Source organism: Enterobacter ludwigii (assembly GCF_001750725.1).
Taxonomy (GTDB): domain Bacteria; phylum Pseudomonadota; class Gammaproteobacteria; order Enterobacterales; family Enterobacteriaceae; genus Enterobacter; species Enterobacter ludwigii.
In genome coordinates this window covers 4647410-4703711 of sequence record NZ_CP017279.1, presented here as the reverse complement: position 1 = coordinate 4703711, position 56302 = coordinate 4647410, and the positions used below count along the sequence as shown (strand labels likewise).

The following is a 56302-nucleotide window of genomic DNA, read 5'->3' as shown; positions in this document are numbered from 1 at the left end:
GGGATCGGCAAGTCCGGTCATATCGGCAAAAAGATTGCCGCTACGCTTGCCAGCACCGGCACACCGGCGTTCTTCGTGCATCCGGCCGAAGCGCTGCACGGCGATCTGGGGATGATTGAAAGCCGCGACGTGATGCTGTTTATCTCCTACTCCGGCTCGGCCAAAGAGCTGGATCTCATCATCCCGCGTCTGCAGGAAAAATCGGTCGCGCTGCTGGCGATGACCGGTAAATCCCGCTCACCGCTGGCACTGGCGGCCAAGGCCACGCTTGATATCTCCGTTGAGCGCGAAGCCTGCCCGATGCACCTCGCCCCCACCTCCAGCACCGTAAATACGCTGATGATGGGCGACGCGCTGGCAATGGCGGTAATGCAGGCACGCGGCTTTAACGAAGAAGATTTTGCCCGCTCGCACCCGGCGGGCGCGCTCGGTGCGCGACTGCTCAATAAAGTTCATCATCTGATGCGGACCGACGAGGCCATTCCGCAGGTCAAACTCAACACCAGCGTAATGGATGCGATGCTGGAACTGAGCCGCACCGGGCTGGGTCTGGTAGCGGTGTGCGATGAAACCGGTAGCGTTAAAGGCGTGTTTACCGACGGCGACCTGCGCCGCTGGCTGGTGGGCGGCGGCAAGCTGGAATCCCAGGTTTCGGAAGCGATGACCCGGGGCGGGTTGATCCTGAACGCCGAGAGCCGCGCCATCGAAGCCAAAGAGGTGCTGATGAAACGCAAAATCACCGCCGCGCCGGTGGTGGATGAGCACGGCACGCTGTGCGGCGCCATCAACCTGCAGGATTTCTACCAGGCCGGGATTATTTAACCTTTGAGTCCCAGACGTTTCGCCAGCCGGTGCAGGTTGGCGACGTCCATTTCCAGCGCTCGCGCGCACGCCGCCCAGCTGCGGTTATTCTGCTCCAGCGCGCGGGCGATAGTCTGACGCTGAAACGCTTCTGTTGCTTCCCGCAGGTTCTCATGGGCCATTTCCGGCGTGGCAGGCGTAACGAACGAGGCGGTGTCATCCTGCAATCCGAAATGCCGCGCGTGGATCACCACCTCATCTCCCGAACGTGTCGCCCGCGCCAGCACTACGGCGCGGTGAATCGCATGTTCCAGTTCGCGCACGTTTCCCGGCCAGCCGTAGCGCATCAGATGGGCTCGTGCGCCGGGGCTTAATACCACGCGGGAAAGGCCCATTCGTAACCGACATTGCTCGCAGAAAAACCCCGCCAGCAGCACCACATCGTCGCCGCGCTCGCGTAGCGGCGGCACGGTAAGCGGAAACACGCTCAGACGATGGTACAGGTCAGCGCGGAAATTCCCGGCCAACACCTCTTCGCGCAGGTCACGGTTGGTTGCCGCCAGCACACGCACGTTGACTCTCAGGCTGCGATCGTCGCCGACGCGCTGAATATCGCCGTACTGCAGGACGCGCAGCAGTTTGGCCTGAAGCGACAGCGACAGTTCGCCAATTTCATCGAGGAACAACGTGCCGTTATCCGCCATTTCGAATTTGCCGCTGCGGTTGCTGATCGCCCCGGTAAACGCCCCTTTGACGTGACCAAACAGCTCACTTTCCGCCACGCTTTCCGGCAGCGCGGCGCAGTTGAGGTACACCAGCGGGTTGACCGCGCGCGGCGAGGCTTCGTGGATGCCCTTCGCCACCAGCTCTTTACCGGTGCCGGTTTCCCCGAAAATCAGCACGTTTAAATCCGAGGCCGCCACGATATCGATCTCTTTTTTTAGCTGCACCATCCCCGGTGACAGCCCAATCATCTCCGTGTGTGCCACCGGTTCAAACGCCGACGGGCTGCCGGGAAGGATGTTCTGGCTCTCCAGCTGTTCGATCAGCAGCGCGTTATTCAGCGCACCGGCGGCCAGCGCGGCAATCAGCCGCAGCTCTTCATCGCTAAAGGTGTCGAACTGATCCGGCGACAGGCCGTCGAGGGTTAATGCCCCAATCAGGTTTTGTCCGGCAAACAGCGGCAGACCGATACAGGCATGGACTTTCAGGCTCTCCTGCCCCGGGATCAGCCCGTCGTAAGGGTCGGGCAAATCACTGTCCGCCGGAAAGCGCACCACGTCACCGGCCCGGGCGATGGTTTCCAGACGCGGATGGCCTTCCAGGGAGAAGCGTCGCCCAAGAACGTCCTGCGCCAGCCCGTCGATAGCCAGCGGAATAAACTGCCGGGCGTCGTAGCGCAGCAGCGCCGACGCATCGCACGCCAGCACGTGGCGCAGCGTCGAAATCAGCCGCTGAAAACGGTCCTGATGACCGATACCGGTTTGCAGTTCAATGGCAATTTTTGCCAGTACGTCCACGGAAAAGCTCATCTGCGCCTCACTGTCATTTTGACCATTCATATTGTCACAATGACCATAAATCAGATAGTCATATTGACTACCCATTACGAGTAATAAAATTTAAAAACATTAAAAAACAGCAACATGAAAAACTGGCACGCAACTTGATAAAGGCTAGTCATCTTATTTGAAAAACGCCGTATTAATTGAGGTTGCTATGTCTATTCTGGTTAAAAATAAAATTCATTGGGTTGGCCAACGTGACTGGGAAGTGCGTGACTTCCACGGAACGGAGTACAAAACGCTGCGCGGCAGCAGCTACAACAGCTATCTCATCCGTGAAGGCAAAAACGTGCTCATCGATACCGTCGATCACAAATTCAGCCGGGAGTTCGTGCAAAATCTGCGCAGCGAAATCGATCTTGCGGATATCGACTACATCATCATTAACCATGCGGAAGAGGATCATGCCGGGGCGCTGACCGAGTTAATGTCCTGCATTCCCGACACCCCGATTTACTGCACCACCAACGCCATCGACTCGATTAACGGCCATCACCACCACCCGGAGTGGAATTTCCACACCGTCAAAACCGGCGACACGCTGGATATCGGCAACGGCAAACAGCTGATCTTCGTTGAAACCCCGATGCTGCATTGGCCCGACAGTATGATGACCTACATGACCGGCGATGCGGTGCTGTTCAGCAACGATGCCTTCGGCCAGCACTATTGTGACGAACGCCTGTTCAACGATGAAGTGGATCAAACCGAGCTGTTCGAACAGTGTCAGCGCTACTACGCCAATATCCTGACGCCGTTCAGCCGTCTGGTGACGCCAAAAATCACCGAAATCCTCGGTTTTAACCTGCCCGTGGATATGATTGCTACCTCTCACGGCGTGGTGTGGCGCGAAAACCCCACCCAGATCGTGGAGCTGTACCTCAAATGGGCCGCGGATTACCAGGAAGACCGTATCACGCTTTTCTACGACACCATGTCTAATAACACCCGCATGATGGCGGACGCCATTGCGCAGGGTATTAACGAAGTCGACCCGAACGTGGCGGTGAAAATCTTCAACGTGGCGCGTAGCGATAAAAACGAAATCCTGACCAACGTCTTCCGCTCCAAGGGCGTGCTGGTGGGCACCTCCACGATGAACAACGTGATGATGCCGAAAATTGCGGGCCTTGTAGAAGAGATGACCGGCCTGCGCTTTCGTAATAAACGGGCCAGCGCATTTGGCTCCCACGGCTGGAGCGGCGGCGCAGTAGACCGGCTCTCCACGCGTTTGCAGGACGCCGGTTTTGAGATGTCCATGAGCCTGAAGGCGAAATGGCGTCCGGACATCGATGCGCTTGAATTATGCCGCCAGCATGGCCGTGACATTGCGCGTCAGTGGGCGCTCGCGCCGCTCCCCGACATGAACGCCAAAAACCCCGCGCCACAACAAGCCTGTGCCGCAGCCGTCGCTGACGGTGGCCCTCGCATGCAGTGCAGCGTCTGTCAGTGGATTTACGACCCGGCACAGGGCGAGCCGCTGCAGGATGTTGCCCCCGGTACCCCCTGGTGCGACGTGCCGGACAATTTCCTCTGCCCGGAATGTTCCCTGGGAAAAGAGGTCTTTGACGAACTGGCGACGGAGGCACAATGAACCACGGTATCGTTATCATCGGCTCGGGCTTTGCCGCCCGCCAGCTGGTGAAAAACATTCGCAAGCAAGACGCCCGCGTGCCGTTGACGCTCATTGCCGCCGACAGCATGGACGAGTACAACAAGCCTGATTTAAGCCACGTTATCAGCCAGAATCAGCGAGCCGAAGACCTCACCCGCCAGACCGCGGGGGCGTTCGCGGAACAGTTTAGTCTGCGGTTATTTCCGCACACCTGGATAACCGACATCGACGCCGCCGCCCATGTGGTGAAAGCAAAAGACAAAACCTGGCAATACGACAAGCTGGTGCTGGCGACAGGGGCTTCTGCTTTTGTGCCGCCGGTGGAAGGCCGGGAACTGATGATCACCCTCAACAGCCAGCAGGCGTATCAGGCCAGTGAAACCCTGCTGCGTGACGCGAAGCGGGTGATGATTGTCGGCGCAGGGTTGATTGGCACAGAGCTGGCGATGGATTTTAGCCGGGCGGGTAAATCCGTCTCCCTGGTCGACCATGCGGCAAGCATTTTGTCGGCGCTGATGCCCGCAGAAGTAAGTAGTCGCTTACAGCATCGTCTGACCGATATGGGCGTACATCTGCTGCTGAAATCCCAGCTGCAAAGCCTGAAGAAAACCGGGAGTGGGATTCATGCAACGCTCGACCGCAGCCGCAGCGTTGAGGTGGATGTGGTGGTTGCCGCCACGGGCCTGCGTCCGGAAACGGCGCTGGCGCATCGCGCCGGCGCGGAAACAGGTCGTGGCGTGAAGGTAGACAGCTACCTGCAAACCACGCAGCCCGATATTTACGCCCTGGGTGACTGCGCTGAAATTAACGGACAGGTCCTGCCCTTCCTGCAGCCTATTCAACTGAGCGCCATGTACCTCGCGAAAAACCTGTCTGGCGGCAGTGCGCCACTGAAATTACCCGCCATGCTGGTAAAAGTAAAAACGCCAGCGCTCCCGCTGCACCTGGCAGGCGAAACCGAGCGTCCGGACCTGCACTGGCAACTCACCATTGAACCTCAGGGAATGGTGGCTCGTGGGTGCGACAGCGAAGGACAGATGCGCGCCTTTGTAGTGAGCGAAGACCGGATGAAAGAGGCTTTCGCTCTGCTGAAATCATTACCCGCTTAACGCTGATTCGCCTGCCACGCTAACGTAACCTTTGGATTTTATGGTCCACAGCCCCGATGTCCCGGGGCTTTTTTTTCAACGTCGTTTAGCCAGATAACGACAATGATGTTCAGACGCCGCGTCAGGAGCGCACGACAAGCGCATCGTAGCCGCGCCAGCGATAGTTGATCATGGAAATCAGCCAGCAGGCAACGAACAGCCCGACCACCACGAACCCGGCGTTACCGAGGTTGTCATTAACTGCGCCAATGCGATCCCAGAGGCCTCCGCTGAGGGCAAACTTATCCATCAACAGACCCAGAGCTTCCAGCCCGCCGATAAACAGCGCCACCACCACGGAGGTACCGGTGATGGTCATGTTGTAGTAAAGCTTGCGCTGCGGCTTGTTAAACGCCCAGCCGTAAGCGCCGACCATCAGCAGATTGTCGAGGGTATCGACCAGCGCCATACCGCTGGCAAACAGCGCCGGGAAGATCATGATGGACCAGACTGACATCCCGTTTGACGCGCTGGCGGCTGAAATCCCAAGCACACCGATTTCCGTCGCGGTATCAAACCCCAGACCAAACAGGAAACCGACCAGGTACATCTGCCAGCTCTTGTTCACCAGGCGGAACGTTGCGCCAAACAGCCAGTTCATGACTCCGCCTGATGCCGGAAGCGTGATGTCGTCACGCGTGACCTGACCGTTCTTCAGCGCCTGAAAATTACGCCACACGCCGCGCAAAATCACCAGATTGACCAGCGCCATCGCCAGCAGAAACGTTGCAGAAACGGCGGTGCCAATCAGGCTGCCGGTTTCATGAAACCATGCCATATTCTTCTGAAACGCCGTGGCGGTGGCCGCAATGGCAATGGAGGCCAGCACCACAATGGTGGAGTGTCCCAGAGAGAACCATGCCCCCACGCCGGAAGGGCGTTTACCCTGCTGCATCATCTTACGCGTGACGGTATCAATGGCCGCGATGTGGTCGGCATCCACCGCATGACGGAGTCCATAACACCAGGCCAGCAGGCTGGCGGCCATCAGCGCCGTACTGCCGCTGAAGGTTTGCCATGCCCAGCCCCATGCCAGAAGATTAGCCATTACCAGAGCCAGCAGCAGAAACGCCGCGCGGGGTTCATTGCGTAAGAGTCGTAACATTTTACATCCTTTGTGAACATGACCGGGCGGCAGCAACCACCGCCTGCCCGAAGGAGATAGCGCCGTCACCTGACGGCAGATGATGAGGAAAAAGCAGCGTGAAGTCTGAGAGGTAATGGCGCAGTCGCGCGCGCAGCAGACGGTTATGTAACACGCCGCCGCTGAAGCATACGGTGGAAAGCCCCAGTCGCCGGGTATGGGAGGTGACAAGCTCCGCCAGCCCTTTCGCCAGCGCATCGTGAAACGCCCATGCCCGCTCGCAGGGTTCCGCCTGCCAGTTCAGCCACTGTTGCCAGAAGCGCGTAAGGTTATCAGCCTGAAGCGTAACCGGATGTTGAACGTCGTGGCACTGCGCGGCCAGCGCTTCAAGCCGGCAGGCGGCCTCACCTTCATAGCTCTGGGTTTCTGACGTGATGCCGAGCGCGCAGGCCACCGCGTCGAACAAACGGCCGCAGGATGAGGCCAGCGGCGCGTTTAAACCGCGCTGAATGGCCGTAGCCAGCAGCGGCCAGTTGTGCCGCTGAACGTCACGCGTTTCCGGGTACTGCTGCCAGTCCGGCACAAACGCCAGGCAGTGGGCGAGTAAATTGCGCCACGGCTGCATGGCAGCCCTGTCCCCACCCGGCAGCGTAACCGCAGGCAGACCGCCCAGACGTTCGCAGTCGAGATAGTTTACCCGCAGGCACTCTCCGCCCCACAGCGCGCCGTTTTCACCCATGCCGATCCCATCCAGCGTCAGGGCAATGACATCTCCGCCCTCAAGCGGCCAGCCGTTTTCTGCCATGCATGCCGCCGCGTGAGCGTGGTGGTGAAGCACGGTGTCGATCGGCAAAGCCTGGGCTTGCGCCCACTGTCGGGCGTGATAGCCCGGATGGGCGTCGCATACCACGCGCTGCGGCTGAAACGCATAGATCTGCTGCATCATCGACAGCGCCGAACGCCACTGGGCCTCGACACCGTCGTCACTCAGATCGCCAAAGTGCTGACTCAGTACCGCCTGGTTACCGCGCACCAGACAGAAGGTATTTTTCATATCAGCACCGGTGCACACCATCGCCGGGACAGCGCTGAAACCGGCGGGCAGCGTGATGGCATCCGGCACAAAACCGCGCGCGCGGCGCAGCATCATACCGTCCTGATCCATCACGGAATCATCCATACGCTGCAGGATGTCGCGGTTGTGCAGCAGGAATCCGTCAGCGATGTCGCCCAGTTCATCCAGTGCCTGCTGGCAGGTGATGGCCGGCGGACGCCCGCTGAGGTTGCCGGAGGTCATCACCAGCGGGCGCTGGCAGTCCATCATCAGCACATGCTGTAGTGGGTTAGCGGGCAGCATCAGGCCAACGGTGTCCAGCCCTGGCGCAATCGCGTCAGGAAGCGGAGGACACCATGCTTTTGGCGTGATCACGATGGGCGCTGCGGGCGAGCGCAGCAGCGTTTGCACCGATTCCGGCAGTCCCTCCGCCTGCGGGATCATGACCGCCAGTGGCTTTATCGGGCGCTGTTTGCGCGCCCGCAGGGTTGCCACCGCCTGCGCGTTGGATGCGTCACAGGCAAGGTGAAAACCGCCCAGCCCTTTGATGGCGACAATCCCGCCATTTTTGAGCATGTGGACCGCCGCACTCAGCGCAGACTCGCGGGTGGCAACAGCCTCGCCCGAGCGCCATTCCAGCTCGGGTCCACAATCCGGACAGGCTACCGGCTGCGCGTGAAAACGGCGGTCAGCGGGATTGCGGTACTCGGTTTCACACGGCTCACAGAGGGGAAATGCCGCCATTGACGTGGCCGGGCGGTCATAGGGCATGGCGCGAATGATGGTAAAACGTGGACCGCAATGGGTACAGTTGATAAACGGATAGCGATAACGCCGCGCTCGGGGATCGCGCATTTCAGCCAGGCACGCCGGGCAGGTAGCGGCATCCGGCACAATCTGGGTGTCCATCGCTCCGCCCGCGCTATGGCGAATGGTGAACGCCTGCGGCACCGTTGCCCAGGTAAACGGCTGGCTGTCGACAGCATCGATACGTGCCAGCGGTGGGCAGTCCTGATGCAGCCTCGCGGTAAAGGCCCCCCCATTACCCGCGAGACGCACCAGCACGCCCTCTCCGTCATTACAAACGTCACCCGTCAGCTGTAGCTGATGCGCCAGTTGCCAGACGAAGGGACGAAACCCTACCCCCTGCACCTTGCCGCGCACCCGCAACTGTACGCCGTTATCGCCCATCGCGACTTAAAACAGCAGTGACGATGACGTGTCGAACGCGGCACGACGGCGTTTTTCCGCGCTCATCTGCTCAAGCTTGTCGCGATCCACGCAGACCAGGGCGTGCGTCGGGCAGGCTTCCATACAGGCCGGGCCGGCGTCACGGTGGTAGCAGAGGTCGCATTTATTGGCTTCCGCTTTTTCCGCGCGCACGCTCAGCCCCATGCCGCTGTTGCGCACAACCGGACGCACCACGACTTCCATCGCACCGTACGGGCAGGCAACCACACAGGTTTTGCAGCCGATGCAGCGCTCCTGCATCACATGCACGAATCCTTTCTCACGTTTGATGGCCCCGTTTGGGCAGACGTTAGCGCACGGCGCATCCTCACACTGGCGACAAATAGCGGCCGTGGAGATATTCACACCTTTAATGACGTGGATCCGCGGTAAAAAGGTATCAGGGGTGAGCGACGCGCAATCCTGCTCCGCCTGATGGGAAACCACACACGCCACTTCACAGGTACGGCAGCCAATGCATTTACTGGCATCGGCCATAATAAAACGGTTCATCTGCTTCTCCAGCATTACAGTCCTGCGCGGAGATATACATAAACCGTGCCAATTATTAACCTGTTGATTTTCTGCGGTTTATAAAATGACAGCAGGGCTGTCATCGTCACTTCTGACGATGACAGCTGTCGACATCAGCGGTGAGGCCCGTCAATAACCGAGTCACGCAGGATAAGCTCGCCGGAGAAGGTTTGCTGGTACTTAAACTCACCGCCATCCAGCAGGAAGATCAGGCGGCTAATGGTCTCTTTGATCATCTCCGTCACCGGAATGCGCACGCTGGAGAGCGAGGGGACGATGTAGGGGGCGATGGCCACATCGTCAAAGCCAATCACCGACACGACATCCGGGGTGGCGATCCCGCACTCGTGCAGCTGTTTCATGGCACCAATCGCCATATCGTCATTACTCGCCACCAGCGCCGAAAAGGTTTCACCGCGCGAAAGCAGCTCAGACACCGCTGCCGCACCGCTGGCCGGGTTCCATTTCCCCTGCGCAATCAGCGACGGGCGCAGCGGGATCTGGTGCTGTGCCAGGGCGTCTTTGTAGCCCGAGAGACGCTCAACGCCCGTGGGGGAATCCAGCGAACCGGTGATAAACGCAATCTCCCGGTGCCCTTTCTGAATCAGCTGCGACACGGCGTCCTGGCAGGAGGCTTTATGATCTGACCAGACGCTGTGACTGCTGTTTTTCCGTAAGCGGCGGTTAAGGACCATAATCGGCTGTTCGCATTTCTCAACAATATCGTCCATCTCATCCACGCTCAGGAAACGCGGGTAAATGATCACCGCGTCACAGCGCATATCGAGCAAATACTGAATGGCCTCGCGCTCTTCATCCGCACTGTGCTTACCGTCCGCCAGGATCAGCTGCCGCCCTTTCTCTTCCGTCATGCGGGCGGCGTGAAAGAGCAGTTCGCTAAAATAGACGCCGTGATAAAGGGTGTTGGTGACCACCAGACCCAGCGTCTGGGTACGTTTGGTCGCCAGATTTCGTGCCAGCAAATTCGGGCGATAGCCGCTCTCTTCAATCGCCTGAAACACCCGGTCTTTGGTCTCCTGGCTGACGTAGCCATTGCCCGACAATACCCTGGAAACCGTCGCTTTCGAAACGCCTGCCCGCTTCGCGACTTCAAGCATCGTGGTCATCGTAATCTTCCGTTTGAAACTACCAGGGCGCAGTGTACTGCACTGCAGAAAAATTGTCGCAGCGGCGATATCACGCTTTTTACCCCTCCAGGTGATCATCATCACGAAATGAAAAAATGTACAAAATGTGATCTTGTTTCATTCAAAGAAACTATTGATGATTGTGTGGAACCGGTTTCCTACATTTCTCACAACGATAACAGGATTACATCCGATGGCCAAAAATTACGCTGCGCTGGCGAATGACGTTGTCAGCGCGCTCGGCGGCAGAGACAACATCGTCGCCGTCACCCACTGCATGACGCGACTGCGTTTCGTCCTCAAAGACGAAAGCCTCACCGATGCCCCGCGCCTGAAAAGCATTAACGGCGTGCTCGGCGTGGTCCGCAACGACAACCAGTGCCAGGTGATCATTGGCAACACCGTGTCTCAGGCCTACCGCGAAGTGGTAAGCCTGCTGCCCACCGACCTGCAGCCTGCCGTACCGGAAGGCCCGCAAAAAATGACCCTGCGCCGCATCGGTGCCGGGATCCTCGATGCGCTGATCGGCACCATGTCACCGCTGATCCCGGCGATCATCGGCGGTTCAATGGTCAAACTGCTGGCAATGATCCTGGAGATGACCGGCGCGCTGGAAAAAGGGGCACCGACGCTCACCCTTCTGACGCTGATTGGCGATGGCGCGTTCTTCTTCCTGCCGCTGATGGTCGCCGCCTCTGCCGCAGTGAAATTCAAAACCAACATGTCGCTGGCGATTGCCATCGCGGGCGTGCTGGTACACCCGGGCTTTATCGAACTGATGGCGAAAGCCGCACAGGGCGAGCACGTTGAATTCGCCTTTATTCCGGTGACGGCAGTGAAATACACCTACACGGTCATCCCGGCGCTGGTGATGACCTGGTGCCTGTCGTACATCGAACGCTGGGTTGATCGTATTACGCCGGCGGTCACGAAAAACTTCCTTAAACCGATGCTGATCGTTCTGATTGCCGCCCCGCTCGCCATTGTGCTGATAGGGCCGCTCGGGATCTGGATCGGGAGCGCGATTTCAGCGCTGGTCTACACTATTCACGGCTATCTGGGCTGGCTCTCCGTGGCCATTATGGGCGCCCTCTGGCCGCTGCTGGTGATGACCGGGATGCACCGCGTATTTACGCCGACGATTATTCAGACCATTGCCGAGACGGGCAAAGAGGGAATGGTTATGCCGTCGGAAATCGGAGCCAACCTGTCGCTCGGCGGTTCATCGCTGGCGGTGGCGTGGAAAACGAAAAACCCGGAACTGCGCCAGACGGCGCTCGCGGCAGCGGCTTCTGCCATCATGGCAGGCATTTCAGAACCTGCCCTCTATGGTGTGGCGGTACGTCTGAAACGCCCGCTGATTGCGAGCCTTATCAGCGGCTTCATCTGCGGGGCAGTGGCTGGCATAGCCGGTCTTGCCAGCCACTCAATGGCGGCGCCGGGGCTGTTTACCAGCGTACAGTTCTTCGATCCGGCCAACCCAATGACCATCGTCTGGGTATTCGTAGTCATGGCGCTGGCGGTTGTGCTCTCGTTTGTTCTGACCCTGCTTTTAGGTTTTGAAGATATCCCGGTCGAAGATGACGCTGAGAAAGCACGCGCCCTGCAGAGCGCTCCGGTTCAGGCCAAAGCAGCACAAGTCTAAATTTATAGCGAGGTAAAGATGTCTGTTTTTCCACAAGGATTTTTATGGGGCGGCGCGCTTGCCGCCAACCAGAGTGAAGGGGCTTACCGTGAAGGCGGCAAAGGACTGACGACGGTCGATATGATCCCCCACGGCGCGAATCGTCTGGCGGTGAAGGTCGGTAAGGAAAAACGTTTTACGTTGCGTGACGACGAGTTTTACCCGAGCCACGAGGCGATTGATTTTTACCATCGCTACAAAGAAGACATCGCCCTGATGGCGGAGATGGGCTTTACGGTATTTCGTACCTCGATTGCCTGGAGCCGCCTCTACCCGAACGGCGATGAGCCACTGCCCAATAAAGAGGGGATTGCCTTCTACCGCGCAGTGTTCGAAGAGTGCAAAAAATACAACATCGAACCGTTGGTCACCCTGTGTCATTTCGACGTACCGATGCACCTGGTCACGGAGTATGGATCCTGGCGCAACCGCAAGATGGTCGATTTCTTCGCCCGCTACGCCCGTACCTGTTTCGAAGAATTTAACGGTCTGGTGAAGTACTGGCTCACCTTCAACGAAATCAACATTATGCTGCACAGCCCGTTCTCCGGCGCGGGGCTGGTGTTTGAAGAGGGTGAGAACGAAGATCAGGTGAAATATCAGGCCGCGCATCACGAACTGGTGGCAAGCGCGCTGGCGACCAAAATCGCCCATGAGGTCAACCCGGAAAACCAGGTCGGCTGCATGCTGGCCGGCGGCAACTTCTACCCCTACTCCTGCAAACCGGAAGACGTGTGGATGGCGCTGGAGAAGGACCGCGAAAACCTGTTCTTTATCGACGTGCAGGCGCGCGGCAGCTACCCGGCCTATTCTGCCCGCGTGTTCCGCGAAAAAGGGGTGGTGATTGTCAAAGACCCTGGCGACGATGAACTGCTGAAAAACACCGTCGATTTTGTGTCGTTCAGCTATTACGCCTCGCGCTGCGCGTCGGCGGACATGAACGCCAGTAATACCAATGCGGCGAATATCGTGAAATCCCTGCGCAACCCGCACATCCAGGTCAGCGAATGGGGCTGGGGTATCGACCCACTGGGGCTGCGCATCACCATGAACATGATGTACGACCGCTATCAGAAGCCGCTGTTCCTGGTGGAAAACGGCCTCGGCGCGAAAGACGTCATGGATGAACACGGTGAGATTAATGACGACTACCGTATCAGCTACCTGCGCGAACATATTCGTGCGATGGGCGATGCCATAGAAGACGGTGTACCGCTGATGGGCTACACCACCTGGGGCTGCATTGACCTGGTGGCCGCATCCACGGGCGAGATGAGCAAACGCTACGGGTTTGTCTATGTTGACCGCGACGACGCGGGCAACGGTACGCTGGACAGAACGCGTAAGAAATCGTTCTGGTGGTATAAGAAGGTGATTGCAAGTAACGGCGCGGATCTGGCGTAGCCTATTGCCCTCGCCCTCTCCCACAGGGCGAGGGAGTGTCCAGGCCGGGTGGAAGCTACCACCACCCGGCACTGCTCACAGTCGGGAAAAACCGCCGTCCCCACGCCATCCGGCAAGCCGGGAGTAAACCTCTTCGACGGCCTCTTTCACCGGCGGCGTCATCGGATAATAAAACCCAACGATGTCCGGCTGAATGCCCAGAAACAATACCTCACCCACGTCGTCTTTAATCTGATCGACCAGATAGTTCAGCGGCATATTGTGGGTGGTCATCATAAACATCTCGGCGATGTCATCCGGATCAATCAGGCGGGTTTCCCCCGGATTAAGTCCCATATCGGTTGCATCCACAATCAGCAGCCTGTCCGGGTGCAGCTCACGGATCGCCACCACATCGTTTTCCGGTGCGCTGCCGCCGTCAATAACCACCCATTCACCCTGCGGATGCGCGGCACACATTTGTGCAAGCAGCGGGCCCGCGCCGTCGTCGCCCATCATGCTGTTGCCGACACACAGTAAAACATCAGTCACGTAATCTCCTCACCATCAGGTAGATGGCACTCTCCTGATGAATATCATGCAGCATGCTGAGCAAAATTTTGCTCCAGGCCTGCTGCTGTGGGGTTTGCACGCTCAGCGCGGCGTCGAAAGCACTGGCGAGCATCGCAATGTGGTTGGCGTCGATAACGATCTCACCGTACTTCGGCACACCCTCCATTTTGCGGCGCGCCGTACTGCCCTCCGCCAGCGTGGCGATCCACGCCTGATAGTCAGGCCACGGGCAGCTTAATGCCGTTTCGAGACAATCTATCACCCCGAGGTGATGCCCAATGGCCAGGCTGTAATAGACCACCTGCTGCGCCGCATCCGGCGTGGCATCGTTCTCATCAATAAACTTACGGCTCAGCTGACTGAACACCACCGTTTCACTCATCGGATACGCGCCTCTTCCACCACCTGATTCAGGTTCGCGACAATCTCATTAAGACGAGGATCGTTTTCCGCCTCCAGCCAGCGCGTGACCTGATGATCGCCCTGGCTCAGCAGACGCAGATAATCGTCGGCAATCTGGCGACCATAGCGATACCCCGCGAGCCGGCGCGCCGTGCGATCGACCTTCACGCGCAGCGGCTGCACCATATCCGGGTGCAGAATTGCGGCAGCCTGGTTGTCGCGTTCACCCGGTTCACGGGCATGTATTTTCTGCTCCAGCAGCCCGAGCGCCATGGCAAAACCGTACAGCGTGGCCGCAGGCGTTGGCGGACAACCGGGAATGTAGACATCCACCGGAACAATTTTATCGGTACCGCCCCAGACGCAGTACAGGTCATGGAAGATGCCGCCGCTGTTTCCGCAGGCACCGTAAGAGATACAAATTTTTGGATCCGGTGCAGACTGCCAGGCACGCAATGCTGGCGATCTCATGGCACGGGTAACGGCACCGGTAAACAGCAAAATGTCCGCATGACGCGGCGAAGGCACCACTTTAATACCGAAGCGTTCGGCGTCGAACAGGGGCGACAGCGTGGCAAAGATCTCAATCTCACAGCCGTTGCAGCCGCCGCAGTCCACGCGGTACACATAGGCCGAACGTTTAATGTTTTTCAGCAGCGAGGCCTTCATGCTGGCGATGGATTCCTCCACCGTCATCGGCACCGGAATGCCATTAGCGTCGCGTGGGCCGATCAGGTTTTCCATCAGCTGGCCTCTCTCATATGACGGGTAATATCGATGCGGTCCGACGGCAGCAGGCATTTCTGCCGTTTGCAGTCCGGGCAGGTTTCAAAGCTTTCGCGATGATGCTCCGCGCGGGCATCACCGTTGTGCTGCAACAGCGCGATGGCGTAGTCGATCTCTTTTTGTACGGCAAACGGGCGTTTGCAGACACGGCAGTTGCACAGCGCGAAACGCGACTGCTGCAGGAAATCCTCTTTCTTCCAGACCGCCAGCTCGTACTCCTGCGAAAGACGGATCGCCACCGTCGGGCAAACCTCCTCGCAGCGGCCACAGAAAATGCAGCGCCCGAGGTTGAACTGCCAGGCCAGCTCGCCCGTTTTCAGATCGGTTTCCACCGTCAGGGCATTTGACGGGCAGGCGTTAACGCAGGCAGCACAGCCGATGCACTGTTGCGGGTTGTGCTCCGGCTTGCCGCGAAAGTTTTTATCGACCGGCATCGGCTCCAGCGGATAGCGGCTGGTCACCGTCCCGGTTTTGATCACTTTTTTGATGAAGGTAAACATGTTGACTCCTGCTTATGTGCTGCCTGTGCTCCGCACCCCGGATCTCTCATCAAAAAGAGGGTCAGGGTGAGGGCATCAGCCTGCACAAAATCCCCTATTTCAGCGGCGAGTTCTTACGCTCGATGCTGTAGCGCTCCAGCTCTTTGTACGGCACCACCTGGCTTTTCTTCTTGCGCACATCCACCACCGTCATGCGGTCGGTGCAGGAGTAGCACGGATCGAGGCTGCCAATGATCAGCGGCGCATCGGATACCGTATTGCCGCGCAGCATGTAGCGCAGGGTTGGCCAGTTGGCGTAGGTTGCCGCACGGCAGCGCCAGCGGTAGAGCTTCTGGTTGTCACCGGTCATGCTCCAGTGGATATCGTCTCCACGCGGGGCTTCGGCAAACCCCAGCGCGAAGCGGTTTGGAATGTAGGTGAAGCCCTCAACCATCAGCGGACCGCCCGGCAGATTATCCAGACCGAAGTCGATCATGTTCAGCGCGGTGAAGACCTCGTTGATACGCACCTTCAGACGCGAAATAACGTCGCAGCCCTGCTCGCTGTGCACGGTCATAGGCAGCAGGCCATAGCCGACGAACGGATGATCGGCGCGGGTATCGCGGGCGTGGCCGCTGGCACGAACCATGGGGCCAACGTTACTGAAATCGCGGGCGATTTGCGGATCCAGCCGGCCAATACCGACGGTACGCTGCTCAATGTTCGGCGTGCTGAGCAGCATATCCACCAGCTCCTGAACGTCGCGACGCATCTGCTGCGCCAGCTGGCGGGTCTGGATCATGTCATCTTTCAGCAGATCGCGACGAATCCCGCCGATCAGGTTCAGACCGTATGTTTTACGCGCCCCGGTCAGGATCTCCGCCATCTTCATGGAGGCTTCACGTACGCGGAAAAACTGCATAAAGCCGGAGTCAAAACCGACAAAGTGACAGGCCAGACCGAGGTTCAGCAGGTGCGAGTGCAGACGCTCCACTTCCAGCAGGATGGCGCGGATCATCTGCGCGCGTTCCGGCACCACAATCCCCATGCCGTTCTCCACCGAGGTGGTGTAGGCGGTACTGTGGGCAAACCCGCAGATGCCGCACACGCGGTCAGAGAGGAACGTCACTTCGTTATATCCCATCCGGGTTTCCGCCAGCTTTTCCATCCCGCGATGGACGTAGAACAGGCGGTAGTCGGCATCAATAATATTCTCGCCGTCGACAAACAGGCGGAAGTGGCCCGGCTCGTCAGACGTGACGTGCAGCGGGCCTATCGGCACCACATTGTTCTTTTTGCTGCCAAGCTCATTGATGAACGCGTAAGTCTCGCTGTCGGTGGTCGGGGCCGGACGCTGACGGTAATCCATGCTGTCTTTACGCAGGGGATAGAGTTCGTCTGGCCAGTCGTCCGGCAGCACCAGACGGCGCTCATCCGGAAGCCCAACCGGGACCAGACCATACATATCGCGCACTTCACGCTCGCCCCAGACGGCGGCGGGCACGCGCGGGGTGACAGACGGGTATTCCGGTTTGTTGGGATCCACTTCGACACGCACGGTGAGCCAGCACTTCTCGCCCTGCTCCATCGACATCACGTAGTAAACCGCATAGTTTCCGCACAGCTGACGCTCGTCGTTGCCGAACAATACCGACAGCCAGCCACCCTGCTGGTAGTAAAGAAACTCCACCACTTCCGGCAGGTAGTTCACTTTCACGGTCACCGTTATCTGGTCTTTGGTTTGCCAGGACTCCTCCAGCACCACGCCCGGGAAGGCCTGGTGCAACGCGGCGAGATACTGCTGACCTTTCTTTTCTTCAGACATAAAAACTCTCTTTAATCACGCCACCAGCAAGGAGACGAACGCTAAAAATGCAAAACCAAAACCGGCCCAGGTGATGCGCGACGTCGCCACAAAACGCAGACGCGCCATGCTGTTCTCAAACAGGGCAATCACCAGCACGCCGACAAGTAGCTTGAGCGCGGCAACGACCACCGCCAGCACCAGGCCGGCCGCGGAAAAGTGCGTCATCTGCCCCCACGGGAAGAAGACACCGACAAACATCTGCAGCACCACCAGCTGTTTGAGGCTGATGCCCCACTTCAGCACCGCAAAGCCGTAACCGCTGTATTCAGTCAACGGACCTTCCTGCAGCTCCTGCTCCGCTTCCGCGAGGTCGAACGGCAGTTTGCCCATCTCGATAAACGTCGCGAATGCGCAGGCGCAGAGCGCCAAAAGCAACGGAAGGGAACGGTCCACGGGCCAGTGATACACGGTATGAGTGATAAAGCTGATATGGGTTGACCCCGCGACCTGCGCAGCGACCCACAGGCCGAGCAGCAGGATCGGCTCAACCAGCACGCCGAGCATGGCCTCGCGGCTGGCACCAATCCCGGTAAACGGGCTGCCGGTATCGAGGCCGGCAATCGCGAAGAAGAAACGCGCGATGGCGAAGAGGTAGATAAGCGTAATGAGATCGCCCAGCACCGGCAGCGGCGACCCGACGGTGACGACCGGTAACGCCGTGGCGATGGTGAGCATGACGCCAGCCAGCACAAACGGTGTCAGGCGAAAGACCCATCCTGCCGCGTCCGGGGAAACGCTCTGACGTCCCATCAGCTTGAACAAATCACGGTACTCCTGGAGTACACCAGGCCCGCGACGGTTATGCATCCGGGCACGCGCCACGCGGCTCACCCCGGAGAGCAACGGCGCCATGGCAAATAGCACCAGCGCCTGAAGTATTGCCAGTAACAGACTCATGTCAGGCTCCTCGTGAAATCACAATCACAACCAGTACCGCCAGCTCGATCAACGCCAGTCGGCGGAACAGCACGGGCACGGCAGCGCTCTGCCAGCCCGGCACCCACCCCACCGGGTTAAGCCAGTCCCGCAGTTTCAGCACCGCGGCAAAGTTCTCTTTGACCGGCATGGCAAAGCCGTGCGCTGTGATCACCATGGATTGCTCGTGTGCGTAACCGCAAGCCCAGGCGGTACCGCGTGCTCGAGAGGAGAGGCGGTCGCGTCTGAAGAACAGCATCAGCACGAACGGCAGCAGCGGCGCGGCAATCAGCAGCAGCGCAATCATCGGCTGGGACACCGCGGTATGCACCGTGGTGAGCGGCAGAGGAATGGCGTTACCCAACAGCGGCAGAAGCCACGGGGCGGCCACCCCGCCCGCGATGCAGCACAGCGCCAGCGCGACAACGCTCGCCCCCATCAATGCCGGCGCACAGCAGGCGTTTTCGGCCTCACGCGTGCGCGGTGCACCCAGGAAGGTCACGCCGTAGACTTTAGCCATACACATCACCGCCAGCGCACCGGTTATCGCCAGCCCAACCGCCAGCAGCGGGCCGAGCAACCGGGCGATAAACACCTCGCTCTGACCGAGTGCGAAGAAGGACTGATAGATAACCCACTCGCCGGCAAAGCCATTCAGCGGCGGCAGCGCAGCCATTGCCATCAGCCCCACCAGCATGCACAGAGAGATAACGGGCATTTTTTTGCCGATGCCGCCGAGTTTTTCGATATCGCGATGACCGGTGCGGAACCAGACGCTACCAGCCCCGAGGAACAGGGTGCTTTTAAACAGGCTGTGGTTGATCAGGTGATACAGGCCGCCGATAAAGCCGGCCGCAATCAGCGCCGGTTGATTGAGCGCCAGCCCGGTAACGCCTGCGCCAATACCCAGCAGGATAATGCCGATGTTCTCAAGGGTGTGGTACGCCAGCAGACGCTGGATATTGTGCTCCATCAGGGCGTACAGGCCGCCGACGAAGGCGGTGATCATCCCGGCGACCAGCAGCACAACGCCCCACCACAGTGGCGGCTGCCCACCGGTGAGCGTTATCGTCAGAATGCCGAACAGACCCACCTTCATGACAACCGTCGAGAAGAGCGCTGCGGCAGGCGCAGAGGCATGTGCATGTGCCTGTGGCACCCAGCCATGCAGCGGGATAATCCCGGCCAGCAGGCCAAAGCCGATCACGCCAAGGAGCCAGACATCATTCCCCAGCGACTGACCGTTAAGGGCGGAGAAGTCCAGCGTGCCGAAGCGCTGCCACACCAGCCAGCAGGCCAGTGCCAGCAGCAACGTGCCAAGACGCCCCAGCGCAAACCACAGTTTGCCGGAGGTGCTACAGCCCGTAAGGAATACGCCGCACAGCGCCATGATCTCGGCCATCACCACCAGCGCGCCGAGGTTGCTGGCAGTCACGGTACAGACCGCCGCGGCCATCAGCAGATTGACCAGCAGACCGTTGGGCTGAGTGTGCTGATGGCGGTGCCAGTCAATATTAAACAGGCTGATAAACACGCCGCACAGACCAAAGGTCACCAGCCAGATGGCATTCAGCGGCGTAATTTCAACGGTGTGCCGTATCAGCGGCATCACCGCTTCGACAGATTGTCCGCCTGTTAACACGAGGCCACCAGCCACCAGCGTCATCACGCTGCCAACCGCCCCGCCGATACCGGCTATCCAGCCGCTCAGGGTTTTATGGAAAGAGAAGATCAAGGCCAACACAGCGGCGGCGGCAAAATAGGCCACCGCGCTGGTAATCATCATCACCGCGTTCATTTCGCCCCCTCGTTCAGCGCCTGAAGCAGAGAAAGATCGCCGAAATCACTGTTAATGGTCAGCTCACGCTTACGTTTACTGGTGCGAACGATGTCGCGAATATTGACCAGAATCAGCGCCTTCGTCGGGCAGGTACGCACACAGGCTGGCCCTTGTTCATCAAAGCTGCACAGGTCGCATTTGACCGCAACGGCACGCACGCCGGGAACCCAGTCAAGCAGCGTGCTCACCTTCGCCGGCGCAGGTGGCGCTGGCGGCGCTTTCGGGGAGTTGGCATTCGCCGGGATATGCAGCGGACGGCTGCCGGAAAATTCAATCGCGCCGAACGGGCAGGCAATGCCGCACAGTTTGCAGCTCACGCACAGACTTTCATTCAGCTGCACCGCCCCCTCGACACGGGTGATGGCATTAACAGGACAGACTCCCGCGCAGGGGGCATCTTCACAGTGGTGGCAGAGCTGCGGCGCAGACTCTTTTTCATTACGCATGACGCGCAGGCGCGGCATGGACTGTAGCCCGTGCTGACGGTGCGTTTCCGAACAGGCCGCCTCACAGGTTCGACAGCCAATACAGACCGTCGAGTCAGCAATTACAAAACGGTTCACCGGGTCATCCTCTGGTGATAGTCATTTTTGACGAAAAACTGTCTTGTCGACACTTCTCGACACGCAATGGTCAGGCCACGTTCGCTGAGGTATTTCCATCCATCAGCTGTTTCAGGTTGACCGGGAGATCGTGTTCAACAGCGGCGTACAGGCCGTTATAAACCGGCGCGATTTTTTCCAGATAGTGCTCCAGCACCTGCTGGCGATCGCGGTTACTGACGTGACCATCGACCATCCCGTCGGCCATCAGCTGCGCCTTCGCAATACACTGTTTTTCACCTTCTTTTGTTTCGACGTAGTACTCGATGGTGTGGCTGTTGAAGGTGTCTGCCAGGGTGACGTTTATCGTGAAATGGCCGAAGAGCACAAAGCGCATATCCCCCTGCGCTGCACAGCTCATGGCGTGGTGAAGACGGGCTTTTGACAGGGTGATGCCCTGAACCAGAGAGTTGCAGTAAAGGTGCCACTGCTCCTGTAACTGCTGATGGCGCTGCGCAATGTAATCCGCTTTTTCGCTAATTTCCCAAATAGTCATAAAAGGTATCCGGTTAATGGAGATAGCGGCTGTTAAGCAGATTCCATGCCAGTTTTTAACTAATTGATTTTTAACCATTTTAATCAAAAGAAGCGTGTCAATCGCGCCGTGTCGACGTGTCATTTCGACAGCATTGACATCGTCACGCCTTAACAAAAATCAAGCTGGCACCGTTATTGCATTATCGGGGCAATTCATTGAGGAGGCGTCATGCACGAAATCACCCTCTGCCAGCGGGCCGTCGAGTTAATTGAACAGCAGGCGCGGGCAAACAATGCGAAACGCGTCACCGGCGTCTGGCTACAGGTCGGGGCCTTTTCCTGCGTTGAAACCAGCGCCCTGACCTTCTGCTTTGAGCTGGTGTGCCGCGGCACGCTGGCGGAAGGCTGTGAACTTCATATTGAAGAACAGCAGGCGGAGTGCTGGTGCGCGCAGTGTCAGCAATACGTCACTCTGCTTTCTTCGAAGGTTCAGCGCTGTCCACAATGCCAGAGCAGCGAGCTTCGCATCGTGGCGGATGACGGCATGCAGATCCAACGTCTCGAAATCGAGAAGGAGTAAAATATGTGTAGTACCTGCGGTTGCGCTGAAGGCAACCTGTATATAGAAGGGGATGAACACCGTCCTCACACCGCGTTTCGCTCCGCACCCTTTTCACCTGCCCCTCGTCCTGCAGCGGCATTAACCGGTATCACCTTCGCCCCCCGACACTCCGCTGCGGGCGACCTGCATTACGGGCATGGCGTCGCCGGTACCCACGCGCCAGGGCTCAGCCAGCGTCAGATGCTGGAGGTGGAAATCAACGTTCTGGATAAAAACAACCAGATTGCAGCACGCAACCGCGCCCGCTTTGCCACGCGTAAACAGCTGGTCCTGAACCTGGTCTCCAGCCCCGGCTCCGGCAAAACCACGCTGCTTACGCAAACGCTCCACCGCCTGAACGGGCGCATATCCTGCGCGGTGATCGAAGGCGATCAGCAGACGGTGAACGACGCCGCGCGTATACGCGAAACCGGCACGCCCGCCATTCAGGTTAATACGGGTAAAGGCTGCCATCTGGATGCACAAATGATTGCCGACGCCACGCCGCGCTTGCCGCTGGCGGACAACGGCATCCTGTTTATTGAGAACGTTGGCAACCTGGTCTGTCCGGCCAGCTTCGATCTCGGTGAGCGACATAAGGTCGCGGTGCTCTCGGTGACCGAAGGTGAAGACAAGCCGCTTAAATATCCGCATATGTTTGCCGCCGCTTCGCTGATGTTGCTGAACAAAGTTGACCTGCTGCCGTACCTGAATTTCGACGTGGATAAATGCATGGCCTATGCCCGTGAAGTGAACCCGGAGATTGACATCATGCTGGTGTCCGCCACCCGCGGTGACGGGATGGATGCCTGGCTGGACTGGCTGGAGAGCGAACGATGTGCATAGGCGTCCCCGGACAAATTCACGCCATTGACGGGAATCAGGCCCGCGTTGAGGTGTGCGGCATATTGCGCGACGTCGACCTGACGCTCGTCGGCAGCACCGACGAAACCGGCGCCTCACGCCTCGGTCAGTGGGTGCTGGTGCACGTGGGGTTTGCCATGAGCATCATCAACGAAGCGGAGGCCCGCGACACGCTCGATGCCCTTCAGAATATGTTCGACGTGGAGCCGGACGTCGGGGCATTGCTGTACGGCGAGGAGCGGTAAACCATGCGCTACGTTGATGAATATCGCGCGCCTGAGCAGGTGATGCAGCTGATTGAACATCTGAAAACACGGGCGGCACGGCTGAGCTATACCGCCGAAAAGCCGCTGCGTATTATGGAAGTCTGTGGCGGGCATACGCATGCCATCTTTAAATTTGGCCTCGACCAGCTTCTGCCGGAAAACATCGAGTTTATCCATGGCCCCGGCTGCCCGGTGTGCGTCCTGCCGATGGGACGCATCGACGCCTGCCTTGAGATAGCCCACCAGCCTGACGTGATTTTCTGTACCTTTGGCGATGCGATGCGCGTGCCGGGCAAAAACGGCTCGCTGCTGCAGGCAAAAGCCCGGGGCGCGGATATCAGGATCGTGTACTCGCCGATGGATGCCCTGACGCTGGCCACCCATAACCCCGGCCGCAAAGTCGTCTTTTTCGGGCTTGGTTTTGAAACCACCATGCCCGCCACGGCCATCACGCTGCAGCAGGCCAAAGCCCGCAACATTGATAACTTTTTCTTTTTTTGCCAGCACATTACGCTCATCCCGACGTTACGCAGCCTGCTTGAAGAGCCGGACAACGGAATTGACGCTTTTCTGGCGCCGGGCCATGTCAGCATGGTTATCGGGACGGCGGCCTACGGCTTTATCGCTGAACAGTTCGAACGGCCTTTAGTGGTGGCTGGTTTCGAACCTCTTGATCTACTGCAAGGCGTGACCATGCTGGTTGAGCAGAAAATAGCAGCCCAGAGTGCAGTAGAAAATCAGTACCGCCGTGTCGTCCCCGACAGTGGAAATGTGGTGGCCCAGCAGGCGATAGCCGAGGTATTTAGCGTCGAGGGCGACAGCGAATGGCGTGGTCTGGGGCTGATTGCAGAGTCCGGCGTGCGCCTGACGCCAGCCTACCGGTCGTTCGACGCCGAAGCCCACTTCCGCCCGCAGCCGCAACAGGTGTGTGACGATCCGCGGGCCCGCTGTGGCGAAGTCCTCACCGGCAAATGCAAACCCCATTACTGCCCGTTATTTGGCAACACCTGTAACCCGCAAACGGCTTTTGGCGCGCTGATGGTCTCTTCCGAAGGGGCGTGTGCCGCGTGGTATCAGTATCGCAATCAGGAGTCTGAAGCATGAATACGGTTGAAATGGCACACGGCAGCGGCGGCCTGGCGATGCAGCAGCTGATAAACCGTCTGTTTATGGACGCGTTTGATAACCCCTGGCTGGCGGAGCAGGAGGATCAGGCCCGCATTGACCTCTCCACCCTGACCACGCAGGGCGACAGGCTGGCCTTTTCCACCGACAGCTACGTGATTGACCCGCTGTTCTTCCCGGGCGGCGATATCGGCAAGCTCGCGGTCTGCGGCACAGCAAACGACGTGGCCGTCAGCGGCGCTGTTCCGCGCTTTCTCTCCTGCGGCTTTATTCTTGAAGAGGGGCTGCCGATGGAGACGCTCTCTGCGGTCGTCAGCAGCATGGCGCACACGGCACGCGAGGCGGGTATCGCCATCGTCACCGGCGACACCAAAGTGGTCCAGCGTGGCGCAGCCGACAAACTGTTCATCAATACCGCCGGCATGGGGGCGATCCCTGCCGACATTCACTGGGGCGCGCAGCAGCTTGCCGTCGGCGACGTGCTGATCGTCAGCGGATCGCTGGGCTGCCACGGGGCGACGATCCTGAACCTGCGTGAAGGCCTGGGGCTGGACGGAGAATTACGCAGTGATTGCGCGGTACTGACCCCGCTTATCCAGACCCTGCGTTCCCTTCCGGGCGTGAAAGCCCTGCGCGATGCGACCCGCGGCGGGGTTAACGCCGTGGTACATGAGTTCGCGGCACGCTGCGGTCTGGGTATTGAACTCACTGAACGCGCGCTGCCCGTTAAGCCTGCCGTTCGCGGCTTGTGCGAACTCCTCGGGCTCGACCCGCTAAACTTTGCAAATGAAGGCAAGCTGGTCATTGGCGTGGAGCGCGCGGCGGCCGAATCCGTACTTGAACAGCTGCGGGCACATCCTTTCGGGAAAGAGGCCGCGCTGGTTGGTGAAGTGGTTGAGCGCAAAGGGGTACGCCTGACCGGGTTGTATGGCGTCAAGCGGACGCTGGATCTGCCGCACGCGGAACCTTTACCCCGCATTTGCTAGAACCGCGCCAAAAGCGGTCAGCACTGACTTTCTCTTTTTTGCCAGTTTCTATTGGAAAGCAATATGCCGTATACACCGATGAGCGATCTTGGACAGCAGGGCCTGTTTGACATTACGCGCACACTTTTACAGCAGCCCGATCTTGGCGCGCTGAGCGATGCCCTGACGCGGCTGGTCAGGCAATCAGCGCTGGCAGACAGCGCCGCAATTGTGCTCTGGCATAGCGCAAGCCATCGCGCGAGCTACTATTCAACGCGCGACAATGGCAAAGCGTTTGAGTACGAGGATGAAACCTACCTCGCTCATGGTCCTGTCCGGCGTATTCTTTCCCGCCCGGAGGCGCTGCACTGCAATTTTGAGGAATTCCGCGAGGCGTGGCCGATGCTGGCGCAGAGTCAGTTATACCCGCCTTTCGGCCATTACAGCCTGCTGCCACTGGCGGTGGAAGGGCATATCTTCGGCGGCTGCGAGTTTATTCGTCACACCGACCAGCCGTGGAGCGAGGCGGAATACGAGCGCCTGCACACCTTCACCCAGATTGTGGCCGTGGTCGCGGAGCAAATTCAAAGTCGCGTCACCAATAATGTGGATTACGACCTGCTGAGCCGCGAACGTGACAATTTCCGGATCCTGGTGGCCATCACCAACGCGGTGCTTTCGCGCCTCGATATGGATGAGCTGGTCAGCGAAGTCTCAAAAGAGATCCACCACTATTTCAAAATCGACGCCATCAGTATTGCGCTCCGGGGCCACCGGAAAGGCAAGCTGAACATCTACTCCACCCACTATCTTGATGAGGCAAACCCCGCCCACGAACAGAGTGAAGTGGATGAGGCGGGCACGCTCTCTGAGCGGGTATTTAAAAGCAAAGAGATCCTGCTGCTCAACCTCAACGAACAGGATGCGCTCGCGCCTTATGAGCGGATGCTGTTTAACACCTGGGGGAATAAAATCCAGACGCTGTGCCTGCTGCCGCTGATGTCCGGCAATACTATGCTTGGTGTCCTGAAGCTGGCGCAGTGTGAAGAGGGCGTCTTTACCACCGCCAACCTGAAACTGTTGCGCCAGATTGCCGAGCGTATCTCCATCGCACTGGATAACGCGCTGGCTTATCAGGAGATCCACCGTCTGAAAGAACGGCTGGTGGATGAAAACCTGGCGCTGACGGAACAGCTCAACAACGTGGACAGCGAGTTTGGCGAAATCATCGGCCGCAGCGATGCCATGTACAGCGTGCTGAAACAGGTGGAGATGGTGGCGCAAAGTGACAGTACGGTGCTGATCCTCGGTGAAACCGGCACCGGTAAAGAGCTGATTGCCCGTGCGATCCACAACCTCAGCAACCGTAACAGCCGCCGCATGGTGAAGATGAACTGCGCCGCTATGCCCGCAGGCCTGCTGGAAAGCGATCTCTTTGGCCACGAACGCGGCGCGTTTACCGGTGCCAGCAGCCAGCGTCTGGGCCGTTTCGAGCTGGCGGACAAAAGCTCGTTGTTCCTTGATGAAGTGGGCGACATGCCTCTGGAGCTGCAGCCCAAACTGCTTCGCGTCCTGCAGGAGCAGGAGTTTGAACGTCTTGGCAGTAACAAACTTATCCAGACAGACGTCCGGCTCATTGCCGCCACCAACCGCGATCTGAAAAAAATGGTCGCCGACCGCGAGTTTCGAAGCGACCTCTATTATCGCCTGAACGTCTTCCCAATCTGCCTGCCGCCCCTGCGTGAACGGCCGGAAGATATCCCTCTGCTGGTCAAAGCGTTTACCGCCAAAATAGCCCGCCGGATGGGCCGCAACATCGACAGTATCCCCGCCGAGACGCTACGTACCCTCTCCTCGATGGAGTGGCCGGGTAACGTCCGTGAACTGGAAAACGTCATTGAGCGCGCGGTATTGCTGACGCGCGGTAACGTACTGCAACTCTCCCTGCCCGAAGTTTCCCTGCCCGAAACCCCGGTTACAGCCACCGACGTGGCGCAGGAAGGTGAAGACGAATATCAGCTGATCATGCGCGTGCTGAAAGAGACTAACGGTGTCGTGGCCGGACCGAAAGGTGCCGCCCAGCGACTGGGGCTAAAACGCACCACGCTGCTCTCGCGCATGAAACGTCTCGGGATTGATAAAGAGAGCCTGGTGTAGCGTCATTCTGGCTGAGATCCCGCATGCAGGCGTTGGGATACGGTTGTCAGCGAAGCGCCTGAACGGTTACTTTTTCGGGCGATACTTTTCCGGTAATTCCGGTACCGGGCGACGGTCATCCATCAGGTGGCGTACCGTCAGGATGGGATGACGCCATAACATACGTGGGCCAGCCCAGCGCATCACCTGCTTCATCTCTTCGCGCCTGGCAGGCTGATAGCAGTGAACGGGGCACTGTTTACAGGCGGGTTTTTCCTCACCAAAAACGCATTTATCCAGGCGCTTATTGGCATACGCTTTCAGCGCCTGATAATGCCCCTCTTCCTGCGAAGCCTGGGGACACTGTGTTTCATACAGCGCGATCATTTTCGCGATCGTCTCTTTCTCACGTGTAATGCGTTTTCCGGACATAACGGCTCACCAGATAATAAAGTGCATTTATAATACGCCTTTCAGATACTGATTTCAGGTGTTGCATTCTGTTTTCTGAAGGCTGATTCCAGTATTAAGCCCACACCTGCAGTAAATCACTGGTATTTTATACAGCATCAGGAATGACCCTTGTCCACGTTGTCCGGAGGCCGTATGCACGAGATCGCTATCACCAAATCCTATCGTCATTTGAAAGTGGGATATTTCAGAAAGCGTCATGAAGACCGTAACACCAAGATACCCAAACGCTACAGCGTGCATGCGGCGCTGAGCTTAAAGGGCGACTGGCTTGAAAAAGCGGGGTTTACCACCCATTCGCAGGTCAGAGTGGGGGTTGAGCATGGAAAAATTGTCATTGAGTTAGTGCAGGAAGGCACCTCGTAAAGCCGCGACATTTTTCTGCGCCGTACCTTTTTTTCATGCGACAATAGAAGGAACTAACGGCCACTGAGCCGCCCAAAGCGTATTATTTTCAAAGAAATGGACATCATAACTCCATGAGCACAATCGACAATTTCGACGCACATACGCCAATGATGCAGCAGTACCTGAAGCTGAAAGCACAGCATCCGGAAATCTTGCTGTTCTACCGTATGGGCGATTTTTACGAGCTATTTTATGACGATGCCAGACGTGCGTCGCAGTTGCTCGACATCTCTCTGACCCGGCGTGGCGCATCTGCAGGCGAGCCCATTCCCATGGCCGGTATTCCGCATCACGCGGTAGAAAACTACCTTGCGAAACTGGTGAATCAGGGTGAGTCAGTCGCCATCTGCGAACAGATCGGCGATCCGGCAACCTCAAAAGGGCCGGTTGAGCGCAAAGTCGTGCGCATCGTCACGCCTGGTACGATCAGCGACGAAGCCCTGCTGCAGGAGCGCCAGGATAACCTGCTGGCAGCACTGTGGCAGGACGGCAAAGGTTTCGGTTATGCGACGCTGGATATCAGCTCCGGACGTTTTCGTCTGAGCGAACCGGCAGATCGTGAAACGATGGCGGCTGAATTGCAGCGCACGAACCCGGCAGAACTGCTCTATGCCGAAGATTTTGCCGAGATGGCGCTGATTGAAGGCCGCCGCGGTCTGCGCCGTCGTCCGCTGTGGGAGTTCGAAATTGATACCGCGCGCCAGCAGTTGAATCTGCAGTTTGGCACCCGCGATCTGATTGGCTTTGGTGTGGAAAACGCCCCGCGCGGACTGTGTGCCGCGGGTTGCCTGCTGCAGTACGTCAAAGATACCCAGCGCACCACCCTGCCGCATATCCGCTCGATCACGATGGAGCGTCAGCAGGACAGCATCATTATGGATGCCGCGACGCGTCGAAATCTGGAGATCACCCAGAATCTGGCCGGAGGCGTGGAAAACACCCTCGCTTCCGTCCTCGACAGCACGGTGACGCCGATGGGCAGCCGTATGTTAAAACGCTGGCTGCATATGCCCATTCGCGATACCGACACGCTTACCTGTCGTCAGCAGACGATTGCCGCGTTGCAGGATCGCTACAGTGAACTGCAGCCCGTGCTGCGTCAGGTCGGCGATCTGGAACGTATTCTTGCGCGTCTGGCGCTGCGTACGGCACGTCCGCGCGACCTCGCCCGCATGCGTCATGCCTTCCAGCAGTTGCCGGAATTGCGCAGCCTGCTCGCCGATGTGGATAGCGCGCCGGTGCAGAAACTGCGTGAAACCATGGGTGAATTTAGCGAACTGCGCGAGCTGCTCGAACGCGCCATTATTGACGCACCTCCGGTTCTGGTGCGTGACGGCGGCGTAATTGCCCCGGGCTACAACGAAGAGCTGGATGAATGGCGTGCGCTGGCCGACGGTGCCACGGACTACCTGGAAAAGCTGGAAATTCGCGAGCGCGAACGCCTTGGGCTCGATACCCTCAAAGTGGGCTATAACGCGGTTCACGGTTACTACATTCAGATCAGCCGTGGACAAAGCCATCTGGCCCCCATCCACTACGTGCGCCGCCAGACGCTGAAAAACGCTGAGCGTTACATTATCCCTGAACTGAAAGAGTATGAGGACAAAGTTCTCACCTCGAAAGGCAAGGCGCTGGCGCTGGAGAAACAGCTGTATGAAGAGCTGTTCGACATGCTGATGCCGCACCTTGCAGACCTGCAGTCAAGCGCCAGTGCGCTGGCAGAGCTGGACGTGCTGGTCAACCTGGCAGAACGCGCTGAAACGCTGAACTACACCTGCCCGACCTTTACCGATAAACCCGGTATTCGCATCACCGAAGGCCGTCATCCGGTTGTGGAACGGGTGCTGAACGAGCCGTTCATCGCCAACCCGCTAAGCCTGTCGCCGCAGAGAAGAATGCTGATCATTACCGGTCCAAACATGGGCGGTAAAAGTACCTATATGCGCCAGACGGCGCTTATCGCTCTGCTCGCCTATATCGGCAGCTACGTTCCTGCGCAAAAAGTGGAGATTGGCCCTATCGACCGTATCTTTACCCGTGTCGGGGCAGCGGACGATCTGGCCAGCGGCCGCTCAACCTTTATGGTGGAGATGACCGAAACCGCCAATATTCTGCATAACGCGACCGAATACAGCCTGGTATTGATGGATGAAGTCGGGCGCGGAACATCAACCTATGATGGTCTGTCACTGGCATGGGCCTGCGCTGAAAACCTTGCCAATAAGATCAAGGCAATGACGCTGTTCGCAACCCACTATTTCGAGCTGACACAGTTGCCAGAAAAGATGGAAGGCGTGGCAAACGTCCACCTCGATGCGCTGGAACACGGCGATACCATCGCCTTTATGCACACCGTACAGGATGGTGCCGCGAGCAAGAGTTATGGCCTGGCCGTGGCCGCGCTGGCGGGGGTTCCAAAAGAGGTGATCAAACGTGCGCGCCAGAAATTGCGTGAGCTGGAGAGCCTGTCACCGAATGCCGCGGCCACGCAGATTGATGGCACGCAAATGTCGTTGCTAGCCCCGGCAGAAGAGACGTCACCGGCCGTTGAGGCGCTGGAAAATCTCGATCCGGACTCGCTCACGCCGCGTCAGGCGCTGGAGTGGATTTATCGCCTGAAAAGCCTGGTGTAATCTGCACCCGGTGGCGCAATGCTTACCGGGCCTGCCGGGAAGTAGCGGTATCTGAAACAAACAGGCCGGGTAAGGCGAAACCGCCACCCGGCTTTTTTTAGCGCTTATCGTCGGCCAGTAACGGCGGGATCGTCGGCACCTGTGGTGCGTCATCGATATCCTTCTGCGTCATGCGAAACGCTTGCGGATAATGATCGCGGTGGGTCCGGCGTAGCGGCTCCGTGTCACGCCAGGTATACAGACAATGCTGGCACTGATAGACAGTCCAGACCCCTTTCACCGGTGATGTTGCCATCACCTCAATATGCTCATCAGCACAACGTGGACATATCATCTTTTCCTCCTTATTGGCGTGCAGCCAGCATCGCAGTCAGTTTTTCGGCCCAGGCCTTGGTTTCAGGTAAATCCTGTACCGGCTGGCTGAAGTGGCCCCGGTTGTCGGGTGCAACAGGCGTGGTGGCATCAATAATCAGTTTGTCGGTAATGCCTGCCGGGCTGGAGCCCGGGTCCAGTTCAAGCACCGACATATTCGACAACTGCACCAGATCGCCCGCCGGGTTCACCTTCGAGGACAGCGCCCACATCACCTGCGGCAGGTTGAACGGGTCAACGTCTTCATCCACCATAATCACCATCTTCACGTAGCCCAGGCCGTGCGGCGTGGTCATAGCACGTAAGCCGACTGCGCGGGCAAAGCCACCGTAGCGTTTTTTGGTGGAGATAATCGCCAGCAAACCGTGGGTATACATGGCATTGACCGCCTGCACTTCCGGAAATTCTGCTTTCAGCTGCTGGTAGAGCGGTACACAGGTAGCCGGGCCCATCAGGTAGTCAATTTCGGTCCACGGCATGCCGAGGTAGAGGGATTCAAAAATGGGTTTTGTGCGGTAAGACACTTTATCAATACGCACCACCGTCATGTTACGGCCACCAGAGTAGTGCCCGGTAAACTCACCAAAGGGTCCTTCGATTTCGCGCTTGCGGCCTTCAATCACCCCTTCCAGAATGACTTCAGATCCCCACGGTACATCAAAGCCGGTCAGCGGTGCCGTCGCAATGGGATAGGGGCTTTCGCGCAGCGCACCGGCCATCTCATACTCAGATTGATCGTATTTCAGCGGCGTCGCGCCCATAAGTGTAATAATCGGATCATTGCCAAGCGTAATCGCGACCGGCAGATCTTCACCGCGCTCTTCCGCTTTATGCAAATGCAGGGCGATATCGTGCATCGGAACCGGTTGCAGACCCAGCTTGCGTTTTCCCTTCACTTCCATGCGATAGATACCGACGTTCTGCTTGCCGAAGTTATCCGCATCAAGCGGATCGCGCGAAACGACGCACGCTTTGTCGAGGTAAAAACCGCCGTCACCGTCGTTCAGACGGAACAGCGGCAGGATGTCGAAAAGGTTAATGTCTTCACCCTCCACCGTATTTTGAGCCCAGGCGGGATCTGCACGGCGCTCTGGCGTGACGGGGAATTTATCCCAGCGGCGAATAAACTCATCAATCTGTTTTTTGACGGGGGTGTTCGCGGGCAGTCCCATAGAAATGGCGTGATTCTGCCAGGAACCAATGGTGTTCATTACCACCCGGGCATCGGTAAACCCGCGAATATTATCGAACCACAGCGCCGGTGCGCCGTCACCAATACGGCCTGTGGCGTTGGCTGCCGCGGCCAGGTCCGGTTCTGCATTCACCTCTTCTTCAATTTTCAGCAGTTGCCCTTGCTCATCGAGCGCCTGCAGGAAGCTTCTCAAATCATCAAATGCCATCTTTATTCTCCTGTGAAAAATGTTTTGCTTCCCGCAACCCGTTCCAGCGGCGCGCTTTTTTGTGCTCCAGACCAAACTGGTCGAGCACGCGGGTCACAATGTGATGGGTGATATCGTCGGCGGTCTGCGGGTGGTTGTAATACGCGGGCATCGGCGGCACCATTGCCACGCCCATACGGGACAGTGCGAGCATATTCTCAAGATGAATGGTGCTGAGCGGGGTTTCACGAGGAACCAGCACCAGTTTGCGCCCCTCTTTCAGCACCACATCTGCCGCACGGCCCACCAGTCCTTCGGCATAGCCTGCGCGAATGCCTGCCAGGGTTTTCATACTGCAGGGAATGACGATCATGCCGTCGGTGCGAAACGAGCCGGATGAGATAGTGGCAGCCTGATCGGCCGGGCTGTGGACAACATCGGCCAGCGCAGCCACATCCTGTGCGGTGTAGGGCGTCTCCAGCTCAATGGTGGTTTTTGCCCATTTCGACATGACCAGATGGGTCTCCACCTCCGGCATGTCACGTAATGCCTGCAGCAACGCTACGCCCAGCGGCGCGCCCGTTGCGCCCGTCATTCCAACTATCAATCTCATTCAGCACCTCAATTAATTCGTTCGCATACGAACATGTTAGGTACGTTACTCCCGGATCCTGTTTCTGACAATATTGTTCGTACACGATCACATTAATTGCTAAAAATTGCCGCGTTAAAATCCTGGGCAAGAGCGGCTATCATAGGGAGAGAATTTTTCGTCGGAGTGTTCATGGAACTGAGACAAGAGGCGTTTCACCTGTTACGCCAGCTTTTTCAACAGCATACTGCCCGTTGGCAACATGCATTGCCGGAACTGACCAAACCGCAGTACGCGGTATTGCGGTCTATTGCCGAAAATCCGGGGATTGAGCAAGTTGCGCTGACAGAAGTGGCGGTCAGCACAAAGGCGACGCTCGCGGAGATGCTGAGCCGCATGGAGGCGCGTGGACTGGTAAAACGCGAGCACGATCCGGCGGACAAGCGTCGTCGTTTCGTCTTCCTGACGCCGGAAGGTGAAGCGCTGCTTGCCAGCTGTAAACCGATCGGCAATGACGTGGACGAGGCGTTTTTAGGGCGGCTGAGCAACGACGAGCGGGCGCAATTCTCCGCACTCGTCAAAAAAATGATGCGCGACTAGTTAACCCGGGTGCGCATAAAGTCGATCAAGGTGCGCACTTTCGCAGGCACATGCGGGGCATCGGGATAAACCGCATAGATGCCCTGCCGCGCAAAGGTATATTCCGGTAAAACCGACACCAGCTTGCCGTCATCAAGCGCATGGCGCACCAGCCACTCCGGCAACAGCGCCACGCCACATCCCGCGAGCGCAAAGGCCATCAGCGCCTGAGCACTGTCCGCAAACAAACGCGGTGCTTTTTTAATTTCCAGCGTGGCGGGCTCACCGCAGGCATCGTTCACCTGCCAGCGCAGCGGCGAGGCTAAGCGCTCATGAATAATCCAGTCAGCTTTCGCCAACTGTTCAAGCGATTCTACAGGATGGTTACGCAGCCAGCCGGGCGTCGCTACGGGGAAAATAGAGAACTGCGTTATCAATGCCGCGTGGTAGCGTGAATCGGCAAGGGTTCCCAGCCGGATGGCGACATCAAAGCGCTCTGAAATCAAATCGGCATGCAGTGAAGACGAAACGTGACGCACGCGAAGGTCCGGGTGTTGCTGGCTAAACTCAGCCAGTAACGGAACCACAACCTGCGAGCCGTACTCCGGTGTGGTGGTGATCCGCAACTCCCCCGTGAGACCTGCATGGTTTGCACGGACGTCGTCCTTCAGGCGTTCCGCGTCCTTTAAAAGCGCGACGCTCCGTTGATGGAAAAGCCTCCCCGCCTCGGTTAACGTCAGTCGACGGGTGGAACGCAGCAACAGGGTGACACCCAGTTCATCTTCCAGCTGGCGGATATTGAAGCTGACCACCGCTTTTGTCAGCCCCATTGCCTCTGCTGCGGCGGTGAAACTGCCGGTATCTGCGATGGCGACAAACATCGCGGTACGCTGCAAATTAATCATGGTCAGCCCCATTACTGTCAAAAATTTTTTGACAGTATATCGCGCTTTATAACGTTTATCCGTACCTCTCTGCCCGATACGATACGCCCCTCACTGGAGGTGCCGCCATGTCGTATCGCAGCAAAGTCGCCGTTGTCTATCTGCTGGGCTTTTTTCTTGATTTAATTAATATGTTTATCGCCAGCGTCGCTTTCCCGGCAATGGCTCAGGCGTTCAACGCCACGCCCTCATCGCTTGCCTGGGTCAGTAACGGCTATATTGCCGGTCTGACACTCGTCATCCCCTTCAGCACCCTGCTGACGCGCAGGCTCGGGCCGAAGCATGTCATTCTGCTTTCGCTTTTTCTCTTTAGCGCCGCCTCCGTTGCGGCAGGTTTGTCGTCCTCACTTGAGAGCCTGATTGCCTGGCGAGTGCTGCAGGGCATGGGAGGGGGTTTACTGATCCCGGTCGGACAGGCGCTGGCCTGGCAACAGTTTAAACCCCATGAGCGTGCCAGGCTCTCCTCAGCGGTCATGCTGGTTGCATTGCTTGCGCCTGCATGCTCACCCGCCGTGGGGGGAGTGCTGGTTCAGGCACTCAGCTGGCGATGGATATTTTTTGCCACAACGCCTGTCGCCGCCGTGACGTTTTTCCTGGCCTGCGTGTGGCTTAAGAATGAGAGGCCCCCCGTGAAAGCGAGCAGGCTGTTAAACCTGCCCCTGCTGGCCGACCCGCTGCTGCGTTTTTCCATGCTTGTCTATTTGTGCGTACCCGGCATGTTTATTGGGGTGAACGTCACGGGGATGTATTATCTTCAGAGCGAGGCGCACATGACACCGGCCGCAACGGGGATGCTGATGCTGCCATGGTCTCTGGCCTCGTTTATGGCGATCACCGCGACCGGACGTTATTTTAACCGCGTGGGTCCCCGGCCTCTCATTGTCGTGGGTTGCCTGTTACAGGCGCTGGGCGTTTTACTGCTGCTTAACGTCAGCCCGACTACCACAGTGTTGTTACCTGGCGTCGCGTTTACGTTAATGGGCGCGGGCGGCAGTCTTTGCAGCAGTACGGCGCAAAGCAGCGCATTTTTAACGACGGCGCGCGACGATATGCCTGACGCCAGCGCGCTATGGAATCTTAATCGTCAGATCAGTTTTTTTGCCGGGGCATTCCTGCTCTCGCAGGTGCTGAACCTGACACTGGCGTTTTTCACGCCGCTCGCCGCATGGCACTGGATGTTTAGTGTTGCTGCGGCCATCACATTACTGCCCGTCGTGTACGTCTTTCGTCTTAACAACACGCAGGTGCTTTCAGAGGTGCAACAGGAGAAACCATGACCCATTTCGAACAGGACATTATCGACGTTCACGTTATGCTGGAGAACTGGTTGGGTAAGGGCGAAGGGGATGTTGACGCCCTGCTTGCCCACTTTCAGCCGGATTTTATGATGCTCACCCCAGGTGGCGTCCATTTCGACTATAACGCGCTTGTCGGTTTCCTGGACATTCAGCGCGGCAGCCGTCCTGGTCTGGAGATTGTTCTTGATGAGATAACGACGCTACAGACGTGGGCCAACGGCGCAGTGCTTCACTACCGGGAAACGCAAACTCGCCCGGATCAGCCCGTCAATGTGCGCTGGTCAACCGCCGTGCTCAATCAGAAGGATGGCAAGATAACGTGGCGTTTGCTGCACGAAACGGCACAACCGTAACGCAAAAGAAAAAGGCCCGTCTCACGACGGGCCTTTTTTGATGAAAGATTGCTTATTCGCGGAACAGCGCTTCGATATTCAGACCTTGCCCCTGCAGGATTTCACGCAGGCGACGCAGACCTTCAACCTGAATCTGACGAACACGTTCACGGGTCAGGCCAATTTCGCGGCCGACGTCTTCCAGTGTTGCAGCTTCATACCCCAGTAAACCGAAACGACGTGCCAGCACTTCACGCTGTTTGGCGTTCAGTTCGAACAGCCATTTGACGATGCTCTGTTTCATGTCATCGTCCTGCGTGGTGTCTTCCGGACCGTTGTCTTTTTCATCGGCCAGGATGTCCAGCAGCGCTTTTTCGGAGTCGCCACCCAACGGGGTGTCAACGGAGGTAATGCGCTCGTTGAGACGCAGCATACGGCTTACGTCATCAACCGGTTTATCAAGTTGTTCGGCGATCTCTTCCGCGCTTGGCTCGTGGTCCAGTTTATGGGACAACTCGCGCGCAGTACGCAGATAGACGTTCAACTCTTTGACGATGTGAATCGGCAGGCGAATCGTACGGGTTTGGTTCATAATCGCCCGTTCGATGGTCTGACGAATCCACCAGGTCGCGTAGGTTGAGAAACGGAACCCGCGTTCCGGGTCAAACTTCTCAACTGCGCGGATGAGACCTAAGTTGCCCTCTTCAATCAGATCCAGCAGAGCCAGACCTCGATTGCCGTAACGACGGGCAATTTTCACGACCAGACGCAAGTTACTTTCAATCATGCGACGGCGCGAGGCAACATCACCACGCAAAGCACGACGTGCGAAATAGACTTCTTCTTCGGCCGTTAACAGTGGGGAGTAACCAATCTCCCCAAGGTAAAGCTGAGTCGCGTCCAGTACACGCTGTGTGGCGCCCTGCGATAACAGCTCTTCTTCAGCCAAATCGTTATCACTGGGTTCCTCTTCTACTAAGGCTTTTTCATCAAAAGCCTCTGCTCCGTTCTCATCAAATTCCGCATCTTCATTTAAATCATGAACTTTCAGCGTATTCTGACTCATAAGGTGGCTCCTACCCGTGATCCCTGAACGAGACACCCTGGCTGGCATGCCCCGTCAACTTATCGCTGCGGCAAATACTGCAGCGGGTTTACGGATTTCCCCTTGTAACGAATTTCAAAATGCAAGCGTGTAGAACTGGTGCCGGTGCTACCCATGGTAGCGATTTTTTGCCCCGCCTTAACTTCTTGTTGTTCCCGGACCAGCATTGTGTCGTTATGGGCGTAGGCACTCAGGTAATCATCGTTATGTTTGATGATAATAAGATTACCGTAACCGCGCAGAGCGTTACCGGCATATACAACACGACCGTCTGCGGTCGCGATAATAGCCTGTCCCTTATTCCCTGCGATATCGATCCCTTTATTTCCTCCCTCGGAGGAAGAGAAGTTTTCGATAACCTTGCCGTCAGTTGGCCAGCGCCATGCAGAAATTGGCGAACTGGAGGTCATACTGCTGGCAGTCGGTTCAGTAGAGCTAACCACAGGTGCCGTAGTCGGTGCTGTGACAACAGTCGCAGTCCCTTTATTATTCGGCAACATTTTGTTAGCAGTCTGATCACCTGAATCCTCAGAATACGTAATTACCGGTTGTGAAGCAACCACCGTGGTGGATTTTTGTGCAGGCTTAACGCTGTTATTTTGCGCAGTGACATCGGCCGCTGAAACGGTGTTGCCAGGCGTGAGCGGCGTACCCGTCGCATTGCCCACCTGGAGCGTCTGGCCGACTTCCAGACCATACGGGGCCTGGACGTTATTACGCTGCGCCAGGTCACGGAAATCGTTCCCGGTGATCCACGCAATATAGAACAGCGTGTCGCCGCGTTTTACGGTATAGGTGCTCCCACCGGTATAGCTACCTTTCGGAATGTTCCCATACTGGCGGTTATACACTATGCGGCCATTTTGAGTCTGCACAGGGTGTTCCACTGGCTGAACCTGTGTTGGCTGCGTAACAGGAGGCTGCATTGGCTGAATGGGCGGATTTTGTTGTGCCGCAGCAGTGCCCATTTTAGGCGGAGGCGTGATCAACATTCCGCTGGACGTGTTACCCGAGCTGCTGGATCCCCCCACGGAACTGACGGGCGCAGGTGCATTATTAGAACTTGTACAGCCTGCCAGCCAGAGCGAAACCAGTGATAATGCCGCAACACGGCTGATGGTGAATTTAGGGCTTCCCGCGCTCATTTATCCCCCAGGAATGTGTTAACTACCAGTGACTTAAAATTTACCGTGATGACACGAATCTTTCGCGCCACACCATACGCTGAATTTGCCTTAATAACCCTGGATAATTCTGAGTCTCAGGCCAACTCCCCCTTTACCAGAGGAACAAAGCGCACGGCTTCCACGGTATCGATAATAAACTCGCCGCCACGCCGACGAACGCGCTTCAGGAGCTGTTGCTCGTCCCCGACAGGCAGAACAAGAATGCCGCCTTCATCCAGCTGCGATAACAGAGCAGCGGGAATTTCAGGTGGAGCAGCCGTCACGATGATCGCGTCAAACGGGGCGCGTGCCTGCCAACCCTGCCATCCATCACCGTGTCGTGTCGAAACGTTATGTAAATCAAGTTGTTTCAGGCGACGACGCGCCTGCCACTGCAAACCTTTAATACGCTCAACGGAGCAAACATGGTGCACCAGATGCGCCAGGATCGCGGTTTGGTACCCCGACCCGGTGCCAATTTCCAGCACGCGCGAATGGGGCGTGAGCTCCAGCAGCTCCGTCATACGCGCTACCATGTAAGGCTGTGAAATCGTCTGGCCCTGCCCGATAGGCAGCGCCACGTTTTCCCACGCTTTGTGTTCAAACGCCTCGTCTACAAATTTCTCACGCGGCACCTGGGCGAGCGCGTCGAGCACATGCTCGTCGCGGATCCCCTGAGCACGTAGCTGTTCCAGAAGAGTTTGTACACGTTTGCTTACCATTGCGCGTTCACTCCTGCGCGATCCAGCCAACCCGACACCACATCATGCGCACTATACGCGGTTAAATCTACATGCAGCGGCGTAACCGAGACATATCCTTCATCAACGGCGGCAAAGTCGGTATCCGGTCCGGCGTCACACTTGTCGCCAGGAGGACCAATCCAGTAAAGCGTATTGCCACGCGGATCCTGCTGCGGGATCACCTGGTCAGCCGGATGTCGGCTTCCGCAACGCGTTACGCGAATGCCTTTGATTTCACTCAGCGGCAGATCCGGCACGTTAATATTGAGGATGCGCCCGGTACGCAGCGGCTCGCGATTGAGCGCCCGCAGGAGAGAACAGGTCACCGCTGCCGCCGTGTCGTAGTGCGTGTGGCCGTTTAACGAAACGGCCAGCGCAGGGAACCCCAGATGGCGCCCTTCCATGGCGGCGGCCACGGTTCCGGAGTAAATCACATCGTCGCCAAGATTGGGCCCGGCGTTAATACCGGAGACGACGATGTCCGGGCGCGGGCGCATCAGCGCGTTCACGCCCAGAAAAACGCAGTCGGTCGGCGTGCCCATCTGGACGGCGATATCACCATTTTCAAAGATAAAGGTGCGAAGCGACGACTCCAGCGTCAGAGAGTTAGACGCTCCACTGCGGTTACGATCGGGTGCCACGACCTGCACTTCCGCAAATTCGCGAAGGTGTTTCGCCAGGGTCTGTATACCCGGCGCATGGATCCCGTCATCGTTACTCAGCAATATTCGCATAATCACCCGACGTGTTGATAAGTTCCCTGACAACACTGGTGGCAAAGCTACCTGCCGGCAGCCAGAAGCGTAACTCGACGGTTACGTCGTCCCACCAGTTCCAGCTCAACTGTTGCGGATAGAGCAGCATCGCACGGCGTGCCGCCTCGACTTTTTCCCGCACCAGCAATGTTTGTAATGCCTGCATATCAGCGACAGCAGACTGCTCAGCAGCCAGCGCATCGCCCTGCGTACCCCAGTCGCCCGTGCCGGGCAAGGCTGCGGTAATCATCAGCGTTTGAGTATCCACGCGCGACTGCACATCGGCCATTTCTTCAGCCGTTGCCACAAACCAACTCCCGCGTCCCGCTAATTGTAGCGCATCGCCGACAACAACTTGATTCGCGTCCGGTTTTTTCAGCCGTTCGCTCACAATCTGATTAAACAACGCACTGCGGGCCGCCGACAACCAAAAACTGCGTTTATTCCTGTCGCGGACCGGGGCATCGCTTTGCGCCCAGCGCAGTGCGCCGAGCAGGTTGCTGCCGCCGATACCAAAGCGCTGTGCGCCAAAATAGTTTGGTACGCCGCATGCGTTGATAGCGTTCAGGCGTTTTTCCACATCGTCACGGTCCGAAATCTCACGCAGTACCAGCGTAAAATGATTGCCCTTCAACGCGCCCAGACGCAGTTTGCGCTTATGGCGCGCGTATTCCAGTACCTTACAGCCCTCAAGCTCAAATTTGCTTAAATCAGGCATCGTATTACCCGGCACGCGCGCGCAGAGCCACTGTTCGGTGACGGCGTGTTTATCTTTCTGCCCGGCAAAGCTCACTTCGCGGGCATGAATTTTGAGGAATTTTGCCAGCGCATCGGCCACAAAACGGGTATTGCAGCCATTTTTCAGAATGCGTACCAGGATATGTTCGCCTTCGCCATCCGGCGCGAATCCCAGGTCTTCCACCACAACAAAATCTTCAGGGCTGGCTTTCAGCAGTCCGTTCCCCTGCGGTTTACCGTGCAGCCAGGTCAGGTTGTCGAAGTCCGTCATTGGCTTGCCTTCACCAGCAGCGCCACGGCTTCACAGGCAATCCCTTCACCACGACCGGTAAAGCCCAGTTTCTCTGTCGTCGTCGCTTTGACGTTAACATCATCCATGTGGCAACCGAGATCTTCTGCAATGAACACGCGCATTTGCGGGATATGCGGCAGCATTTTGGGGGCCTGAGCGATGATCGTCACATCCACGTTGCCGAGGGTGTAGCCTTTCGCCTGAATACGACGCCAGGCTTCACGCAGCAGCGCACGGCTGTCCGCACCTTTGAAGGCCGGGTCAGTGTCCGGGAACAGTTTACCGATATCGCCCAGTGCCGCAGCACCCAGCAATGCATCGGTCAGGGCATGTAATGCTACGTCGCCATCAGAATGCGCAAGCAACCCTTTTTCATAAGGAATGCGTACGCCGCCAATGATAATTGGGCCTTCTCCGCCAAAGGCGTGTACATCAAAACCGTGTCCAATTCGCATTATGCCTTCTCCTGATGGGTCGAACGGGTAAGATAAAATTCCGCGAGCTGTAAATCTTCCGGACGCGTCACTTTTATATTATCAGCGCGTCCTTCAACCAGCTCAGGATGGAAACCGCAATACTCCAGCGCCGAGGCTTCGTCCGTGATGGTCGCACCTTCTTTAAGCGCACGCGTTAAGCAGTCGTGGAGTAATTCGCGGGGGAAAAATTGGGGGGTCAGCGCGTGCCATAAATCGACGCGCTCAACGGTGTGCGCGATAGCCTGCTTGCCCGGCTCAGCGCGCTTCATGGTGTCGCGTACCGGGGCGGCAAGAATACCGCCGACCCGGCTGGTTTCGCTAAGCGCCAGCAGGCGCGCAAGGTCATCCTGATGCAGGCACGGACGGGCAGCGTCATGGACCAGAACCCATGGTGCCTCACCGGCGGCCTGAATGCCCGCCAGCACGGAATCGGCACGCTCGGCGCCGCCGTCAACAACGGTAATCTGCGGATGATTTGCCAGCGGTAACTGCGCGAAACGCGCATCACCCGGGCTGATAGCGATAATCACGCGCGTCACCCGCGGATGCGCCAGCAGCGCCGCCACAGAGTGTTCGAGGATCGTTTTATCGCCAATAGAGAGGTATTGCTTGGGACATTCTGTCTGCATGCGCCGGCCAAAACCCGCAGCCGGCACCACGGCGCATACGTCCGAAAAAGTTACTGCCATGTCGTAATCCTGGGCCTGATTATCGATTGTTTTGTGCTGAGCCCTGATTGCGTTTAGACGCATCCGGAACCAGACGATAAAAAGTTTCGCCCGGCTTAGTCATACTGAGTTCATTGCGTGCGCGTTCCTCAATCGCCTCTTGCCCGCCATTGAGGTCATCAATTTCAGCAAAGAGTTGATCGTTTCGCGCCTTAAGTTTGGCGTTTGTTGCCTGCTGAGCCGCGACGTCATCGCTTACCCGGCTATAGTCGTGCAGTCCGTTTTTACCGAACCACAGCGAATATTGCAGCCAGATCAGCAAAGCCAGCAACAGCAGCGTTAGTTTACCCATCCTGCCCCCTGAAAAACGGCATCATCATCCCAAAACGCCCCCAGATCTCTTTGCCGGGGTAACAGAGATGCCGCAACATCGCGGGCAAATGTACCACATTTTTTCCGCAGAATCGCCTTGCTCAATATCGTCACACAGTTGTTTACGGTTTGAATTATGGCTGAAGTTAGCCCATGAGCCACAAAAATAACAGACCAAACATCAGAACCACCGTCACAATCGTGACCACGGTACTGTAAAGGAGTTTGCCGTTAAGCAGCGAGTGCAGCGCAATACCGACGACAACTGCCACAGGCATCAGCGCCAGGAAGAAAGGCCAGGTATAGAGAAAGAAGAACAGCGTATTACCGCCGTAGATAAGAAAAGGGATGCCCAGGGCCAGCAACCACGAGACGAAGCCGACTATGGCCCCAGGAAAGGACCAGGTCGTCTCGTCGTCGGTCGCTAACGGCTCCGACCCGGTGGTAATAATGTAGTTCTCACTGTTGCGCATAGCTGATCCTGTGACCGTGACTCATCGTTCGGGAAGACAGCTCCCGAACGATACCGTCTCAGGATCTGATAATATCGTCCCGTCTGAGCAGGTCTAATAATTGGCTTACTAAATTTGTTACCAATTGTTGACCTTCCAGGTGAATTTCAGGCGATTCAGGCGCTTCGTACACCGAGTCAATACCGGTGAAGTTTCGCAGCTCTCCCGCACGCGCTTTCTTATACAGCCCTTTGGGATCGCGTGCTTCGCAAATTTCCAGCGGCGTATCGACAAACACTTCGATAAAGCGATCCTGCCCGACGCGCTCGCGCACCATCTGGCGTTCGGCACGATGCGGTGAGATAAACGCGGTCAGTACCACTAACCCGGCATCCGCCATCAGGCTGGCTACTTCCCCCACCCTGCGAATATTCTCTTTACGATCGTCGTCGCTGAAGCCCAAATCGCTGCACAGGCCGTGGCGCACATTGTCGCCATCCAGCAGGTAGGTACTGACCCCCTGCTGGTGTAGCGCCTCTTCCAGCGCGCCCGCTACCGTGGATTTACCAGAGCCGGATAGCCCGGTAAACCACAGTACCACGCCACGATGACCGTGAAGTTTCTCGCGCTGCGCGACGGTGACCGGATGAGGATGCCAGACGACGTTCTCATCATGGGCGGCCATTACTTGCCTCCCAGCAGATCGCGCGCACCCCAGTGCGGGAAGTGCTTACGCACCAGTGCATTCAGCTCCAGCTCAAAAGCGCTGAACTCAGAGGCTACCGTAGCTTGTTCATTTGGCTCACGCACCATACCGGCACCCACGGTCACGTTGGAGAGGCGATCGATAAAGATCAGCCCACCCGTTACCGGGTTCTGCTGGTAGGGATCCAGCACCAGCGGCTCGTCAAAGGTCACGTCGACCAGACCAATGCCGTTCAGCGGCAGCTCGGTGACGTCGCGCTGGGTCAGGTTATTGATGTCCACCTGGAACTGGATACCGTCCACGCGGGCACGGGTTTTCTTACCCGCGATTTTAATGTCGTAGCTCTGACCAGCGGTCAGCGGTTGTTCAGCCATCCACACCACATCAACGGAAGCCCCCTGCACCGCTGCCAGCGTCTCCTGAGCGTCCACCAGCAGATCGCCGCGGCTGATATCAATTTCATCTTTCAATACCAGCGTGACCGCTTCACCCGCACCGGCTTGCGGCAGATCGCCATCAAAGGTGACGATACGGCTGATGGTAGATTCCACACCAGACGGCAGAACTTTAACGCGCTGACCGACCACCACGGTGCCCGACGCGATAGTGCCGGAGAAACCGCGGAAATCAAGGTTAGGACGGTTAACGTACTGAACCGGGAAGCGCATCGGCTGGGTGTCGACCACGCGCTGGATCTCCACGGTTTCCAGCACTTCGAGCAGCGTCGGGCCGCTATACCACGGCATGTTCGCGCTCTGGGAAGCCACATTGTCGCCTTCCAGCGCAGAGAGCGGCACAAAGCGAATATCCAGGTTACCCGGCAGCTGTTCAGCAAACGTCAGGTAACTCTGGCGGATCTCATCAAACTTCTCTTCGCTGAAGTTCACCAGATCCATTTTGTTGACCGCCACCACCAGGTGTTTGATCCCCAGCAACGTGGAGATAAAGCTGTGGCGACGAGTCTGATCCAGTACCCCTTTACGAGCGTCAATCAGCAGGATCGCCAGTTCACAGGTAGACGCACCGGTCGCCATGTTACGGGTGTACTGCTCGTGCCCCGGGGTGTCGGCAATAATAAATTTGCGCTTCTCGGTGGAGAAATAGCGATACGCCACATCAATGGTGATGCCCTGCTCGCGCTCGGCCTGCAGGCCGTCCACCAGAAGCGCCAGGTCGAGTTTCTCGCCCTGGGTACCATGACGTTTACTGTCGTTGTGCAGGGAAGAGAGCTGATCTTCGTAAATCTGTCGCGTATCGTGCAGCAGACGGCCGATCAGCGTGCTTTTCCCGTCATCGACGCTGCCGCAGGTCAAAAAGCGCAGCAGGCTTTTGTGTTGTTGCGCGTGCAGATAAGCTTCTACGCCGCCTTCATTGGCAATTTGTTGAGCAATGGTCGTGTTCATGGCGGCTCCTTAGAAATAACCCTGACGTTTCTTCAGCTCCATGGAGCCTGCCTGGTCGCGGTCAATCACGCGGCCCTGTCGCTCACTGGTGGTCGACACCAGCATCTCTTCAATGATCTCCGGCAGCGTCTGCGCACTGGACTCCACGGCACCGGTCAATGGCCAGCAGCCGAGGGTACGGAAACGCACCATCTGTTTTTTGATCACTTCGCCTGGCTGCAGGTCGATGCGATCGTCATCGATCATCATCAGCATGCCGTCACGCTCCAGCACCGGACGTTCAGCGGCCAGGTACAGCGGCACGATCTCGATATTTTCCAGATAGATGTACTGCCAGATATCCAGCTCGGTCCAGTTGGAGAGCGGGAACACGCGAATGCTTTCGCCCTTGTTGATCTGGCCGTTGTAGTTATGCCACAGCTCCGGACGCTGGTTTTTTGGATCCCAGCGGTGGAAGCGGTCGCGGAAAGAGTAGATACGCTCTTTCGCACGGGATTTTTCTTCGTCGCGGCGTGCGCCGCCGAAGGCCGCGTCAAAACCATATTTGTTCAGCGCCTGCTTCAGCCCTTCGGTTTTCATGATGTCAGTGTGTTTGGCACTACCGTGCACGAACGGGTTAATGCCCATCGCCACCCCTTCCGGGTTTTTATGCACCAGCAGTTCGCAGCCGTAGGCTTTTGCCGTACGGTCGCGGAATTCATACATTTCACGGAACTTCCAGCCGGTATCAACGTGCAGCAGCGGGAACGGCAGCGTACCCGGGTAAAACGCTTTACGCGCCAGGTGTAGCATCACGCTGGAATCTTTACCGATGGAATACATCATCACCGGGTTAGAGAATTCGGCTGCCACTTCGCGGATAATATGGATACTTTCCGCTTCGAGCTGCCGCAGGTGAGTAAGTCGTTTTTGGTCCATAACCGTTCCTTAAGCCAGATTCACCACAGAGGAGCCAAACCCCTCTGAGTCTGTTGTATGTTGAAACCAGGCGAGTGTGCTGTGCAGGTGCACCACTTCCCCTACCACGATAAGCGCGGGCATAGGGGCCTCTTTCGCCAGGGTGGCAAGATCCTGTAGCGTACCGATAGCCACATGCTGATCGACGCGCGTGCCGCGAGAAATTACGGCGACCGGCGTGGTTGCCTCTCGACCGTGTTGAATAAGTTGTTCACTGATGTCCGCCGCCTTCATCGTGCCCATATAGATAGCCAGCGTCTGACGACTCTGGGCCAGATGAGACCAGTCAAACGGGGTGCTGTCCGCCTTGTAATGGCCCGTGACAAAGGTCACGCTCTGGGCGTAATCGCGGTGAGTAAGCGGTATACCGGCGTAGGCCGTCACTGCGGAAGCCGCCGTGATACCCGGGACGACCTGGAACGGCACGCCCGCTTCAGCCGCCGCCTGCAGCTCTTCCCCGCCGCGACCAAAGATAAACGGGTCGCCACCTTTAAGCCGCACCACCGTTTTGCCCGCTTTTGCCGCCGCCACCAGCATCTGGTTGGTGTCATGCTGCGGTACAGAGTGCTCGCCCGCCCTTTTGCCAACGCAGATTTGTTCTGCGTCACGGCGAATCAATTCGCGCACCCCGTCGGTGACCAGATGGTCATAGAACACCACATCGGCATCCTGAAGCACCTGCAGGCCGCGCAGGGTCAGCAGCCCGGCATCACCCGGCCCCGCACCGACCAGAATGATCTCGCCGCCGCTACTGCCAGGGTTATCCAGCTCATCTTCGAGGATCTGCTGCGCCGCCGTTTCATTCCCGGCATGCATCAGGCTGGCAAAACGACCGCGGAACACGCGTTCCCAAAAGCGACGGCGTTCCGTCACGCTGGTCAGGCGCGTTTTCAGATGGTTGCGCCAGAAGCTCGCTTTCTCCGCCATCCGCCCAAGGCTGGTAGGCAAAAGCGCTTCGATTTTTTCCCGCAGCACGCGTGCCAGCACCGGCGCGGTCCCGCCGGAGGAGATGGCCACCAGCAATGGCGAACGGTCAACAATCGACGGGAAGATAAACGAACACAGCGGCCGATCGTCCACCACGTTCACCAGACGGTGACGGGCCTGAGCCGCCTCTGAAATACGGCGGTTGAGCTCACGGTTATCGGTTGCCGCAATCACCAGCACCACGCTGTCGATTTGCGACTCGTCGAAATCCGCCTCGTCGACTATCCGTACCTGCGCCCCCGCTCGCTGCAGAAACGCGATTTTGCGATCGGCAACCTCACCGGTGCCGACTACCAGCACAGGTCTGTCTTTTATCGCGGCAAAAAGGGGCAGATAGTCCACAAGCTACAACTCACTAACAACAAGGAATAGTGGGACTATAGGGGGCGGCTTAGATCGAATGAAATTACGAATTGGAATGAGTAGTTACTCAATGGAATAACGCCGTGGAAAAGCAAAGATCAAAAAGTGCTTAACACGCGATTTTTCGGGCATTTAAGAGCAATTCAAATTGTGTATGGTCGATCACAGTTTCATACTAGGCGGGTTAAAATTTTGCTCTGTTTTTAAGGACTCACTATGTTTTCCGCAACGCGCCACCGTATCGCTGCCCTGGCGCTCGGCGTTTGCTTTATCCTTCCGGCCCAGGCAAAAAATCAGCCCTATGGTGAAATCGCGAATATGCAGGCGCGGCATATTGCGACCGTCTTTCCGGGTCGTATGACCGGCACGCCAGCGGAAATGCTTTCCGCCGATTATATTCGCCAGCAATTTGCTGACATGGGTTACCAGAGCGATATCCGATCGTTTCACAGCCGCTACGTCTATACCTCGCGCAATAAAACAAAAAACTGGCATAACGTGACCGGCAGTACGGTCATTGCGGCCCATGAAGGTAGCGCGGCGGAACAGATCATTATCATGGCGCACCTGGACACCTACGCGCCAATGAGCGACGCCGATACCGACAATAATCTCGGCGGGCTGACGTTACAGGGGCTGGATGATAACGCGGCGGGTCTGGGTGTGATGCTCGAACTGGCAGAGCGAATGAAAGACATTCCAACCCAATACGGGATCCGTTTCGTTGCCACCAGCGGTGAAGAAGAGGGAAAACTTGGCGCGGAGAATCTCCTGAAACGCATGAGTGCCGAGGAGAGGAAAAATACGCTGCTGGTGATTAACCTCGATAACCTGATCGTCGGCGATAAGCTCTATTTCAACAGCGGACAGAGTACGCCGGGTACCGTGCGTAAACTGACGCGCGACCGCGCGCTGGCAATCGCCCGCAGCCATGGGGTGTATGCCACCAGCAACCCGGGCGGGAATCCCGATTATCCTCGCGGAACCGGCTGCTGTAACGATGGTGAAGTGTTCGATAAAGCGGGCATTCCTGTTCTGTACGTGGAAGCCACTAACTGGATGCTGGGTAAGAAAGACGGTTATCAGCAGCGGGTGAAATCGAAGGCTTTCCCGGACGGGACGAGCTGGCATAACGTGCTGCTGGATAATCAGCAGCATATTGATAGCGCACTGCCGCAGCGAGTTGAACACCGCAGTCGGGATGTGGTTAAAGTGATGCTGCCGTTGGTGAAAGAGCTGGCAAAAGCTGGGAAAGCGTAGAACAGAACATGTCCCTCACCCTTTGTAAGAGGGTGAGGGAAAAGGGAACAGAATTTACCCTTCGTGCAATCCGCACTCGCGCTTGAGTCCAAAGAATCGCGTCTCTTCTTCCGCCATGCCCGGTTCCCATTTACGCGTGGTATGGGTATCGCCCACTGACAGATAACCCTGGTCCCAGAGCGGGTGGTATTTCAGTCCGTGTTTTTGCAGGTACTGGTAAACCGTACGGTTATCCCAGTCGATGATCGGCAGCACTTTAAACACCCCGCGCTGAACCGCCAGCACCGGGAGCGTGGCGCGACTTCCGGACTGCTCGCGGCGTAACCCCGCAAACCAGGTCTGCGCGTTAAGCTCTTTCAGCGCCCGGTTCATCGGCTCGACCTTGTTGATCTCATTGTATTTCTCAATGCCCTCAACGCCCTGTTCCCACAGTTTGCCATACCGCGCCTCCTGCCAGGCCGCGCTTTGCTCCGCACGGTAGACTTTCAGGTTCAGCCCGAGCTTGTCCGTCAGCTCATCGATAAACTGGTAGGTTTCCGGGAACAGGTAGCCGGTATCGGTCAGGATCACCGGAATGTCCGGACGAATCTGGTTCACCAGATGCAAACTCACCGCAGCCTGAATACCAAAACTTGACGAGAGCACATAATCACCCGGCAGGTTTTCCAGGGCCCATGCCACGCGGCCTTCGGCGTCGAGCTTTTCAAGCTGCGCATTGGTTTCTGCCAGCGCCAGAATGCGATCGACTTTTGGCAGTTCATTTAGGGCGTTTAGATCGAGTACGGACATAATTACCTCTCGTGTTTACTCCCAGAAATCCCTTGCGGGATCGAGCACCGGGCGAATAATGCCCGCACGCACCGTAAAGTCGCCGAAGCCTTCACCCGCTTCGCGCTCTTTCGCCCAGCGCCCGACAAGCTCGTCGATAGAATCAAGAATTTCCGGCTCGGTGATGTTCTCACGGAACATGCGCGGAATACGCGTTCCGATACGGTTGCCGCCGAGGTGCAGGTTATAGCGACCCGGCGCTTTACCCACCAGACCCAGCTCGGCCAGCATCGCACGGCCACAGCCGTTCGGGCAGCCGGTGACACGCATAACAATATGCTCGTCCGGAATACCGTGTTTTTCCAGAATCGCTTCTACCTTATCGGTGAATGACGGCAGGAAACGCTCTGCTTCTGCCATCGCCAGCGGGCAGGTCGGGAACGACACGCAGGCCATGGAGTTTTCACGCTGAGGCTTCACCGCGTCCATCAACCCATGGTCGCGCGCCAGTTTCTCAATCTTCGCTTTCTGGCTTTCCGGCACGCCGGCAACGATCAGGTTCTGGTTAGCGGTGATACGGAATTCACCTTTATGGATCTTCGCAATTTCCAGCAGACCGGTTTTCAGCGGGCGGCCCGGATAATCAAGAATACGGCCGTTTTCAATAAACAGCGTCAGGTGCCATTTATTGTCGATGCCTTTAACCCAGCCAATACGATCGCCACGTCCCGTAAATTCATACGGACGGATCGGCTCAAATTTAATCCCCGCGCGACGCTCCACTTCCGCTTTGAACGTCTCTACGCCCACGCGCTCCAGGGTGTATTTGGTTTTCGCGTTTTTACGATCCGTACGGTTACCCCAGTCGCGCTGCGTGGTGACAACCGCTTCAGCCACGGCCAGCGTGTGCTCCAGCGGCAGGAAACCAAACTCGCTTGCGGTGCGGGCATAGGTTTTCTTGTTACCGTGTTCGATGGAGAGACCGCCGCCCACCAGCAGGTTAAAGCCCACCAGCTTGCCATTTTCGGCAATCGCCACGAAGTTCATGTCGTTGGCGTGCAGATCGATATCGTTCTGCGGCGGGATCACCACGGTGGTTTTGAACTTACGCGGCAGATAGGTCTGGCCGAGGATCGGTTCTTCGTCAGTGGTGGCCACTTTTTCCTGATCGAGCCAGATCTCCGCATAGGCGCGGGTGCGTGGCAGCAGGTGCTCAGAGATCTTCTTCGCCCACTCATAGGCTTCGGCGTGCAGCTCGGACTCATACGGGTTCGAGGTGCAGAGCACGTTACGGTTCATGTCGTTGGCCGTGGCCAGCGCGTCCAGCCCGACAGAGTGCAGCATCTGGTGTACCGGCTTCACGTTCTTCTTCAGAATGCCGTGGAACTGGAAGGTCTGACGGTTGGTCAGACGGATGCTGCCATAAAGGGTATTTTCACCCGCAAACTTATCGATCGCCTGCCACTGTTTCGTGGTGATCACCCCGCCCGGAAGACGGCAGCGCAGCAGCATCGCATGACGCGGCTCCAGCTTCTGTTCTGCACGTTCGGCGCGGATATCACGGTCGTCCTGCTGATACATACCGTGGAAACGGATCAGCAGAAAGTTGTCGCCTTTAAAGCCGCCGGTGAGACCGTCATTCAGATCTTCAGCAATGGTGCCGCGCAGATAGTTGCTTTCCAGCTTCATGCGCTCGGCGTCTGTCAGTTTACCTTCGACCACCAGTGGCCCTGGATGTTTTTCGCTCATTAGTAGACATCTCGCTGATAACGGCGCTCAACGCGCAGCTCACTTAAAAATTCATCCGCCGTTTCGGCATCCATACCGCCGAATTCGGCAATCACTTCCAGCAATGCCTGCTCAACGTCTTTCGCCATGCGATTGGCGTCGCCGCAGACATAAATGTGGGCACCGTCATTGATCCAGCGCCACAGCTCTGCGCCCTGTTCGCGCAGTTTGTCTTGTACGTATACTTTTTCTTGCTGATCGCGGGACCAGGCCAGGTCGATGCGCGTCAGGACACCTTCTTTGACGTAACGCTGCCACTCAACCTGGTAGAGGAAATCTTCCGTAAAGTGCGGGTTGCCGAAGAACAACCAGTTTTTACCCGGCGCCTCATCTGCAGCGCGCTGCTGCATAAAGGCGCGGAATGGTGCAATACCGGTACCCGGCCCAATCATGATGACCGGTGTTTCCGGGTTCATAGGCAGACGGAAGTTGTCGTTGTGCTCGATAAACACGCGCACTTCACCGTCTTCCTCCACGCGATCGGCCAGGAAGCTTGATGCCCCGCCCGCACGGGCACGGCCTTCGATGTCATAACGCACCACGCCCACGGTGATATGCACTTCGCTCTCCACTTCGGCCTGCGAAGAGGCAATGGAGTAGAGGCGCGGCGTCAGCGGACGCAGCAGGCCAATTAGCGCATCCGCATCCAGCTGTGCCGGAGAGAAACGCACCATATCGACAATCGGCGTCGTCGCGGCGTAATGCTGCAGCTTCGCCTTATCCCCCACCAGAGGCAGCAGCGATTCACTGCGCGTTAAGGTGGCGTAATTTTCAACGATGTTTGGCGTGTTGACCGTCAGCTCGAAATGCCACTGCAGCGCCTCAGAGAGCGGTTGCGTGTTACCGTCGACGGTGACAGGCTCATCGCCTTTCAGCCACAGCAGTTCGACCAGTTCTTTAACCAGCGCCGGATCGTTCTGGTACCAGATCCCAAGTGCATCGCCCGGCTGGTAACGCAGACCGGAATCACCGAGATCGATTTCAATATGCCGCACGTCTTTCTCAGAGGCGCGACCGGTAATTTTCTGATTAACCGCCAGGCTCGCTGCCAGCGGTGCCTCTTTGGTAAACGGGCTGGTGTGAATATCATTGACTGCACCCGCCGCGGTGACGGCAGCCTGCGCTGGCGTCTCTTTTGGCACGCGTGCTTTCAGCACGTCAACGATGCGCGCACGCCATTCAGCGGCGGCGGTCTGGTATTCCACATCCGCATCAACGCGGTCCAGCAGGCGCTCAGCGCCCAGTTCCGCCAGTTTGCTGTCGAAATCTTTACCGGACTGGCAGAAAAATTCGTAGGAGGTGTCGCCCAGGCCAAACACGGCAAACGCCGTCCCGTTCAGTTTTGGGGCTTTTTTCGAGAACAGGAACTTATGCAGGGCCACCGCTTCTTCAGCCGGTTCACCCTCACCCTGGGTTGAAGCCACCACCACCAGCAGTTTTTCGGACGCGATCTGTTTGAATTTATAGTCCCCGGCGTTCACCAGGTTCACGTTCAGTTTGGCGGCCAGCAGGTCGTCGCGCAGCGCTTCGGCCACACGGCGAGCATTGCCCGTCTGCGAGGCAGAAATCAGCGTAATCGCCGGAATTTCTACCGCAGTTGCCGGTGCAGCAGCCACAGCGCCCGGTTGCTGGTTAAGCATTCCCCAGAAATAGCCGGAGACCCAGGCAAGCTGGGTGGGAGAAAAATCAGAGGTGGCAGCCTGAAGGCGCGCCAGTTGCTCCGGGTTCAGGGGAAGCAAATTTGAAGGTGGGGCCTGTGTTGTCATGCGTCGTTATGTTCCAGTAGCCAAGCGGACTTTAAGCGAATAAATCCAAACTGAAGATAAGGTTAACGGCGAGGATAATAACAATTAAAGAAGGGATGGAAATAATAAATAACCAAATGGACTAACCTGTTTTAGTTATCGTTCTTAGCGATAAAAACGATTAACTAACCCATTGAAATTTAATCATAAAACAGTAGTCCTTTCTCGTATGCACCACGTTGCGGCAACAGAGCCGTTTTAGTTAATGATAAAAATTGTGCTTTCCGGTACTATGCGGCGGTTTTTTCCGCATTACTGAGAGCAATAATGTCCACCACACTGTTTAAAGATTTCACCTTCGAAGCCGCCCACCACCTTCCGCATGTTCCTGAAGGGCATAAATGTGGCCGTCTGCACGGGCACTCGTTTATGGTGCGTCTTGAGATAACCGGTGACGTCGATCCGCATACCGGTTGGATCATGGACTTTGCCGAGCTGAAGGCGGCATTCAAACCGACCTACGATCGTCTGGATCACTACTATCTGAATGATATCCCGGGCCTTGAAAACCCGACCAGTGAAGTGCTGGCTAAATGGATTTGGGATCAGATGAAACCGCAGGTGCCTCTGCTGAGCGCGGTGATGATCAAAGAGACCTGCACCGCGGGCTGTATCTATCGCGGTGAGTAAAAAAAGCCCGGAATATCCGGGCTTTTTTTTAGGCGATGTTCAGGTACTTGTGCGTCTGCATCGACAGCCGCCAGTTGCGGGCAATACAGGTTTCAATACACAGGCGCGTGGCATCCTCTTTCTGGCTGATAGGCTGCAGCGCGATGATCCGCTGCTTTTCATCCGTCAGCGTGGCGAGCAGTTCATCCAGCGCTTCGATATCACGCACGCGGCCAACCGGGTGTTTGATCTCATCAGCACGCTCCAGCGCCTGAGAGAGTACATCGTAGCCGCCGCGCATGTTAACTTTCGGCGAAACCGTCACCCAGGTGGTGTGAGAACAGCGCACTTCATGCGTGCCGCTGGTTTCAATCTGACAGCTGTAGCCGTTCTTTTCGAGCAGCTCGGTCAGTGGCGTCAGGTCGTGGATGCAGGGTTCACCCCCGGTAATCACCACGTGGCGCGCCGTCCAGCCCTGACGGCCAATGATCGCCAGCAGATCTTCTGCACTTCCCGCGCCCCACTTATCGCTCTCTTTGGTTTTAGCCAGAATGCTAAACAGCGACACTTCCCGATCTGCGAGTTTATCCCACGTATGTTTGGTATCACACCAGGCACAGCCAACCGGGCATCCCTGTAATCGAATAAAGATGGCGGGAACGCCGGTAAAGTAACCCTCGCCTTGCAGGGTCTGGAACATCTCGTTAATCGGGTACTGCATAGTCATCTCAGTTAAGGGGATAAACGATAAGTATCGCAGATCCCCGTCAGATGGTCATGCTCCATCGGTGCTTTGAGCGCCAATCGCTGCCATAAACCGCGCAGTAATTTGCTGTGGACGGGTGATGGCCCCGCCGACAACGACCATAAAGGCACCAAGTTCCAGGCACCTCGCCGCCCGTTCAGGTGTGTCAACGTTGCCTTCGGCCACCACGGGAATGTCGACGGCAGCCAGCACCTCTTTCAGAAACGCGCAGTCATTGTCCGGTAGCGCATGGCCTGCGGTTTCTGTCGTATAACCGTAAAGCGTGGTCCCCACACAATCAAAACCCAGCGCCTGCGCCGTCACGGCCTCTTCTGTTGTGGAAATATCCGCCATCAGGCGTACCGACGGGTACCGCGTGCGGATATGCGCGACCAGCGTCGCCAGGTCTTCGCCGCCAGGGCGCTGTCGCGCAGTCGCATCCAGGGCAATGATTTCCGGAGAAACCGTCATCAGCTCATCCACTTCTTTCATCGTGGCGGTGATAAACACCTCACTATCCGGATAATCGCGTTTGATGATGCCGATAACCGGCAGCGCTACCTGCTGCTTGATGGCTTCGATGTCCACCACGCTATTGGCACGGATCGCTGCCGCCCCACCCTGCGCGGCGGCCAGCGCCATTCGTGACATAATAAACGCGCTATGCAGAGGTTCATTCTCCAGCGCCTGGCAGGAGACGACCAGTTTTCCCTTCAGGTTATCCAGTACAGTTTTCATTACGATAAGATCTCTTCCACTTCGTTTTTAATAATCGTGACATGCGGCCCATAAATGACCTGAACACCGTTGCCGCGGACGATAACGCCACGCGCGCCGGTCGCTTTCAGCGCCGATTCATTCACTTTGCTGCCATCCTTCACCGTGACGCGAAGGCGCGTCGCGCAGCAGTCCACCTCTTCGAGATTGTCTTTGCCACCTAACCCGGCGATCACCGCAACGGCACGCTCGCTCTGCGACAAGGTCACTTCATCCGCCATCGCCTCTTTCTCACGGCCCGGCGTGGCAAAATCAAAGCGATTAATCAGATAGCGGAACGTAAAGTAGTAGAGGAAGAACCACGGCACCCCTACCAGCGGTACGAACATCCAGTGGGTTTTGGCCTCGCCCTGGAGAATGCCGAACAGCACGAAGTCGATAAAACCGCCTGAGAAGGTTTGCCCGATAGTGATGTGTAAAATATGGGCGAGCATAAACGCCAGCCCGTCAAACAGGGCGTGAATGACGTACAGCACCGGTGCAACAAAAAGGAATGAGAACTCAATAGGTTCAGTAATTCCCGTCAGGAACGAGGTCAATGCCGCCGAAAGTAACAGCCCCGCGACGCGTTTTTTGTTCTCCGGCTTTGCCGTGTGGTACATCGCGAGGCAGGCACCCAGCAGACCAAACATCATCGTGATGAAACGTCCGGACATGAAACGCGACGTGCCTTCATAAAACTGGCGTGTAGTCGGGTCAGCAAGCTGGGCGAAGAAGATCCGCTGCGTACCTTCTACCAGCTGACCGTTAACGATCTCGCTGCCGCCAAGCGCGGTCGTCCAGAAGGGAAGATAGAAGATGTGGTGTAAACCAAACGGCCCGAGCATGCGCAAAATGAAACCGTACAGCATAGTCCCCAGATAACCGGTGGCATCCACAAGCCCGCCCAGACCGAAGATCAGCTTCTGGAAATGCGGCCAGATGACGGTCATTAATGCCCCGACAAGTATTGCCGCCAGCGAGCTGACGATCGGTACAAAACGTGAACCGCCAAAGAAACTCAGGAACTGCGGAAGCGCGATCTTATTGAACCGATGATGTAACGCGCAGGTCACAAGCCCGATGACGACCCCACCAAATACGCCGGTTTCCAGCGTCTGGATCCCCAGCGTCATTCCCTGCCCTACGGCACCCGGGTTCTCAAGCGCCAGTTTTCCCGTCAGGATCAGCAGCGCATTGATGGTGGCATTCATCACCAGAAAAGCGAGCAATGCC

The 56302-nt window shown here is 57.3% G+C and carries 56 protein-coding genes (2 of these 56 cut by a window edge); 18 read left to right on the top strand and 38 right to left on the bottom strand.

Features of this window, described 5'->3' with window-relative positions; translation table 11 throughout:
- Positions 1 to 822, top strand: the 3' portion of a protein-coding gene (gutQ, locus tag BH714_RS22125; RefSeq protein ID WP_040018926.1) for an arabinose-5-phosphate isomerase GutQ. Its footprint begins 144 nt before the window's first position; only the last 822 of its 966 coding nucleotides appear in the window; its start codon lies beyond the left edge, outside the window; its stop codon occupies positions 820 to 822.
- Here gutQ and norR read toward each other — a convergent pair.
- The gene (gene norR, locus BH714_RS22120) at positions 819 to 2333 is read right to left on the bottom strand and encodes a nitric oxide reductase transcriptional regulator NorR (RefSeq protein ID WP_040019077.1); all 1515 of its coding nucleotides are present in this window, start codon (positions 2331 to 2333) and stop codon (positions 819 to 821) included. The two genes, gutQ and norR, sit on opposite strands and share 4 nt — an antisense overlap.
- 187 nt (positions 2334 to 2520) lie before the next feature.
- Between norR and norV the strand changes: the two genes are divergently transcribed.
- Complete coding sequence (norV, locus tag BH714_RS22115) at positions 2521 to 3960, top strand: anaerobic nitric oxide reductase flavorubredoxin (protein ID WP_040018925.1); 1440 nt, start codon at positions 2521 to 2523, stop codon at positions 3958 to 3960.
- A complete protein-coding gene (norW, locus tag BH714_RS22110; RefSeq protein WP_040018924.1) occupies positions 3957 to 5090 on the top strand; it encodes an NADH:flavorubredoxin reductase NorW in 1134 nt (377 codons plus the stop codon). The genes norV and norW overlap by 4 nt, the downstream gene beginning before the upstream one ends.
- A gap of 121 nt (positions 5091 to 5211) precedes the next feature.
- Here norW and BH714_RS22105 read toward each other — a convergent pair whose 3' ends face one another.
- The 4 genes from BH714_RS22105 to BH714_RS22090 form a co-directional block, all read right to left on the bottom strand.
- Positions 5212 to 6234, bottom strand: a complete 1023-nt coding sequence (locus BH714_RS22105) for a HoxN/HupN/NixA family nickel/cobalt transporter (RefSeq protein ID WP_040018923.1) — start codon at positions 6232 to 6234, stop codon at positions 5212 to 5214.
- A gap of 1 nt (position 6235) precedes the next feature.
- Complete coding sequence (gene hypF / locus BH714_RS22100) at positions 6236 to 8458, bottom strand: carbamoyltransferase HypF (RefSeq protein ID WP_040018922.1); 2223 nt, start codon at positions 8456 to 8458, stop codon at positions 6236 to 6238.
- A 6-nt stretch (positions 8459 to 8464) separates the two neighbouring features.
- A complete protein-coding gene (gene hydN / locus BH714_RS22095) occupies positions 8465 to 9010 on the bottom strand; it encodes an electron transport protein HydN (protein ID WP_023308960.1) in 546 nt (181 codons plus the stop codon).
- A gap of 134 nt (positions 9011 to 9144) precedes the next feature.
- The gene (locus tag BH714_RS22090) at positions 9145 to 10158 is read right to left on the bottom strand and encodes a LacI family DNA-binding transcriptional regulator (RefSeq protein ID WP_032678843.1); all 1014 of its coding nucleotides are present in this window, start codon (positions 10156 to 10158) and stop codon (positions 9145 to 9147) included.
- 214 nt (positions 10159 to 10372) lie between these two features.
- Here BH714_RS22090 and ascF point away from each other — a divergent pair, with 214 nt between their 5' ends.
- Both ascF and BH714_RS22080 read left to right on the top strand, forming a co-directional pair.
- On the top strand, positions 10373 to 11824 hold the full coding sequence (gene ascF / locus BH714_RS22085) for a PTS cellobiose/arbutin/salicin transporter subunit IIBC (RefSeq protein ID WP_040018921.1): 1452 nt from the start codon (positions 10373 to 10375) through the stop codon (positions 11822 to 11824).
- An 18-nt stretch (positions 11825 to 11842) separates the two neighbouring features.
- Positions 11843 to 13267, top strand: a complete 1425-nt coding sequence (locus tag BH714_RS22080; RefSeq protein WP_020883838.1) for a 6-phospho-beta-glucosidase — start codon at positions 11843 to 11845, stop codon at positions 13265 to 13267.
- Positions 13268 to 13342: 75 nt separating this feature from the next.
- On the opposite strand, the gene hycI is transcribed toward BH714_RS22080, so the two are convergent.
- The 9 genes from hycI to hycA all read right to left on the bottom strand — a co-directional run bounded on the left by hycI (position 13343) and on the right by hycA (position 21206).
- Positions 13343 to 13798 carry a hydrogenase maturation peptidase HycI gene (gene hycI / locus BH714_RS22075; protein ID WP_014171360.1) on the bottom strand — a complete coding sequence of 152 codons (456 nt, stop codon included), beginning with the start codon at positions 13796 to 13798 and terminating at the stop codon, positions 13343 to 13345.
- Positions 13791 to 14201 carry a formate hydrogenlyase maturation HycH family protein gene (locus BH714_RS22070; RefSeq protein WP_040018920.1) on the bottom strand — a complete coding sequence of 137 codons (411 nt, stop codon included), beginning with the start codon at positions 14199 to 14201 and terminating at the stop codon, positions 13791 to 13793. The genes hycI and BH714_RS22070 overlap by 8 nt, the downstream gene beginning before the upstream one ends.
- Positions 14198 to 14965 (bottom strand): NADH-quinone oxidoreductase subunit B family protein, encoded by a 768-nt coding sequence (locus BH714_RS22065; protein WP_014171362.1) that lies wholly within the window; start codon positions 14963 to 14965, stop codon positions 14198 to 14200. The genes BH714_RS22070 and BH714_RS22065 overlap by 4 nt, the downstream gene beginning before the upstream one ends.
- Positions 14965 to 15507 (bottom strand): formate hydrogenlyase complex iron-sulfur subunit, encoded by a 543-nt coding sequence (locus tag BH714_RS22060; protein WP_014171363.1) that lies wholly within the window; start codon positions 15505 to 15507, stop codon positions 14965 to 14967. Before BH714_RS22060 ends, BH714_RS22065 begins: the two co-directional genes overlap by 1 nt.
- 94 nt (positions 15508 to 15601) lie before the next feature.
- Positions 15602 to 17311, bottom strand: coding sequence for a formate hydrogenlyase subunit HycE (gene hycE, locus BH714_RS22055; protein ID WP_020883834.1), 1710 nt, complete (start codon positions 17309 to 17311; stop codon positions 15602 to 15604).
- A gap of 15 nt (positions 17312 to 17326) precedes the next feature.
- Positions 17327 to 18250, bottom strand: coding sequence for a respiratory chain complex I subunit 1 family protein (locus tag BH714_RS22050; RefSeq protein ID WP_014171366.1), 924 nt, complete (start codon positions 18248 to 18250; stop codon positions 17327 to 17329).
- 1 nt (position 18251) lies between these two features.
- Positions 18252 to 20066 (bottom strand): formate hydrogenlyase subunit 3, encoded by a 1815-nt coding sequence (hycC, locus tag BH714_RS22045; protein WP_040018919.1) that lies wholly within the window; start codon positions 20064 to 20066, stop codon positions 18252 to 18254.
- A complete protein-coding gene (locus BH714_RS22040) occupies positions 20063 to 20671 on the bottom strand; it encodes a 4Fe-4S dicluster domain-containing protein (protein ID WP_014171368.1) in 609 nt (202 codons plus the stop codon). Before BH714_RS22040 ends, hycC begins: the two co-directional genes overlap by 4 nt.
- Before the next feature lie 70 nt (positions 20672 to 20741).
- A complete protein-coding gene (gene hycA, locus BH714_RS22035; RefSeq protein ID WP_020883831.1) occupies positions 20742 to 21206 on the bottom strand; it encodes a formate hydrogenlyase regulator HycA in 465 nt (154 codons plus the stop codon).
- Between the two features lie 210 nt (positions 21207 to 21416).
- Here hycA and hypA point away from each other — a divergent pair, with 210 nt between their 5' ends.
- The 6 genes from hypA (at position 21417) to flhA (ending at position 27165) form a co-directional block, all read left to right on the top strand.
- The gene (gene hypA / locus BH714_RS22030; RefSeq protein ID WP_014171370.1) at positions 21417 to 21767 is read left to right on the top strand and encodes a hydrogenase maturation nickel metallochaperone HypA; all 351 of its coding nucleotides are present in this window, start codon (positions 21417 to 21419) and stop codon (positions 21765 to 21767) included.
- A 3-nt stretch (positions 21768 to 21770) separates the two neighbouring features.
- Positions 21771 to 22634: a hydrogenase nickel incorporation protein HypB gene (gene hypB, locus BH714_RS22025; protein WP_040018918.1), complete on the top strand. Its 864-nt coding sequence runs from the start codon at positions 21771 to 21773 to the stop codon at positions 22632 to 22634.
- A complete protein-coding gene (locus BH714_RS22020) occupies positions 22625 to 22897 on the top strand; it encodes a HypC/HybG/HupF family hydrogenase formation chaperone (RefSeq protein ID WP_014171373.1) in 273 nt (90 codons plus the stop codon). The genes hypB and BH714_RS22020 overlap by 10 nt, the downstream gene beginning before the upstream one ends.
- Before the next feature lie 3 nt (positions 22898 to 22900).
- The gene (gene hypD / locus BH714_RS22015) at positions 22901 to 24022 is read left to right on the top strand and encodes a hydrogenase formation protein HypD (RefSeq protein ID WP_040018917.1); all 1122 of its coding nucleotides are present in this window, start codon (positions 22901 to 22903) and stop codon (positions 24020 to 24022) included.
- Positions 24019 to 25029, top strand: a complete 1011-nt coding sequence (gene hypE, locus BH714_RS22010; protein WP_040018916.1) for a hydrogenase expression/formation protein HypE — start codon at positions 24019 to 24021, stop codon at positions 25027 to 25029. Before hypD ends, hypE begins: the two co-directional genes overlap by 4 nt.
- A 63-nt stretch (positions 25030 to 25092) precedes the next feature.
- Positions 25093 to 27165 carry a formate hydrogenlyase transcriptional activator FlhA gene (gene flhA, locus BH714_RS22005; RefSeq protein ID WP_020883827.1) on the top strand — a complete coding sequence of 691 codons (2073 nt, stop codon included), beginning with the start codon at positions 25093 to 25095 and terminating at the stop codon, positions 27163 to 27165.
- Positions 27166 to 27231: 66 nt separating this feature from the next.
- On the opposite strand, the gene BH714_RS22000 is transcribed toward flhA, so the two are convergent.
- Entirely contained in the window at positions 27232 to 27576 is a 345-nt protein-coding gene (locus BH714_RS22000) for a nitrous oxide-stimulated promoter family protein (protein WP_040018915.1), read from the bottom strand.
- Between the two features lie 174 nt (positions 27577 to 27750).
- On the opposite strand from BH714_RS22000, the gene BH714_RS21995 reads away from it, so the two are divergent.
- The gene (locus BH714_RS21995) at positions 27751 to 27981 is read left to right on the top strand and encodes a SymE family type I addiction module toxin (RefSeq protein WP_020883826.1); all 231 of its coding nucleotides are present in this window, start codon (positions 27751 to 27753) and stop codon (positions 27979 to 27981) included.
- A gap of 113 nt (positions 27982 to 28094) precedes the next feature.
- Positions 28095 to 30656 (top strand): DNA mismatch repair protein MutS, encoded by a 2562-nt coding sequence (gene mutS, locus BH714_RS21990; protein ID WP_040018914.1) that lies wholly within the window; start codon positions 28095 to 28097, stop codon positions 30654 to 30656.
- Between the two features lie 97 nt (positions 30657 to 30753).
- On the opposite strand, the gene BH714_RS21985 is transcribed toward mutS, so the two are convergent.
- The 3 genes from BH714_RS21985 to BH714_RS21975 are packed head-to-tail and all read right to left on the bottom strand — an operon-like array spanning position 30754 to position 33020.
- The gene (locus BH714_RS21985) at positions 30754 to 30990 is read right to left on the bottom strand and encodes a non-oxidative hydroxyarylic acid decarboxylases subunit D (protein WP_014171381.1); all 237 of its coding nucleotides are present in this window, start codon (positions 30988 to 30990) and stop codon (positions 30754 to 30756) included.
- A gap of 10 nt (positions 30991 to 31000) precedes the next feature.
- Entirely contained in the window at positions 31001 to 32428 is a 1428-nt protein-coding gene (locus BH714_RS21980; protein ID WP_025203369.1) for a non-oxidative hydroxyarylic acid decarboxylases subunit C, read from the bottom strand.
- A complete protein-coding gene (locus BH714_RS21975; RefSeq protein ID WP_014171383.1) occupies positions 32418 to 33020 on the bottom strand; it encodes a non-oxidative hydroxyarylic acid decarboxylases subunit B in 603 nt (200 codons plus the stop codon). The genes BH714_RS21980 and BH714_RS21975 overlap by 11 nt, the downstream gene beginning before the upstream one ends.
- A gap of 171 nt (positions 33021 to 33191) precedes the next feature.
- On the opposite strand from BH714_RS21975, the gene BH714_RS21970 reads away from it, so the two are divergent.
- A complete protein-coding gene (locus BH714_RS21970; RefSeq protein ID WP_025203368.1) occupies positions 33192 to 33599 on the top strand; it encodes a MarR family winged helix-turn-helix transcriptional regulator in 408 nt (135 codons plus the stop codon).
- Here BH714_RS21970 and BH714_RS21965 read toward each other — a convergent pair.
- Positions 33596 to 34483, bottom strand: coding sequence for a LysR family transcriptional regulator (locus BH714_RS21965; RefSeq protein WP_040018913.1), 888 nt, complete (start codon positions 34481 to 34483; stop codon positions 33596 to 33598). The genes BH714_RS21970 and BH714_RS21965 overlap by 4 nt on opposite strands.
- A 107-nt stretch (positions 34484 to 34590) precedes the next feature.
- Here BH714_RS21965 and BH714_RS21960 point away from each other — a divergent pair, with 107 nt between their 5' ends.
- Together BH714_RS21960 and BH714_RS21955 are read left to right on the top strand one after the other, a co-directional pair.
- Positions 34591 to 35799, top strand: coding sequence for an MFS transporter (locus BH714_RS21960; protein WP_040018912.1), 1209 nt, complete (start codon positions 34591 to 34593; stop codon positions 35797 to 35799).
- Positions 35796 to 36173: a DUF4440 domain-containing protein gene (locus BH714_RS21955; RefSeq protein ID WP_040018911.1), complete on the top strand. Its 378-nt coding sequence runs from the start codon at positions 35796 to 35798 to the stop codon at positions 36171 to 36173. The genes BH714_RS21960 and BH714_RS21955 overlap by 4 nt, the downstream gene beginning before the upstream one ends.
- Before the next feature lie 52 nt (positions 36174 to 36225).
- On the opposite strand, the gene rpoS is transcribed toward BH714_RS21955, so the two are convergent.
- From rpoS to cysG, 13 genes are all read right to left on the bottom strand, one after another.
- Positions 36226 to 37218, bottom strand: coding sequence for an RNA polymerase sigma factor RpoS (gene rpoS, locus BH714_RS21950; RefSeq protein ID WP_013098493.1), 993 nt, complete (start codon positions 37216 to 37218; stop codon positions 36226 to 36228).
- A 59-nt stretch (positions 37219 to 37277) separates the two neighbouring features.
- The gene (nlpD, locus tag BH714_RS21945) at positions 37278 to 38402 is read right to left on the bottom strand and encodes a murein hydrolase activator NlpD (protein ID WP_020883821.1); all 1125 of its coding nucleotides are present in this window, start codon (positions 38400 to 38402) and stop codon (positions 37278 to 37280) included.
- Positions 38403 to 38518: 116 nt separating this feature from the next.
- Positions 38519 to 39145, bottom strand: coding sequence for a protein-L-isoaspartate(D-aspartate) O-methyltransferase (locus tag BH714_RS21940; RefSeq protein WP_020883820.1), 627 nt, complete (start codon positions 39143 to 39145; stop codon positions 38519 to 38521).
- The gene (surE, locus tag BH714_RS21935; protein ID WP_040018910.1) at positions 39139 to 39900 is read right to left on the bottom strand and encodes a 5'/3'-nucleotidase SurE; all 762 of its coding nucleotides are present in this window, start codon (positions 39898 to 39900) and stop codon (positions 39139 to 39141) included. The genes BH714_RS21940 and surE overlap by 7 nt, the downstream gene beginning before the upstream one ends.
- Positions 39881 to 40930, bottom strand: a complete 1050-nt coding sequence (gene truD, locus BH714_RS21930; protein WP_014171393.1) for a tRNA pseudouridine(13) synthase TruD — start codon at positions 40928 to 40930, stop codon at positions 39881 to 39883. Before truD ends, surE begins: the two co-directional genes overlap by 20 nt.
- Complete coding sequence (ispF, locus tag BH714_RS21925; protein ID WP_014171394.1) at positions 40927 to 41406, bottom strand: 2-C-methyl-D-erythritol 2,4-cyclodiphosphate synthase; 480 nt, start codon at positions 41404 to 41406, stop codon at positions 40927 to 40929. The genes truD and ispF overlap by 4 nt, the downstream gene beginning before the upstream one ends.
- Positions 41406 to 42116 (bottom strand): 2-C-methyl-D-erythritol 4-phosphate cytidylyltransferase, encoded by a 711-nt coding sequence (gene ispD / locus BH714_RS21920; RefSeq protein ID WP_040018909.1) that lies wholly within the window; start codon positions 42114 to 42116, stop codon positions 41406 to 41408. Before ispD ends, ispF begins: the two co-directional genes overlap by 1 nt.
- A 19-nt stretch (positions 42117 to 42135) precedes the next feature.
- A complete protein-coding gene (ftsB, locus tag BH714_RS21915) occupies positions 42136 to 42447 on the bottom strand; it encodes a cell division protein FtsB (RefSeq protein WP_008499609.1) in 312 nt (103 codons plus the stop codon).
- 166 nt (positions 42448 to 42613) lie between these two features.
- Positions 42614 to 42940 carry a DUF3561 family protein gene (locus tag BH714_RS21910; RefSeq protein ID WP_014171396.1) on the bottom strand — a complete coding sequence of 109 codons (327 nt, stop codon included), beginning with the start codon at positions 42938 to 42940 and terminating at the stop codon, positions 42614 to 42616.
- Positions 42941 to 42998: 58 nt separating this feature from the next.
- Positions 42999 to 43604, bottom strand: coding sequence for an adenylyl-sulfate kinase (gene cysC, locus BH714_RS21905; RefSeq protein WP_014171397.1), 606 nt, complete (start codon positions 43602 to 43604; stop codon positions 42999 to 43001).
- Positions 43604 to 45028, bottom strand: a complete 1425-nt coding sequence (gene cysN, locus BH714_RS21900; RefSeq protein ID WP_040018908.1) for a sulfate adenylyltransferase subunit CysN — start codon at positions 45026 to 45028, stop codon at positions 43604 to 43606. Before cysN ends, cysC begins: the two co-directional genes overlap by 1 nt.
- 9 nt (positions 45029 to 45037) lie before the next feature.
- Positions 45038 to 45946 carry a sulfate adenylyltransferase subunit CysD gene (cysD, locus tag BH714_RS21895; protein WP_006811770.1) on the bottom strand — a complete coding sequence of 303 codons (909 nt, stop codon included), beginning with the start codon at positions 45944 to 45946 and terminating at the stop codon, positions 45038 to 45040.
- 9 nt (positions 45947 to 45955) lie between these two features.
- On the bottom strand, positions 45956 to 47305 hold the full coding sequence (cysG, locus tag BH714_RS21890) for a siroheme synthase CysG (RefSeq protein WP_194373031.1): 1350 nt from the start codon (positions 47303 to 47305) through the stop codon (positions 45956 to 45958).
- Positions 47306 to 47551: 246 nt separating this feature from the next.
- Between cysG and BH714_RS21885 the strand changes: the two genes are divergently transcribed.
- Positions 47552 to 48595 (top strand): aminopeptidase, encoded by a 1044-nt coding sequence (locus BH714_RS21885; RefSeq protein WP_020883813.1) that lies wholly within the window; start codon positions 47552 to 47554, stop codon positions 48593 to 48595.
- 54 nt (positions 48596 to 48649) lie between these two features.
- Here the strand turns inward: BH714_RS21885 and cysH are convergent, their stop codons facing one another.
- From cysH to cysJ, 3 genes are read right to left on the bottom strand one after another with little or no spacing between them, the layout of a single operon-like run.
- Positions 48650 to 49384 carry a phosphoadenosine phosphosulfate reductase gene (gene cysH / locus BH714_RS21880; RefSeq protein ID WP_014171401.1) on the bottom strand — a complete coding sequence of 245 codons (735 nt, stop codon included), beginning with the start codon at positions 49382 to 49384 and terminating at the stop codon, positions 48650 to 48652.
- Positions 49385 to 49399: 15 nt separating this feature from the next.
- A complete protein-coding gene (cysI, locus tag BH714_RS21875; protein WP_014171402.1) occupies positions 49400 to 51112 on the bottom strand; it encodes an assimilatory sulfite reductase (NADPH) hemoprotein subunit in 1713 nt (570 codons plus the stop codon).
- Positions 51112 to 52917 (bottom strand): NADPH-dependent assimilatory sulfite reductase flavoprotein subunit, encoded by a 1806-nt coding sequence (cysJ, locus tag BH714_RS21870; RefSeq protein WP_040018906.1) that lies wholly within the window; start codon positions 52915 to 52917, stop codon positions 51112 to 51114. Before cysJ ends, cysI begins: the two co-directional genes overlap by 1 nt.
- A 306-nt stretch (positions 52918 to 53223) precedes the next feature.
- Here cysJ and queD point away from each other — a divergent pair, with 306 nt between their 5' ends.
- Positions 53224 to 53586, top strand: coding sequence for a 6-carboxytetrahydropterin synthase QueD (gene queD / locus BH714_RS21865; RefSeq protein WP_014171404.1), 363 nt, complete (start codon positions 53224 to 53226; stop codon positions 53584 to 53586).
- 28 nt (positions 53587 to 53614) lie between these two features.
- Here queD and queE read toward each other — a convergent pair whose 3' ends face one another.
- The 3 genes in view from queE to BH714_RS21850 are tightly spaced (at most 54 nt apart) and all read right to left on the bottom strand, a layout consistent with a single transcriptional unit that may run on beyond the window.
- A complete protein-coding gene (gene queE, locus BH714_RS21860) occupies positions 53615 to 54286 on the bottom strand; it encodes a 7-carboxy-7-deazaguanine synthase QueE (protein ID WP_020883810.1) in 672 nt (223 codons plus the stop codon).
- A gap of 54 nt (positions 54287 to 54340) precedes the next feature.
- Positions 54341 to 55048 carry an N-acetylmannosamine-6-phosphate 2-epimerase gene (locus tag BH714_RS21855; RefSeq protein WP_025203360.1) on the bottom strand — a complete coding sequence of 236 codons (708 nt, stop codon included), beginning with the start codon at positions 55046 to 55048 and terminating at the stop codon, positions 54341 to 54343.
- Positions 55048 to 56302, bottom strand: partial view of a maltose/glucose-specific PTS transporter subunit IIC gene (locus BH714_RS21850; protein WP_040018905.1) — the 3' portion only. It continues 305 nt past the right edge of the window; 1255 of the gene's 1560 nt are visible here — the last part of the coding sequence; its start codon lies beyond the right edge, outside the window; it ends in the stop codon at positions 55048 to 55050. Before BH714_RS21850 ends, BH714_RS21855 begins: the two co-directional genes overlap by 1 nt.

Excerpts from the sequence above, each read along its gene's own strand:
- queD (WP_014171404.1), top strand. The coding sequence starts at position 53,224 with ATGTCCACCACACTGTTTAAAGATTTCACCTTCGAAGCCGCCCACCAC.
- nlpD (WP_020883821.1), bottom strand. The coding sequence starts at position 38,402 with ATGAGCGCGGGAAGCCCTAAATTCACCATCAGCCGTGTTGCGGCATTA.
- BH714_RS21940 (WP_020883820.1), bottom strand. The coding sequence starts at position 39,145 with ATGGTAAGCAAACGTGTACAAACTCTTCTGGAACAGCTACGTGCTCAG.
- truD (WP_014171393.1), bottom strand. The coding sequence starts at position 40,930 with ATGACGGACTTCGACAACCTGACCTGGCTGCACGGTAAACCGCAGGGG.
- hypB (WP_040018918.1), top strand. The coding sequence starts at position 21,771 with ATGTGTAGTACCTGCGGTTGCGCTGAAGGCAACCTGTATATAGAAGGG.
- BH714_RS21970 (WP_025203368.1), top strand. The coding sequence starts at position 33,192 with ATGGAACTGAGACAAGAGGCGTTTCACCTGTTACGCCAGCTTTTTCAA.
- cysC (WP_014171397.1), bottom strand. The coding sequence starts at position 43,604 with ATGGCCGCCCATGATGAGAACGTCGTCTGGCATCCTCATCCGGTCACC.
- cysI (WP_014171402.1), bottom strand. The coding sequence starts at position 51,112 with ATGAGCGAAAAACATCCAGGGCCACTGGTGGTCGAAGGTAAACTGACA.
- surE (WP_040018910.1), bottom strand. The coding sequence starts at position 39,900 with ATGCGAATATTGCTGAGTAACGATGACGGGATCCATGCGCCGGGTATA.
- hycA (WP_020883831.1), bottom strand. The coding sequence starts at position 21,206 with ATGACTATTTGGGAAATTAGCGAAAAAGCGGATTACATTGCGCAGCGC.
- cysJ (WP_040018906.1), bottom strand. The coding sequence starts at position 52,917 with ATGACAACACAGGCCCCACCTTCAAATTTGCTTCCCCTGAACCCGGAG.
- BH714_RS22060 (WP_014171363.1), bottom strand. The coding sequence starts at position 15,507 with ATGTTTACCTTCATCAAAAAAGTGATCAAAACCGGGACGGTGACCAGC.
- BH714_RS21980 (WP_025203369.1), bottom strand. The coding sequence starts at position 32,428 with ATGGCATTTGATGATTTGAGAAGCTTCCTGCAGGCGCTCGATGAGCAA.
- BH714_RS22080 (WP_020883838.1), top strand. The coding sequence starts at position 11,843 with ATGTCTGTTTTTCCACAAGGATTTTTATGGGGCGGCGCGCTTGCCGCC.
- BH714_RS22050 (WP_014171366.1), bottom strand. The coding sequence starts at position 18,250 with ATGAGTCTGTTACTGGCAATACTTCAGGCGCTGGTGCTATTTGCCATG.
- BH714_RS22020 (WP_014171373.1), top strand. The coding sequence starts at position 22,625 with ATGTGCATAGGCGTCCCCGGACAAATTCACGCCATTGACGGGAATCAG.
- ispD (WP_040018909.1), bottom strand. The coding sequence starts at position 42,116 with ATGGCAGTAACTTTTTCGGACGTATGCGCCGTGGTGCCGGCTGCGGGT.
- norR (WP_040019077.1), bottom strand. The coding sequence starts at position 2,333 with ATGAGCTTTTCCGTGGACGTACTGGCAAAAATTGCCATTGAACTGCAA.
- flhA (WP_020883827.1), top strand. The coding sequence starts at position 25,093 with ATGCCGTATACACCGATGAGCGATCTTGGACAGCAGGGCCTGTTTGAC.
- queE (WP_020883810.1), bottom strand. The coding sequence starts at position 54,286 with ATGCAGTACCCGATTAACGAGATGTTCCAGACCCTGCAAGGCGAGGGT.
- BH714_RS21885 (WP_020883813.1), top strand. The coding sequence starts at position 47,552 with ATGTTTTCCGCAACGCGCCACCGTATCGCTGCCCTGGCGCTCGGCGTT.
- hypA (WP_014171370.1), top strand. The coding sequence starts at position 21,417 with ATGCACGAAATCACCCTCTGCCAGCGGGCCGTCGAGTTAATTGAACAG.
- BH714_RS21960 (WP_040018912.1), top strand. The coding sequence starts at position 34,591 with ATGTCGTATCGCAGCAAAGTCGCCGTTGTCTATCTGCTGGGCTTTTTT.
- BH714_RS21995 (WP_020883826.1), top strand. The coding sequence starts at position 27,751 with ATGCACGAGATCGCTATCACCAAATCCTATCGTCATTTGAAAGTGGGA.
- cysN (WP_040018908.1), bottom strand. The coding sequence starts at position 45,028 with ATGAACACGACCATTGCTCAACAAATTGCCAATGAAGGCGGCGTAGAA.
- norW (WP_040018924.1), top strand. The coding sequence starts at position 3,957 with ATGAACCACGGTATCGTTATCATCGGCTCGGGCTTTGCCGCCCGCCAG.
- hydN (WP_023308960.1), bottom strand. The coding sequence starts at position 9,010 with ATGAACCGTTTTATTATGGCCGATGCCAGTAAATGCATTGGCTGCCGT.
- ascF (WP_040018921.1), top strand. The coding sequence starts at position 10,373 with ATGGCCAAAAATTACGCTGCGCTGGCGAATGACGTTGTCAGCGCGCTC.
- cysD (WP_006811770.1), bottom strand. The coding sequence starts at position 45,946 with ATGGACCAAAAACGACTTACTCACCTGCGGCAGCTCGAAGCGGAAAGT.
- BH714_RS21855 (WP_025203360.1), bottom strand. The coding sequence starts at position 55,048 with ATGAAAACTGTACTGGATAACCTGAAGGGAAAACTGGTCGTCTCCTGC.
- norV (WP_040018925.1), top strand. The coding sequence starts at position 2,521 with ATGTCTATTCTGGTTAAAAATAAAATTCATTGGGTTGGCCAACGTGAC.
- hypD (WP_040018917.1), top strand. The coding sequence starts at position 22,901 with ATGCGCTACGTTGATGAATATCGCGCGCCTGAGCAGGTGATGCAGCTG.
- rpoS (WP_013098493.1), bottom strand. The coding sequence starts at position 37,218 with ATGAGTCAGAATACGCTGAAAGTTCATGATTTAAATGAAGATGCGGAA.
- BH714_RS21965 (WP_040018913.1), bottom strand. The coding sequence starts at position 34,483 with ATGATTAATTTGCAGCGTACCGCGATGTTTGTCGCCATCGCAGATACC.
- BH714_RS21985 (WP_014171381.1), bottom strand. The coding sequence starts at position 30,990 with ATGATATGTCCACGTTGTGCTGATGAGCATATTGAGGTGATGGCAACA.
- BH714_RS22070 (WP_040018920.1), bottom strand. The coding sequence starts at position 14,201 with ATGAGTGAAACGGTGGTGTTCAGTCAGCTGAGCCGTAAGTTTATTGAT.
- BH714_RS21955 (WP_040018911.1), top strand. The coding sequence starts at position 35,796 with ATGACCCATTTCGAACAGGACATTATCGACGTTCACGTTATGCTGGAG.
- hycC (WP_040018919.1), bottom strand. The coding sequence starts at position 20,066 with ATGAACGCGGTGATGATGATTACCAGCGCGGTGGCCTATTTTGCCGCC.
- BH714_RS22105 (WP_040018923.1), bottom strand. The coding sequence starts at position 6,234 with ATGTTACGACTCTTACGCAATGAACCCCGCGCGGCGTTTCTGCTGCTG.
- ftsB (WP_008499609.1), bottom strand. The coding sequence starts at position 42,447 with ATGGGTAAACTAACGCTGCTGTTGCTGGCTTTGCTGATCTGGCTGCAA.
- hypF (WP_040018922.1), bottom strand. The coding sequence starts at position 8,458 with ATGGGCGATAACGGCGTACAGTTGCGGGTGCGCGGCAAGGTGCAGGGG.
- cysH (WP_014171401.1), bottom strand. The coding sequence starts at position 49,384 with ATGTCCGTACTCGATCTAAACGCCCTAAATGAACTGCCAAAAGTCGAT.
- hypE (WP_040018916.1), top strand. The coding sequence starts at position 24,019 with ATGAATACGGTTGAAATGGCACACGGCAGCGGCGGCCTGGCGATGCAG.
- hycE (WP_020883834.1), bottom strand. The coding sequence starts at position 17,311 with ATGTCTGAAGAAAAGAAAGGTCAGCAGTATCTCGCCGCGTTGCACCAG.
- BH714_RS22065 (WP_014171362.1), bottom strand. The coding sequence starts at position 14,965 with ATGGAAAACCTGATCGGCCCACGCGACGCTAATGGCATTCCGGTGCCG.
- BH714_RS21975 (WP_014171383.1), bottom strand. The coding sequence starts at position 33,020 with ATGAGATTGATAGTTGGAATGACGGGCGCAACGGGCGCGCCGCTGGGC.
- BH714_RS21910 (WP_014171396.1), bottom strand. The coding sequence starts at position 42,940 with ATGCGCAACAGTGAGAACTACATTATTACCACCGGGTCGGAGCCGTTA.
- BH714_RS22090 (WP_032678843.1), bottom strand. The coding sequence starts at position 10,158 with ATGACCACGATGCTTGAAGTCGCGAAGCGGGCAGGCGTTTCGAAAGCG.
- mutS (WP_040018914.1), top strand. The coding sequence starts at position 28,095 with ATGAGCACAATCGACAATTTCGACGCACATACGCCAATGATGCAGCAG.
- BH714_RS22000 (WP_040018915.1), bottom strand. The coding sequence starts at position 27,576 with ATGTCCGGAAAACGCATTACACGTGAGAAAGAGACGATCGCGAAAATG.
- ispF (WP_014171394.1), bottom strand. The coding sequence starts at position 41,406 with ATGCGAATTGGACACGGTTTTGATGTACACGCCTTTGGCGGAGAAGGC.